General features: G+C 42.7%; 43 protein-coding genes (2 of these 43 cut by a window edge). 16 read left to right on the plus strand and 27 right to left on the minus strand.

Annotated features, from left to right (window positions below):
* The 3 genes from QWZ17_RS28415 to QWZ17_RS28425 all read left to right on the plus strand — a co-directional run.
* A protein-coding gene (locus tag QWZ17_RS28415) for an alpha-2-macroglobulin family protein (RefSeq protein WP_290308742.1) crosses the window boundary here: on the plus strand, positions 1-3,337 show its 3' portion. The gene continues 2,255 nt to the left of window position 1, outside the view; 3,337 of the gene's 5,592 nt are visible here — the last part of the coding sequence; its start codon lies beyond the left edge, outside the window; it ends in the stop codon at positions 3,335-3,337.
* Positions 3,338-3,423: 86 nt separating this feature from the next.
* Positions 3,424-4,035, plus strand: coding sequence for a Crp/Fnr family transcriptional regulator (locus tag QWZ17_RS28420; RefSeq protein WP_290308743.1), 612 nt, complete (start codon positions 3,424-3,426; stop codon positions 4,033-4,035).
* Positions 4,036-4,038: 3 nt separating this feature from the next.
* On the plus strand, positions 4,039-5,079 hold the full coding sequence (locus QWZ17_RS28425) for a quinone oxidoreductase family protein (protein ID WP_290308744.1): 1,041 nt from the start codon (positions 4,039-4,041) through the stop codon (positions 5,077-5,079).
* Between the two features lie 110 nt (positions 5,080-5,189).
* Here QWZ17_RS28425 and QWZ17_RS28430 read toward each other — a convergent pair whose 3' ends face one another.
* The 6 genes from QWZ17_RS28430 to QWZ17_RS28455 form a co-directional block, all read right to left on the minus strand.
* Positions 5,190-6,080: a glycoside hydrolase family 16 protein gene (locus QWZ17_RS28430; RefSeq protein ID WP_290308745.1), complete on the minus strand. Its 891-nt coding sequence runs from the start codon at positions 6,078-6,080 to the stop codon at positions 5,190-5,192.
* Positions 6,081-6,170: 90 nt separating this feature from the next.
* A complete protein-coding gene (locus tag QWZ17_RS28435; protein WP_290308746.1) occupies positions 6,171-7,226 on the minus strand; it encodes a family 16 glycosylhydrolase in 1,056 nt (351 codons plus the stop codon).
* Positions 7,227-7,234: 8 nt separating this feature from the next.
* On the minus strand, positions 7,235-8,131 hold the full coding sequence (locus QWZ17_RS28440; RefSeq protein ID WP_290308748.1) for a PKD domain-containing protein: 897 nt from the start codon (positions 8,129-8,131) through the stop codon (positions 7,235-7,237).
* 11 nt (positions 8,132-8,142) lie between these two features.
* The gene (locus QWZ17_RS28445; protein ID WP_290308749.1) at positions 8,143-10,239 is read right to left on the minus strand and encodes a phage tail protein; all 2,097 of its coding nucleotides are present in this window, start codon (positions 10,237-10,239) and stop codon (positions 8,143-8,145) included.
* A 25-nt stretch (positions 10,240-10,264) separates the two neighbouring features.
* Positions 10,265-11,770 carry a RagB/SusD family nutrient uptake outer membrane protein gene (locus QWZ17_RS28450; protein ID WP_290308750.1) on the minus strand — a complete coding sequence of 502 codons (1,506 nt, stop codon included), beginning with the start codon at positions 11,768-11,770 and terminating at the stop codon, positions 10,265-10,267.
* Positions 11,771-11,788: 18 nt separating this feature from the next.
* Complete coding sequence (locus tag QWZ17_RS28455; protein ID WP_290308751.1) at positions 11,789-14,911, minus strand: SusC/RagA family TonB-linked outer membrane protein; 3,123 nt, start codon at positions 14,909-14,911, stop codon at positions 11,789-11,791.
* Positions 14,912-15,321: 410 nt separating this feature from the next.
* Between QWZ17_RS28455 and QWZ17_RS28460 the strand changes: the two genes are divergently transcribed.
* Positions 15,322-18,243 (plus strand): ligand-binding sensor domain-containing protein, encoded by a 2,922-nt coding sequence (locus QWZ17_RS28460; protein WP_290308752.1) that lies wholly within the window; start codon positions 15,322-15,324, stop codon positions 18,241-18,243.
* Here the strand turns inward: QWZ17_RS28460 and QWZ17_RS28465 are convergent.
* Entirely contained in the window at positions 18,233-19,105 is an 873-nt protein-coding gene (locus QWZ17_RS28465; protein ID WP_290308753.1) for a LysR family transcriptional regulator, read from the minus strand. The two genes, QWZ17_RS28460 and QWZ17_RS28465, sit on opposite strands and share 11 nt — an antisense overlap.
* 87 nt (positions 19,106-19,192) lie before the next feature.
* Between QWZ17_RS28465 and QWZ17_RS28470 the strand changes: the two genes are divergently transcribed.
* Entirely contained in the window at positions 19,193-20,164 is a 972-nt protein-coding gene (locus QWZ17_RS28470; RefSeq protein ID WP_290308754.1) for an alpha/beta fold hydrolase, read from the plus strand.
* A gap of 233 nt (positions 20,165-20,397) precedes the next feature.
* On the opposite strand, the gene QWZ17_RS28475 is transcribed toward QWZ17_RS28470, so the two are convergent.
* The 7 genes from QWZ17_RS28475 to QWZ17_RS28505 all read right to left on the minus strand — a co-directional run bounded on the left by QWZ17_RS28475 (position 20,398) and on the right by QWZ17_RS28505 (position 30,941).
* Positions 20,398-21,729, minus strand: a complete 1,332-nt coding sequence (locus QWZ17_RS28475) for a TldD/PmbA family protein (protein ID WP_290308755.1) — start codon at positions 21,727-21,729, stop codon at positions 20,398-20,400.
* Between the two features lie 7 nt (positions 21,730-21,736).
* Entirely contained in the window at positions 21,737-23,374 is a 1,638-nt protein-coding gene (locus QWZ17_RS28480) for a TldD/PmbA family protein (protein WP_290308756.1), read from the minus strand.
* 33 nt (positions 23,375-23,407) lie between these two features.
* Positions 23,408-25,192, minus strand: coding sequence for a hypothetical protein (locus QWZ17_RS28485; RefSeq protein ID WP_290308757.1), 1,785 nt, complete (start codon positions 25,190-25,192; stop codon positions 23,408-23,410).
* 6 nt (positions 25,193-25,198) lie between these two features.
* Complete coding sequence (locus QWZ17_RS28490; RefSeq protein WP_290308758.1) at positions 25,199-27,319, minus strand: DUF4175 family protein; 2,121 nt, start codon at positions 27,317-27,319, stop codon at positions 25,199-25,201.
* Positions 27,312-28,820, minus strand: coding sequence for a BatA domain-containing protein (locus tag QWZ17_RS28495; RefSeq protein ID WP_290308759.1), 1,509 nt, complete (start codon positions 28,818-28,820; stop codon positions 27,312-27,314). Before QWZ17_RS28495 ends, QWZ17_RS28490 begins: the two co-directional genes overlap by 8 nt.
* Before the next feature lie 97 nt (positions 28,821-28,917).
* A complete protein-coding gene (locus QWZ17_RS28500; RefSeq protein ID WP_290308760.1) occupies positions 28,918-29,793 on the minus strand; it encodes a DUF58 domain-containing protein in 876 nt (291 codons plus the stop codon).
* Between the two features lie 152 nt (positions 29,794-29,945).
* Entirely contained in the window at positions 29,946-30,941 is a 996-nt protein-coding gene (locus QWZ17_RS28505) for an AAA family ATPase (RefSeq protein ID WP_290308761.1), read from the minus strand.
* Between the two features lie 191 nt (positions 30,942-31,132).
* Between QWZ17_RS28505 and QWZ17_RS28510 the strand changes: the two genes are divergently transcribed.
* From QWZ17_RS28510 to QWZ17_RS28525, 4 genes are all read left to right on the plus strand, one after another.
* Positions 31,133-31,732: a DUF4159 domain-containing protein gene (locus QWZ17_RS28510; protein WP_290308762.1), complete on the plus strand. Its 600-nt coding sequence runs from the start codon at positions 31,133-31,135 to the stop codon at positions 31,730-31,732.
* A gap of 64 nt (positions 31,733-31,796) precedes the next feature.
* Complete coding sequence (locus QWZ17_RS28515; protein ID WP_290308763.1) at positions 31,797-32,420, plus strand: RDD family protein; 624 nt, start codon at positions 31,797-31,799, stop codon at positions 32,418-32,420.
* Between the two features lie 106 nt (positions 32,421-32,526).
* Positions 32,527-34,161 (plus strand): TldD/PmbA family protein, encoded by a 1,635-nt coding sequence (locus QWZ17_RS28520; RefSeq protein ID WP_290308764.1) that lies wholly within the window; start codon positions 32,527-32,529, stop codon positions 34,159-34,161.
* Positions 34,162-34,167: 6 nt separating this feature from the next.
* Positions 34,168-35,505 (plus strand): TldD/PmbA family protein, encoded by a 1,338-nt coding sequence (locus QWZ17_RS28525; RefSeq protein ID WP_290308765.1) that lies wholly within the window; start codon positions 34,168-34,170, stop codon positions 35,503-35,505.
* A 121-nt stretch (positions 35,506-35,626) separates the two neighbouring features.
* Here the strand turns inward: QWZ17_RS28525 and QWZ17_RS28530 are convergent, their stop codons facing one another.
* Positions 35,627-37,318 (minus strand): sodium:solute symporter family transporter, encoded by a 1,692-nt coding sequence (locus QWZ17_RS28530; RefSeq protein ID WP_290308766.1) that lies wholly within the window; start codon positions 37,316-37,318, stop codon positions 35,627-35,629.
* Positions 37,319-37,564: 246 nt separating this feature from the next.
* A complete protein-coding gene (locus tag QWZ17_RS28535) occupies positions 37,565-38,446 on the minus strand; it encodes an inositol oxygenase family protein (protein ID WP_290308767.1) in 882 nt (293 codons plus the stop codon).
* A gap of 168 nt (positions 38,447-38,614) precedes the next feature.
* Here QWZ17_RS28535 and QWZ17_RS28540 point away from each other — a divergent pair, with 168 nt between their 5' ends.
* Positions 38,615-39,643 carry a LacI family DNA-binding transcriptional regulator gene (locus QWZ17_RS28540; protein ID WP_290308768.1) on the plus strand — a complete coding sequence of 343 codons (1,029 nt, stop codon included), beginning with the start codon at positions 38,615-38,617 and terminating at the stop codon, positions 39,641-39,643.
* A 6-nt stretch (positions 39,644-39,649) separates the two neighbouring features.
* Here the strand turns inward: QWZ17_RS28540 and QWZ17_RS28545 are convergent, their stop codons facing one another.
* A complete protein-coding gene (locus QWZ17_RS28545) occupies positions 39,650-40,225 on the minus strand; it encodes a GNAT family N-acetyltransferase (RefSeq protein WP_290308769.1) in 576 nt (191 codons plus the stop codon).
* A gap of 89 nt (positions 40,226-40,314) precedes the next feature.
* Here QWZ17_RS28545 and QWZ17_RS28550 point away from each other — a divergent pair, with 89 nt between their 5' ends.
* Complete coding sequence (locus tag QWZ17_RS28550; protein WP_290308771.1) at positions 40,315-40,611, plus strand: YciI family protein; 297 nt, start codon at positions 40,315-40,317, stop codon at positions 40,609-40,611.
* 5 nt (positions 40,612-40,616) lie between these two features.
* On the opposite strand, the gene QWZ17_RS28555 is transcribed toward QWZ17_RS28550, so the two are convergent.
* Both QWZ17_RS28555 and QWZ17_RS28560 read right to left on the minus strand, forming a co-directional pair.
* On the minus strand, positions 40,617-41,189 hold the full coding sequence (locus tag QWZ17_RS28555; RefSeq protein WP_290308772.1) for a Crp/Fnr family transcriptional regulator: 573 nt from the start codon (positions 41,187-41,189) through the stop codon (positions 40,617-40,619).
* A gap of 42 nt (positions 41,190-41,231) precedes the next feature.
* The gene (locus QWZ17_RS28560) at positions 41,232-41,414 is read right to left on the minus strand and encodes a hypothetical protein (RefSeq protein ID WP_290308773.1); all 183 of its coding nucleotides are present in this window, start codon (positions 41,412-41,414) and stop codon (positions 41,232-41,234) included.
* Positions 41,415-41,604: 190 nt separating this feature from the next.
* On the opposite strand from QWZ17_RS28560, the gene QWZ17_RS28565 reads away from it, so the two are divergent.
* From QWZ17_RS28565 to QWZ17_RS28580, 4 genes are all read left to right on the plus strand, one after another.
* Complete coding sequence (locus QWZ17_RS28565) at positions 41,605-42,195, plus strand: TetR/AcrR family transcriptional regulator (protein WP_290308774.1); 591 nt, start codon at positions 41,605-41,607, stop codon at positions 42,193-42,195.
* Positions 42,196-42,260: 65 nt separating this feature from the next.
* A complete protein-coding gene (locus tag QWZ17_RS28570; protein WP_290308775.1) occupies positions 42,261-42,719 on the plus strand; it encodes a hypothetical protein in 459 nt (152 codons plus the stop codon).
* A gap of 11 nt (positions 42,720-42,730) precedes the next feature.
* A complete protein-coding gene (locus QWZ17_RS28575) occupies positions 42,731-43,042 on the plus strand; it encodes a DUF3817 domain-containing protein (RefSeq protein ID WP_290308776.1) in 312 nt (103 codons plus the stop codon).
* Complete coding sequence (locus QWZ17_RS28580; RefSeq protein ID WP_290308777.1) at positions 43,039-43,401, plus strand: rhodanese-like domain-containing protein; 363 nt, start codon at positions 43,039-43,041, stop codon at positions 43,399-43,401. The genes QWZ17_RS28575 and QWZ17_RS28580 overlap by 4 nt, the downstream gene beginning before the upstream one ends.
* A gap of 5 nt (positions 43,402-43,406) precedes the next feature.
* On the opposite strand, the gene QWZ17_RS28585 is transcribed toward QWZ17_RS28580, so the two are convergent.
* Positions 43,407-45,188, minus strand: coding sequence for a glycoside hydrolase family 9 protein (locus QWZ17_RS28585; protein WP_290308778.1), 1,782 nt, complete (start codon positions 45,186-45,188; stop codon positions 43,407-43,409).
* A gap of 396 nt (positions 45,189-45,584) precedes the next feature.
* Between QWZ17_RS28585 and QWZ17_RS28590 the strand changes: the two genes are divergently transcribed.
* Positions 45,585-45,926, plus strand: coding sequence for a hypothetical protein (locus tag QWZ17_RS28590; protein ID WP_290308779.1), 342 nt, complete (start codon positions 45,585-45,587; stop codon positions 45,924-45,926).
* Between the two features lie 38 nt (positions 45,927-45,964).
* Here the strand turns inward: QWZ17_RS28590 and QWZ17_RS28595 are convergent, their stop codons facing one another.
* The 7 genes from QWZ17_RS28595 to QWZ17_RS28625 all read right to left on the minus strand — a co-directional run.
* A complete protein-coding gene (locus tag QWZ17_RS28595; RefSeq protein WP_290308780.1) occupies positions 45,965-47,731 on the minus strand; it encodes a beta-N-acetylhexosaminidase in 1,767 nt (588 codons plus the stop codon).
* A 195-nt stretch (positions 47,732-47,926) separates the two neighbouring features.
* Positions 47,927-48,796: a cupin-like domain-containing protein gene (locus tag QWZ17_RS28600; protein WP_290308781.1), complete on the minus strand. Its 870-nt coding sequence runs from the start codon at positions 48,794-48,796 to the stop codon at positions 47,927-47,929.
* 254 nt (positions 48,797-49,050) lie between these two features.
* The gene (locus QWZ17_RS28605; protein ID WP_290308782.1) at positions 49,051-50,475 is read right to left on the minus strand and encodes a TolC family protein; all 1,425 of its coding nucleotides are present in this window, start codon (positions 50,473-50,475) and stop codon (positions 49,051-49,053) included.
* A gap of 122 nt (positions 50,476-50,597) precedes the next feature.
* A complete protein-coding gene (locus QWZ17_RS28610; protein ID WP_290308783.1) occupies positions 50,598-53,816 on the minus strand; it encodes an efflux RND transporter permease subunit in 3,219 nt (1,072 codons plus the stop codon).
* A gap of 119 nt (positions 53,817-53,935) precedes the next feature.
* Positions 53,936-55,066 (minus strand): efflux RND transporter periplasmic adaptor subunit, encoded by a 1,131-nt coding sequence (locus QWZ17_RS28615; RefSeq protein WP_290308784.1) that lies wholly within the window; start codon positions 55,064-55,066, stop codon positions 53,936-53,938.
* A 378-nt stretch (positions 55,067-55,444) separates the two neighbouring features.
* On the minus strand, positions 55,445-56,050 hold the full coding sequence (locus QWZ17_RS28620) for a TetR/AcrR family transcriptional regulator (RefSeq protein WP_290308785.1): 606 nt from the start codon (positions 56,048-56,050) through the stop codon (positions 55,445-55,447).
* Positions 56,051-56,280: 230 nt separating this feature from the next.
* Positions 56,281-57,671 carry the 3' portion of a glutaminase family protein gene (locus QWZ17_RS28625; protein ID WP_290308786.1) on the minus strand. 1,078 nt of this gene lie beyond the right edge of the window, so only the last 1,391 of its 2,469 coding nucleotides appear in the window; its start codon lies beyond the right edge, outside the window; the stop codon is at positions 56,281-56,283.

Here is a 57,671-nt window from a genome sequence, read left to right on the forward strand (position 1 = left end):
ACTTAGCGCGCAATGGTTATTTGGCGGGGCAGCTCAAAATTTAAAGGCTAAGGTGGATGCTTTCCTGTCGCCACAGGCAACCAGCTTTAAAAACTATAAAGATTATGTTTTTGACGATCCTACCCTGGCTTTCAATACCCAAACACAAACTGTATTTGACGGTAAGCTAAGCGCCGAGGGCAATGCCGACGTGGATGCCAATATAAATGTAGAAAAACAGGCTCCCGGCCAGTTACGCGCCAATTTCCTGGTAAAGGTGTTTGAACCGGGCGGCAATTTCAGCATTCAACAGGTTAGCATGCCTTACAATGTTTACCCGGGTTATGTGGGCATTAAAACACCAACCGGCAGCGAACTATCGGGTATGTTGGTTACCGATAAGGATCACCAGATTGATATTGCCGATGTAGATGTAAACGGTAACGCACTTGCCGGTACCCGCAATGTTGAACTGGAACTTTACAAAGTACAATGGCGCTGGTGGTGGGATCAAACCGGCGATGAAACCAGCAATTTTACACAGGATAAATATAACAAGCTCATTAAAACGGCGAGTGTACAATTGGTAAACGGTCGTGGTAAATGGAACCTGCGTATCCCTAAAGCCGATTGGGGCCGCTACCTCATCAAGGTTAAAGACGAACAAACCGGCCACTCAACCGGTAAAATCATTTATGTTGATTGGCCAAACTGGTCGGAAAGGTTACAGCAAAGCAACCCAACCGAGGCAGCCATGCTTTCTTTTACAGCTGATAAACAAAGCTACAAAGTTGGCGAACAGGCTACGTTAACTATCCCTACCCCAGGTGATGGCCGGGCTTTAATCAGCTTTGAAAATGGCAGCAAAGTTTTAAAAACCACCTGGATTGATACTAAAAAGGGACAAACCCAATACAGCTTTACAGTTGAGCCGGAAATGGCACCAAACATTTTTGTAAACGTTACCCTGCTGCAAAGGCATTCGCAAACGGTGAACGATTTGCCTATCCGTATGTATGGCGCAATACCTTTAACTGTAAACAATCCCGAAACTATTTTGAAACCGGTGATCAATATGCCGGATAAAATCAGACCTGAAACAGAATCGGCCATTACGGTATCGGAGGCATCGGGTAAGGAAATGACTTACACCATAGCCATCGTTGATGAAGGCCTGCTGGATATCACCAATTACAAACTGCCCGATCCGCACGAAACTTTTTACGCCCGTGAAGCTTTGGGTGTTAAAACCTGGGATTTGTTTGATTACGTGATTGGCGCTTATGGCGGCGGCCTGGAACGCATTTTAAGCATTGGCGGCGACGGTAACCTGGGCACAAACAAAAACGTGTCTGTAAATCGCTTTAAGCCCGTTGTTAGATTTATGGGGCCGTTCCACCTTGCTGCAGGTGAAAAGCAAACCACGGCCTTTAAACTGCCACAATACGTAGGCTCTGTAAAAGCTATGGTTGTTGCCGGGCATGATGGCAGCTATGGTATTGCCGAAAAGGCGGTTGCGGTTAAAAAACCTTTGATGATACTGGCTACTTTACCACGCGTGCTTGGCCCGTCAGAAAAAGTGCAGTTGCCTGTTACTGTTTTTGCAATGGAACCTAATATAAAAACGGTAACCGTTTCTGTACAAAGCAATGCCTTCAGTAACCTAACCGGTAACAACACCCAAACCCTCACTTTCGCCAAAACCGGCGACCAACTGGCAACGTTTGATTTGAATGTAAAGGATTTTGTTGGCGTAGGCAAGGTAAAGATCATAGCCAAAAGCGGCAGTGAAACAGCTGCTTATGACGTTGAATTGAATATACGTAACCCCAACCCACCGGTTACACGCATCACCGAAAAAGAGTTAAAGCCAGGCGAAGCATGGAGTATGGCTTTCCAGGCAATCGGTATTGCAGGCACCAATAAAAACACCATCGCGGTTGCTTCTATCCCACCGTTAAATCTCGATAAACGTTTAGATTACCTGATAGATTATCCGCACGGTTGTGTGGAACAAACCACTTCGGCAGCATTCCCGCAATTGTATCTTGATCAATTGCTTGACCTATCGGCAAGACAAAAGGCCGAATCTGAAAGGAATATCAAAGCAACCATCGCCCGTCTTAACGGTTTCCAGGTGCCGGGTGGAGGTTTAAGCTACTGGCCATACGGTGGCGCGGCCGACGAATGGGGAACCAACTACGCTGGTCATTTTATGCTTGCAGCGCAGGCCCAAGGCTACAGTATGCCGTTAGGTTTTATAGAACAATGGAAAAAATTCCAAAAACAAAAAGCCTTAACCTGGGCGCCTGATAGCCGCAGTTTTTATGGCGACGACCTGAACCAGGCCTATCGTCTGTACTTGTTAGCCCTCGCACGCTCTCCGGAGTTAGGGGCCATGAACCGCTTGCGCGAATTTAAATACCTGAGTGTTGAAGCCAAGTGGCGATTGGCTGCAGCTTATAAACTTGCCGGCCAGCCAGAAATTGGTTTGAGGATGATAGCGGGTTTGCCAACCACAATTAAGCCGTACAACACCATGTTTGGCACCTACGGGTCCGACTTGCGGGATGAGGCTATGATATTGGAAACCCTCACCCTGCTTGGCAAACAAGCGCAAGCTGCAAGCCAGCTCAGAACAGTTGCCGCAAGATTATCGCAGGATGATTGGTATAGTACGCAAACCACCGCTTATTCGCTCATAGCAATAGCGCAATATTGTGGGCAAAATCATTCACCGGGTAAACTTTCGTTCAACTTCCAGTCGGGCGCCGCTAAATCGGATGTAAACTCAGCATCTTATATATGGCAAAATGCGCTGGCTGCCAATGGTGGCAAAGTAACCATTAAAAACCAGGGTACTAACAGGCTTTATTTAAGACTGATACAAAAAGGGCAACCATCATCGGGCTTAGATGTAAAAACATTTATCGACCCTAATGTTTTACAAATGCGGGTTGGTTACTTTAGCTTAACCGGCAAACCTATCGACCCAGCATCCTTAAAACAAGGTACCGATTTTGTAGCCCAGGTGAATATCAAAAATCCAGGCAGGCGTGGCAGGTACGATAACCTGGCGCTAAGTCAAATCTTCCCATCAGGATGGGAGATCCTGAATAGCCGGATGCTGAACAACGATGAAGCGTTTAAGTCATCACCATCAGATTACCGCGACATCAGGGACGACCGGGTTAATACTTATTTTAGTCTGTCGGAAGGACACGAGGTAACCTACTATGTAATGCTCAACGCGGCCTACGCCGGGCACTACTATTTGCCTGCCGTATATTGCGAGGCCATGTACAACAGCTCCATCAACAGCCTGATTAAAGGGCAATGGGTTGATGTGGTTAAATAACACTGCATGAATTAACCAACCGATGAAAAACTTACGAAGTTTCAAAAACTTCGTAAGTTTGGATTTGCAGCATTCAATTATACGCGTTGCTAAAACGGTTTACTAACCAGGATATGTTTTTCCATTTCACAGATAAATTCCCCCAGCTAATCCCCTATCTTGATAAGTACAGGGCGTTTTTAAAGCGGATGGAGATTTCTGCTAAAACGGTTTTGCTGGAGGAAGGCAGCGTGTCTCAAAACTATATATACGTAGAAAAAGGCTGTGTACGCGCTTTTTTCAACAATAACGGCGAAGCTAAAACGGTTCAGTTCTTTTTTGAAAATGAGGGCCTCACCTCTTTTGAAAGTTTCACCAATAATTCCCCAAGCCTTTTAACCATTGAAGCTATCGAACCATCTGTGGTGCACTTACTGCCTAAAAAATATGTGAACCAATTGGTAAAAGATTTAATTAAAGAACCCGAGTTTGCGCAACTGATACTACAAGTGTCTGCGGGCAGGCAAATGCATTACATGAACGAGTTTTTCTCCTTCATCCGCGATACACCGGAGGAACGGTATCAAAATCTTTTGAATAATCGCCCTCATATTATTCAGCGGGTACCGCAGCATTACATTGCATCATACCTGGGCGTTACCACAGTTCATCTTAGCCGCATTAAAAGTAAGATAGCTAAGGGCAAAGCCCATTTCTAAAACTTGATAACATATGTTATCGTGTCGTCGCCATTGGCCGCCGTAGTTTTGTTTTATCAAAAAGCAAACAAAATGAAAGCAGCGGTAATATATCAAAAAGGCGAGCTACCACAGTACGTGGATTTCCCCGAACCTATAGCAAAAAACGATGACGAATTATTAGTAACCGTAAAGGCGGTGGCTATTAAACATCTTGACAAAGGCACAGCATCCGGCAAACACTATTCAAGCGATACACCAAAAGAAGGCGGCCGTGTAATTGGCGGCGACGGAGCTTGTGTTTTAGAGGACGGTACACGAGTATACGGCATAGCAATAAATGGCATGCTTGCCGAAAAAGCGATTATCCATAAAAGCAGGATAGTGAAAATTCCCGATGGATTGGACGATGCTATAGCTTCCGCGCTCCCAAACGCGGTGATTGGCGCGGCGATGGGGCTAAAATTTAAAGCTGATATTAAACAGGGAGATATTGTACTGGTTAATGGTGCTACTGGTTTTACAGGGCGCATAGCCGTACAAATAGCCAGACACTACGGCGCTGCAAAAATAATTATAACGGGTAGAAACGAAGAATCGCTCAATGACCTGTTATCACTCGGTGCCGATGAAAAGATTTCGGTATTACAGGACGATGATAGTTTCAAAGCACAACTTGCCGCAATACATTCAACTACCCCAATTGACATTATCATAGATTATTTGTGGGGACATACCGCCGAAATGATCCTGGCTTGTTTAAAAGGCAATAGCTCCTTTACCAATAAAATAAGATATGTATCTGTTGGTAGTATGATGGGCGATTTGATCCAGTTATCCGCAGCAAACCTAAGAAGTGTTGATCTACAATTAACCGGCTCAGGCCTTGGTGCTTGGTCTAAACAGCAGGTTGCACAACTTTTTAGCGAGATTTTGCCGGAGATGTTTGAATTAGCTGTTGCGGGTAAGCTTAAAGTGGATATTACAGAAGTTAAGCTTGAGGATATAACAGCGCTTTGGGATCTTGATGTGCCGGGTGGGAAGCGGCTGGTAGTGACGATTTAAGGTCTTAAAATCCACGAATGAACAAGGGAAAAACTTACGAAGTCTTTAAGACTTCGTAAGTTTGGCTCTGCGATTAACAAAAATAAGTGTTTTGATAAGTCAATAAAACCCTATTTGTTCTGCGTTACCTTCACCCAATCAACCAGCATTTTGGCCTGGTGATTTTTGATAAGTTTAACGGTCGAGGCGGGTAAGCCATTGTAAGGCTCTTTTACGCCATTAATCTTTTCGGGATAAGCGCCGCCTAAAGCATAGTCAAAAATAAGGTACTTTTTGCTGTCGAATGCCCATTTACCGTAATGCTCGGCCATTTTGCGGCTCACTCTAAACATCAGCTTGCCATCGTACACAAAATCAAGATAATCCGGTGTCCAGTCTACGCCGTAAATATGCCATTTGGTAACATCGTTATTAGCGTCAAAATATTGCCGATTAACAAAGGGGGTTTCACCGCTGTAGCCAGGGCCATGCACCGCGGCGCTTGCCCAATCTTTTTCACCAATGTATTCCATAATATCAACCTCGCCGGTTGCGGGCCATTCGTCGTTACCCAGCATCCACCAGGCAGGCCATAAGCCCGCGCCATCGGTTAATTTTATTTTTGCATAGGCGCTCCCGTAGGCAAAATCAAATTTCCCCTTGGTGTTTATCCTGCCGGATATGAAGTCAAAGTGCTGCCCGTCCTTAGTTACAAAACCCGGCATCGATTGCGGGCGAATCAACAAAGCGCCGTTTTTAGCCCCCTCGGCTGCCGCGCCTTTCACGGTAAAAATAGTAGCGCTGGTATCGGTATATGCCTGCAACTCGTTGTTAACGTGCATACCGGTGATCTCTACATTCCATTTGCTCCTATCCAGTTTGCTACCGTTAAAATCGTCGAAGAAAACAACTTTGGCAGATTTAGTCGCCGCTTTCTTTTGTTGCGCAAACGCGGTCGTCGATAATGCGAAGATGCCGCAAAACGAGCATATAAAAGTGAACCCAAACTTTCGGTATATCATATAGTATTAATTAAGATAGTTTGACTTAAATAATTTGTTTAAACCGGTGCTGTTCGCCTTTAAAGCAAACGGCACCGGTATTTATAAAGCTTATTGGTACAGGCGGATGTAATCAACCTCCATAGTAGCATTGTTGAAAGCCGGATCAACCGCGCCGCCAAAATTACCTCCCATGGCCACATTTAAAATGATGAAAAACTTGTGGTTGAACGGTAGCGTACTGTCGTTAGGAACAGTAAAATATACCACATCGTCAACCATAAATTTAACGGCAGTTGCCGACCAATCAAGCGCGTACCGATGAAAATCGGTAGTGGCACCGGTAATCATCGTATTGCCGCCAACAGCGTTACCACCAGAGTGACCTGGGTAATGAACCGTGCCATAAATTTTATTAAGACTGTTACCTACGTGCTCCATAATGTCAATCTCACCACAGCCCGGCCATGGGTTAGTAGCAATATCATCGCCCATTGCCCATATGGCAGGCCATGTGCCGGCACCGGCGGGTAGTTTAGCCCTGATCTCCAGTTTACCGTATTTAAAGGAAAACTTATTGAGCGTAAGTATCCTTGCCGAGGTATATGCGCTGCCCATATAAGCCTCTTTTTTGAGGTTTATTTTTAGCGTACCACCCGATACCACCGCATTATCTGTACGGTTGGTATAATATTCCAGCTCGTTATTGCCCCAGCCGTTATTATTACCCAGGTCATATCCCCATAAAGAAGGATCTGGCGCGCCATCGGTATTGAACTCTTCGGCCCAGGTAGCACCCGATCCTGTACCACCGGTTGATGCCGTTAATGACACTGACACCTGAATAGACGTAACCGAAGTTTGGCCAGTACTGCTTTTGGCGGTAACTTTTATAGTATAAGTACCTGCTGCCAGGTACTTATAGGTTACGGTTCCGGTTGTTGAAGTTTGAAACAAACCATTGCCAAAATCAAACTCGTAGCTAACCGCGTTCTGGGCCGTTGCCGTAAGACTTACGTTTCCACTGGCATCGGTACTTACTGTTGAGGTAAGCTTTAGCCCGGTAGGCGGATTATTGGGAGTGCCTGTACCGTCCCCACCCTTTTTGCCGCATGCGGCAAATGCACACACCAGGAGCACTAAAATCGATAATCTTAAATATTTCATATGGTTTGTTATTTAACTTTCAGTTTTTGATACCAGGCCAGCCCATCAATACCAATATTACGTAAAGATATGTTGGTATCACTTATTGATAAAATTTCATAAGTGTTGGCGCCCGTACCAAAATTAATTAAGCCATTGCCCGGTACCATAAACTGCACCATGGTTGAATTGCCCGAGTTTGAACCCGAAGTGGCATCCATAAACACCAGCTTTTTAGAACCACTTTCGTCAATATCATAACAATTATCGCCACCGGCCTTGCCATAATAAGCAGTTGAAGCAGCTATTACAAATGATTGACCTTTGTTGTTAACGCTCATCAGGATATTTCCATTAGCATCTTTGGTAAAGGTGATCTCATCATCGTACAAACAATCAGCACGTTGATTTGGTGTAGCAGCATAATAATCTGGCGTAAAAGTATTGGTTGGCCCTACTCCTACGTGGCCAGGCGCATTTCTGTCGGTAACCCAGGTACGTGAAGTGCCGCCTGTTAAACCTTCTACAATTGCAGGTGGAATAGTGTACGCGACAAACACCGTGATTTTTTTACTGATGGTTGAAGTAGCGCCACCGGTACCTATCGCATTTACCGTAATGGTGTAATTAAATATACCCGGGTTATTATACTTATAGATAATTACGCCCGACGATACAATTTGCTTATTACCATCGCCAAAATCTACGTTGTAGGTAATAGCATTGGTTGCCGATACGTTTATAGCAACTGTACCCACGCCAGAACCGGTTGGGTTTGCCGCGTCGGCACCGGTAATGGTTGCGGTTAATTTTAAATCGGATGGCGTTTTAATTTCACCAAACGAATACTTTGTTTTAGTACAGCTGCTGTAAGTGATAACAGCTGCAATAAAAAACATCGCGATTAATTTTATTTTCAATTTCATGATCAGTTAAATTAATTAAGTGAAATATCATCAAACAACCAGGTGTAATTGGCCGTTCCGTCGCCATTGGTACCATTATCAAATATCAATACCACTTTTTGGTATGATTTTGAGGCATTGATGGCACTGTAATCAAACGTAAGCGTTTCCCAATCGTTGGCTTTGGTAGTTGGCACTTCTACCTGGTAGCTTACGGTGCCATCGGTGAGGTTTTCAACTTTCAGCAATACTTTAGCGCCAACCCTTGGCGAGTACACCTTCATGGTAAAGGTTTTTTTGGTCGAAAAATCAATTGGGGAAGGCAGGGTAAAGAAACTGCCGCCATAGTTTTGATCATTGTATTTAACCATTTTACCTACTTTATTGCTCACATCAATACCTGTTTTATGCGGATTATCAATAACGGTGATTACTCCGCCACCAAAATCGGTTGTAGCATAACTTAACGTGCTTGATTCAAAAGTAAGTGGCAAAGCCAGTACTTCCGGCGCGGCTGCCACAAACTTCACATCATCCCAATAGAATTTTTTACCGCTGCCCGATACATTAAAGTCAAAGAAAATTGAAGCTTTATCGTAAGTGGTTGATAAATCTAAAGCTGGCGTACCTGAAGCGTTTTTGCTGAAATCAAACGTCAAAGTTTCCCAACCGTTGGCTATTGTTGTCAATACATCGGTTTCAACAGATTTTGCACCGTTGGTATGATCTTCCAATTTTAATTTAATATCGATTCCTGCTGCTGGAGAGTATACCCTCACGCTCATTTTACTATTTGTAGCAGTAAGTGGCACTTTAGTGGCAAAACCGGTTGGGGTGCCAATTGTAACCCCTGCCCAGGTTTCCGCGCCTGCTACTTTGGTAGTCAGTTTAACTTTATTAGCGGCATTGGTGGGATCAACGCTATCTACAGTTTGATCGTTACCAAAATCGGTAACCGCGTAGTTGAATGTAGCATCATCAAAAGTAACCGGTAAATCAATTTGTTTTAACGGCGGGGCCGATGGTACAAATTTCAAATCATCGGCATAATAAGCCTTACCGTCGCCAGATACACCAAAGTTGAAGAACAACGATGCCTTATCATAGCTGTAAGCTGCATTCAATGCGGGTGTACCCGCTGCAGGCGAGTTAAAATCAAATGTTAGGGTTTCCCATTTGTTAGCCACGGTAGTTTTAACGTCAGTTTCAACCGCGTGCGTACCATCGTTATGGTCTTCTATTTTTAGTTTGATATCTAAACCGGCAGCCGGTGAGTAAACCCTTACACTCATTTTTGAGGAAAGCGCTGTAACCGGAATTTTTGTAGCAAAGCCCAAAGATGTACCGATGGTTGTACCGGCCCATACTTCAGATCCAGCACCTTTAATGGCCTTTAAAACCTTGTTAGCTGCGTTTGTTGGATCGACAGCTACAGATGATATATTGCCACCAAAATCACTTGTGGTATAATCATAATTAGGATCATCAAACGTAACCGGCAAATCAATTTGTTTACCAACTTTAATGGTATCCAAATAAGTGGTTGTAGCCGCGCCACCGCTTAAGGCCACAATTTTAACAATGTAAACACCCGCGCCCGCATAACTATGCGTTACGGTTTGTCCTTCTAAAAATGATTTAAATGGCACAGGTGATACGTTAGTTGAATCGCCATAATAAACTTTAAATAAAGTTTCATAATCAGCTGAGGCAGAAACGTTAATATTGAGACCACTAATAGCAACCGTGGCTTTCAGATTCTCGGGCGCACGGAACGAAACAGTTAACGGCTGGCTAAACTCGGTAGTTTTGCCATTAAGGCCATGCCCTACCACTTTCACGGTGTAGTTACCTTCGGCATACGTGTGCTGCACGTTTTTACCTGCCGCAACTTTTACGAAGGCCGATCCGGCATCACCGTAATACACATCGTATGATACGGTGCCCTCGCCGTTTGGCGTTATGGTAACCAGGCCGGTATTATCCTGTGTGATATCAAACAGGACCGATAGTTTAGCAGGCGATGTTATACCATTTACAAAAGAAGTATCGGTAAACGACTCCTTTTTACAACCGGCTGTAACTGCGAGTAACAATGCTATACTATAAAAATATTTTCTTGCATTCATGATTGTTAATTTTAATAGTTAATGATTAGTACCCCGGATTTTGTGTTAAGCCCGAAACATCCACTTCTGACTGCGGAACCGGGAATACTTCATTTTTACCCGTTTTAAAACCTGTTATTTTGGTAGCAGCCTGGCCGGTGCGTACCAAATCGAAAAAGCGGTCTCCTTCCATCGCAAGTTCTAACCGGCGTTCATCCCAAATGGCTTGTTTAAGTCCGGCCCCTGTTGCGGTAACATTATGATTGGCATCACCAAAAGCACGCTGACGTACCTGGTTCAAATAGCCCTGCGCCTTAACATCATTTGGTGCTGTTGAACGGTTATTAGCTTCGGCTGCCATCAATAGAACTTCGGCATAACGTATGGTGCGGAAGTTGTTGAGGTAGTTTAATTCAACCTGACCCGATGTTTCACCTTTACGTGGCAAATATTTACCATTGTATAAACCTGTGTTTTTATAAGGTGCAACCTGGTAAGTGATACCTAATGATGGATTGGCATTTTTATAGGCCTCAATATCAAAAGTAGTAACCGCTTTACGCTGATCACCGGCGGCATATGCAGCTGCCAGGTTCTGGCTTGGTAAATTGGTGCTCCAACCGGCAGCGTAAGGGGTGTTGCCATTTAAGCCACGAATGCCGCATTGCTGTACAGAATAATTACCCTGGCCACGTGTTACGCCGCCCCAGTTGTAATATGGCGAGCCATTGGTATACTGAATTTCAAAAACCGACTCCGGACCGTTTTCGCCGGCTGCCAGGAATATCGAATTAAAATCGGGTACCAGGGTGAAAGCGTTTGATGTAATTACACTTTCCAATATGGTTTTGGCATCATCAAATTTGTTTTCATACAAATAAACCTTACCCAATAAAGCCTGGGCAGCATATTTGGTGATCCTGCCCTTTTGGGTTTGTACCGCAGGCAATACCGCGATGGCACTATTCAAATCTGCTTCGATGGCCTTGTAAACATCAGCTTTGGGCGATCTTTTCAATGTACGGGAATCGCTTACACCTAAACGTTTATCGGTAAACAAAGGCACATCGCCAAACATGCGCACTAAAGAAAAGTAATAGTACGACCGTAAAAAGTAAACTTCGCCATACAGGGCATCCTTACCGGCAAAAGTTATATTTTGGCCGGCAAGGTTTTTATCCTTGTACTCAGTTAAATAATTGGCGCGGTTGATGCCTTCATAGGCCACCTGCCAAAGATCAGTCATGGTAGAGTTTATAGGGGTATTAGTATAGTCGTCAATTTGCTGTAGTGATAACACGTCAGACGCGCTTTCGCCACCACTAACGGAATTATCTGAAGCGATATCGCCAACCGGCACCATTTGGTTTAACCATTGTAGTGGCGAATAAGCACTGATTACCAGGCTTCGGTAATCACTTTCTGATTTTAGGTAATCCTGCTCGGTAGTCACAAAATCCTCGTGTGGATTATAATCCACAAACTTTTTGCAGGATGCAAGCGCGGCTACAAAAGCAACCATGCTTAATAATTTTATATATTTCTTCTTCATCGTTTGATCGTTAAATGGTTATAGTTTGATATCAAGGCCGAAAGAATAGATTCTTGGTTGTGGATATTCGCCCCTGTCAACGCCGGTATCTAAAATGCCACCTGATATTTCGGGATCATAACCAGTGTATTTGGTTATCACGAAGGCATTTTTAACCTGTCCGTAAACTCTTACGCTGCTAAATACTTTGCCGGTAATTGATTTAGGGAAGGTGAAGCCCAATTGTAGATTTTTAACCTTCACAAATGAACCATTCTCTACATACCTGTCAGATACACGGATGTTGCTGTTAGGATCTGTAAATGAATATCGTGGGTAACGGGCGTCGTTGGTTGTTCCCGGACCTGTCCACCTGGCTAAAACACTGCGGAATTTGTTGGTGTAGTTACCATTACGCTCATAAGCGCGGTAAATATCGTTACCGATAGAAGCGTAAGTAAACGCGCTGAAATCAAACGATTTGTAGCTGATGCTCAAATTCCAGCCCATGGTGAATTTAGGGAATGGGTCACCAATTTTGGTTTGGTCGTTGGCATCTATTTTACCGTCTTTGTTTACGTCAACATACTTGATGTCGCCGGGTTGCGCGCCGGGTTGTGTTGGCGAGGCCGCAATTTCCTGTGCCGATTGAAACAAACCATCGGTTTTATACCCGTAAAAATATCCAGGTGTAAAACCCTTTTGAAATACAGTAACCGTTTGTGACTGACCGTTGAAATAGCTGCCGCCGTAAATTTTGGCAGAGTTATCGGTATTGGTAGCCGTTACTACGTTTTTAGCCGTGGTAAACGTAACCGTGTTACCTATTTTAAGATCCCTGCTTACGGCGGTGTTATAGCCAACGGTTATATCGATACCATTAGTTTTGGTTGAACCGATGTTAGCTGTAGGAATTGGCACTGTACCTAAATACAAAGAAGCATTTGGTGTAAACAATAAACCGCTTACTTTTTTCTGATAATAATCTGCTGTTAAGCTCAGGTTATTATTCAGGAATTTGATATCAAAACCAACGTTCGACTGGATTTGGCGCTCCCATTTCAGGGCATCATTTGCTGCCGAACCTACGGTTGAACCCGGATAAAATACGTTATCGAAGTTATAACCGTTGCTGTTTGCCGTTGGGCCGTAATCCGGGCCGCCGGTTACTATTTTTACATATTGCGGGTTCACGTTTTCGTTACCGATAACACCGTAGCTGCCACGGATTTTCAGGAAGCTGATGGCCTGCACATTAAAGAAATCTTCTTTGGTAACCACCCAACCCAATGAGCCTGAATAAAAGTTACCAAACTTATTATCAACACCAAAAGCATATGAACCATCACGACGGGCAGTAAAAGAAGCAAGGTATTTTTCCTTGTAATCGTAATTTACCCTGCCGAAGTATGAAATGTTTCTGCGGAAATACTGGTAATAAAAACCACTAAGCGCGTTGGTGTTTGTGGCCGTATTGGTACCTGTAGCAGCTGTGAAATCGGCAAACTCCCAGGAGTTGAAAGGCACATCCTGACGGCTTGCACCATCAGCATTACCCGATGTTCTGTACATTGAAAAGCCCAACGTGGTTTCAAAATGGTGATCTTTGGCTAAATCAAAGTTGTAGTTGCCATAAGTTTCCCATGAGTAGTTGAAGTTACTGTCCTTTTCATGTGATACGCTGTTGTGCATACCGGTAACCGTGCTGCCATCGGCGTTCATGGTGTTATCTACGTTTTGCGGACCGTAAAATATTAGTGGTGTAAATGTTTTTGCATTTGAATCATATTTGGTGTAGCCAAACCTGCTGGTTAAAGTTAAATTGTTGAGCGGGTTGTATTGCAGCTCGAATTTACCGTACAGCTTGTTGCCCACGTTTTTATTGTAAGTATTATCAAGCTTGGTAAGCGGGTTATAAACTTCAGACAGGATGAGGTTACTGAAGCCGTATTTACCAACGGTGTTTGGCACATTATTATAAACTGGTACAGTTGGATCAAAGTTAAGCGCGCTGCCCAGGATACTGTTAAATGAGTTTTCCTGTACGCCTTTTGAGTTTAAGATAACATCTGTAGCATTTACCGTAAACTTCAGTTTTTTAGATAACTGGAAGTTAAGGTTAGCCGTAAAGTTCCCCCTATCAAAACGCGATTTATCAAGTCCGCCTACTATACCACCCTGGCTTTGATAACCTGCAGAAAGGAAATAACTTACTGCATCACTGCCGCCTGTTGCCGATGCGTTATAGGTTTGCATTGGCGCGGTATGGAATATCTGGCGCTGCCAATCGGTGCCTACACCTAAGGTGCTTAAATCCGGGAAGATAACCGCGCCGCCTGATGATACACTACCTTCGTTTACGATAGCGCCATATTCGCTGGCGTTTAAAACACCAATATAGCGTGCTACCTCTTGTACGCCATAATTAGCATTCAAAGATATCTGTGGCTTTTGATTTTTACGACCGGTTTTGGTAGTTACTACAATTACACCGTTACCACCTTTAACACCATAAATGGCTGTAGTTGCCGCATCTTTCAAAACGTTGATAGATTCAATATCGCTTGGATTGATAGAATTAAAATCGGTTAAGGTTTGTTGTACCCCGTCGATAATTACAGTTGGATCGGTACCGGTAAATGAAGGTATACCACGAATGAGCACCGTTGGTTTTGAACCCGGCGAACCGCTTTGGATAACGCTTACGCCCGATACCTGGCCTTGCAAAGCTTCCTCGGCACGGGTTGGAGTTAGTTTCTGGATATCGGCACTTTTTACGGTTGATATTGCACCAGATACTTTGGTGATTTTTTGAGTACCGTAACCCACAACTACAACCTCATTTAAGGCATTGGCCGCGTTATCTTCCAAAACAAAGTCTACCACGCCGGCAGCTGTTACTGTCTTTTCAACAGTTTTCATGCCCAGGAAGCTTACCACAAGGGTACCGCCACCTTGCGGAAGGGATAATGTGTAATTGCCGCTTGCATCTGTAACAGCGCCGGTTGTTGTACCTTTAAGTGTTACTGAAGCGCCCGGTAAAGGCTGCCCATCTGTTTTTTGGGTCACTTTACCGGTTAATCGAATGTTTTGCGCAAAGGCACCGCTTACCAGGCATAAGAGTAAGGCTATGCTTAAGCAAAACTTAAGTTTTAATTGCATACGAGTTTAATTTTAGGTTTTATAATTGATGGTTAGCTGCTGCAAGGCCAGTTTCTAAAACTTTATTGCAGGTATACCTTGTTAGGGTATATTCAAATCGGACCTTGTTTCAAGGTGGAAACTCCGGTGTTATTTTCCGGGTAAGGGCCGCGTAGCATTTGCTGCCGTATAACATCATTATACAGGGCATAAGTAAGCCTGGTGAATTCATGTACAAGTAAAAATTTTAATAATATAATTGGTTACGAAGCTTGGGTTCGCTGCATCAAAAGTATATGCAGATGCTTCAAATAGCGCAAAAACGGACTACATCACTACCACACAGTTTGAAAAATTCATCATATTAGTAGATATTCGTACTTATAGTTGATACTTTTATCAAAATGTCGGCTACCGCATTATAAACCCTTATGTTTCTACGTACCGTTTTTATCCTGTTAATGCTTTGCGGCGCGCAATCGCTGTTTTCACAAACCTATATTGGCCAGCGCGAAACGGTAAACTTTGATAAAAAGCAGTACAACGCGGGTACACAAAACTGGAAAATAAAGCAAGACGCGCAGGGACGTGTGTACTTTGCCAATAACGAAGGTGTGCTGGTTTTTGACGGCGCTTACTGGCAGCTTTACCCCCTACCCAACAAAACCATAGTACGCTCCATTGAATTTGGCAAGGACAAAAAACTGTATGCCGGCGGACAGGATGAAATGGGGTACTTCTCGCCCGGCAAAAACGGACAACTTACGTTTACATCCTTAAAAAATCTTTTACCAAAGGCCGATCAGAATTTTTCTGATATATGGGATATCGTAACCTATGGCGATGATGTATTTTTCAGATCGCATGATAAGATTTTCAGGTATAGTAATGATAAGATCACCATTTATAAATCTACATCGTGGTTATTTATGGGGCTGTACCAGGATCAGCTGATAGCGCATGATGAGCAAAAGGGAATTTTGGCTTTTAAAAACGGAAACTGGCAACCCTTTATCGAAAAAAAGCTATTGCCTAACGGTTTTTATATTACCAATATGTGCCGCTTTGGCGAAAACTCAAGCCTGGTTACTACAGCAAAAAACGGTGTATATATATTAAGCGGTAACCAGTTTAAATATTTTAAATTATCGGGTTTTGATATTGACATCCAGCAGGCTTTTTCGGCAGCTATAGCCATAGGCGATAACAATTACCTCATTAGTACTTACACCAACGGCATTTACCAGGTTGATGGTGATGGCACCGTAATAGAAAAGATCTCCAAAAAAGAAGGTCTGCAAAATACCAACGTACGCTGCATGTTTATGGATGCCAACCATGACATATGGCTGGGGCTTGATAACGGGATTGATTTTATAGCCTTTAACAACGCGGTAAAGCACGTAAATCCTTTAATATTTAAGGATGGCAGCGGTTTTTCAATGGCCAAATATCACAATGACCTGTATTTTTCCATGTCGACAGGTATCTATCAGCTTCCCATACAGGATGGCGGTGATTTGAGCTATACCAAAAACGATTTTAAAACGCTTGCCGATGGTTTATCATGGCATTTATCTGTAGTTAATGATGACCTGTTGGCAGGGCGGGACGATGGCGTGTTCAGAATTTATGAGGGCAAACTGCAACCTATTTATAACGCGACCGGCTTCTGGCTTTTTGAATCGCTATTAAATAAGTCGGGGTCAAATATGATTGCGGCTGGTAATTATTTTGGTGTACGCCTGTTTGAGCGTACCGCCACCGGTTTTATTGATAAAGGTAATATTGGTAAATACTATGAGTCGGCAAGGTTTTTGGCAATAGATGGCGAAAGTAATATCTGGACATCGCACCCAACCCGTGGGGTTTATAAAATCAATACCGATAACGCGCAGGTTAAAATGTACACTGCGGCTCAGGGCCTGCCATCTACACTAAACAATTTTGTTTTTAAGATAAAGAACCGGGTTGTTGTAGCTACCGAAAAGGGTGTATATGAATACAACAACGAAACAGACAGGTTTCAGCCCGATGAAACCTTTAAAAACATATTTGGCACCAGGAGTTTAAGATACTTGAAAGAAGATCCATCGGGAAACATCTGGTTTGTGCAGGAAAAAAGTATTGGCGTGGTTGATTACTCAACCTCCCGGCCCAACATCATTTACATCCCCGAGCTTACCAACAAAATACTCAGTGGTTTTGAAAACGTATACCCTATTAATGATAACAACGTTTTTGTGGGCAGCGAGAATGGATACTACCATATCAACTACGCCAAATACAAACAAAACATTCATCCCTTATCTGTTTTTATCCGCAAGGTTAAAGCCATAGCGGACACCGACAGCTTGCTTTTTGGAGGCTATTTTGGATTGGTTAATGAGGATAATAAGCAAACAGCCACCAGTACGCAATCGCTAAGCTATTTATGGAACTCGCTGCATTTTGAATACTCCTCTCCCATTTTTGAAGGGCAATCAAACGTAACTTACAGCTACTATTTAGAGGGGTTTGACAAAGAATGGTCGACCTGGTCAAAAAAGACTGAAAAAGATTATACCAACCTTTCCGCGGGCACGTACACCTTTAAAGTAAAAGCGCGGAACCATCAAAATAATGAGTCGGCGGTTAGCTATTACACTTTTACTATTAACCCGCCGTGGTATTTAAGCATTTGGGCCTTTATAGTGTATGTGATGGCCTTTGCTTACCTGCTATACTATGTTTACCGCATGCAGGAAAAGCGGCACATCCGTAACCAGGAGAAGGAGTTATTGATACAGCGGCAGAAGAACGAAGAAGAACAGAAGCAAATGGCTTACCTGCACCAGTTAGAATTGGAACGATCTGAAAAAGAACTGGTGAAACTCAAAAATGAAAAGCTGGAAAGCGAGATAGAGTTTAAAAACTCCGAGCTGGCTTCATCGGCCATGAGCCTGGTACAAAAAAAGGAGTTTATTTTAAAGGTGAAGGACGAATTGCAACGCATCAATAAATCGGGCAAAGATGTGGTTGAGGCTGTGGAAATTAAAAAAATCCTGCGCCTGCTCTCTGAAGAAAAAAAGGTAAATGAGGAATGGGAGCAGTTCAGCATCCATTTTAATAAAGTACACGCCGATTTTTTAACAGTAATTAAAGAACGCTACCCAAGCATTAACCAGCAGGAACTAAAATTGAGCGCGTATCTCATCATGAACCTATCGAGCAAGGAAATTGCCCAGTTGATGGCTATATCGGTACGGGGTGTGGAGATTAGCAGGTACAGGCTGAGGAAAAAATTACAGATACCCACAGAAATTAACCTGTTTGAATTTTTATTTGAGATACAGCGGGAGATCATGAAATAAGCTCGGCCCTGTACAGCTCGATGAAGGCCCGCAAAGCCCGTGATTGCGGTACGTTTTTCCGGTACACCAGTAGCGTGCTCATGGTTCCTGTTTCTTTACCGATGGTAAATGTATTTAGCCTGCGGCTTGCATAATGTTCGGTGATCAGTTCGGCAGGTAAAATGCTGATCCCTAAACCAGCTTCTACAAAATTGATAATGCCTTCAAGCGAATTGACGATGATGGCTTTATAATTAATGATACCGTTGGCGCTTAGCCAGGCCTCCAACCGTCCTCTAAAAATGCAACCCTGATCAAATACAATGATCTTCAAAGGCTGGGCAACCAGAACATCCTTAAGGCTTTTATTTTTTAAGGACGACAGGATCACCAGTTGTTCTTCTTTAATATAGATCTGCTCCAGCTCGGGCGAGTTGATTGGCCCCGATACAAATGCCGCATCGAGCTTGTAGTTAATCACATCATTGATAAGTCCTCCCCTCATGGCCGATTTAAATTCCAGTTCAATATCGGGGTAGGCCGTAGTAAACCTGTTTAAGATTTCGGGTACCTTAAGCGCCATAGTTGTTTCAATACAGCCTATTTTAAGTTCGCCGCTTATTTGATTTGCTTTTTTGATCTCCTTTTTAGCTTCATCAACTAAATGGCCAATCTGCTTGCAATAGTGTATCAGGGTTTCGCCGGCCGTTGTGAGTGTTACTTTACGCGATGAGCGCACGAAAAGATCGGCCCCAAACTCTTCCTCCAGGCTTTTGATACGCGCGGTTACGTTTGATTGTACGGTAAACGTAGCTTCTGCCGCTTTAGTGAAGCTGCCGTGATAGGCAACAGCCTCAAATATTTTAAGATCGTTTGTATTCATACATCACAAATAATGATAAATAAAATCACTATTAATCGTTTTTAACAATCAAATATCCGAATTACTTTTGAATAAGCAAACAGCAAAATGAAAATCAAACAATTAATGACAGGTGTAATGATCATTGCCGGAGTAAGTTTACTCTTGGGCAAAACATCGGCACAACCCTTAACTTCAAAAACACAAACCATGGAAACAAATTCAGTTCATTATCAAAACATTAAAGCCAATGGCTTAAACATTTTTTACAGAGAAGCAGGCCCTAAAGACGCCCCAACGGTGCTTTTATTGCATGGATATCCTACGTCATCGCACATGTTCAGGAACCTGATTCCTATTTTAAGTAAGCAATACCATGTGATAGCGCCAGATTTGCCCGGCTTTGGCTATTCAGACGCGCCGGCACATGACCAATTTGCCTACACGTTTGATAATCTTGCCAATACCATGGAGGCATTTATAGATGAGTTAGGTTTAAAACGCTTTGCCATTTACATATTTGACTATGGCGCTCCTACCGGCTTAAGATTGGCGGTTGCCAATCCGGAAAAGATTACCGGTATCATATCGCAAAATGGCAATGCCTATGAAGAAGGCTTAAGCACCGGCTGGAACCCGATACAAAAATACTGGCAAAACCCTACACAAGAAAACAGGGACGCCCTGCGTGGCTTTGTAGAAAATACGGTAACCCGGTTCCAATATTTTGAGGGTGTATCTGATCCGTCGTTAATAGCCCCTGAAACTTATACCTTAGATCAACATTTTTTAGATCGCCCAGGTAACGCGGAAATTCAGTTAGACCTGATGTATGATTATCGCACTAATGTTGCCTTATATCCAAAATTCCAGGCTTACTTCAGGCAATATCAGCCTAAATTATTAGCTGTTTGGGGTAATAAAGATCCATACTTTTTACCTGCAGGCGCCGAAGCTTATAAACGCGATAATAAAAATGCAATTGTTAAGTTTTACAACACCGGCCACTTCGCGCTTGAAACCAATGTAAAGGAAATTGGGCAGGATATCCTTACGTTTTTGGCAGGCCTGCCTAAATAACGTAAACACTGTATAACTATAAATCGGGATTGATTTAATATAAAATACTGATAATGAATTAATTAAAGTTAATTACCGAAGGTTAACATCAATAAGTATCTATATAATTCATTATCAATTACTTAACATGTAAATTCATTAAAATGTGTTAAACTATGTTAACCCAATGCCGTTTACAAAAAAGGGGATATATCTTAAATGACATATCCCCTTTTTTTATGTTTTACCGGCGACTAAACCGCATCTGATAGTGAACTGAACGTAAAGTCCCTGATCTTCATTGGCGGGATCAGGTAGCTGCGGTAGCTCTCCACACTAATGCTCCGCTCCTGTTTGCCTAAAGCCTCAAGGTTGTTGAGCATAATTACCGGGCTCTCATTAAAGCGGAAGTTTTTAACCGGGAACTTGATTTTGCCGTTCTCGATATAGAACGTACCATCACGGGTAAGACCGGTTAACAGTAAGGATTGCGGATCAACCATGCGGATATACCACAACCGTGAAACCAAAATGCCTCGCTCTGTACTTTTAATCAAATCCTCTAAACTGGCGTCGCCACCATCCATAATGATATTGCCGGGGCCGGGTAGCGGTTTAACACCTTTTTTATCGGCCCAATAACGGCTGTAGCTTAAGTTTTTTACCACACCTTTATCAATCCACATGGTTTTCTCACGCGGTAATCCATCACCGCTCCAGGTTGATGAAGGCAAATCGGGATTGAACGGATCTGAGTAAATATTTACCTTGGGGTCCATCAGTTGCTCGCCAAGGCGGGTGCCTCCACCCTTTTTGCTTAAAAAGCTACGGCCTTCTTCGGCACTGCGGGCATCAAAACGGAACATGTTCTCCAACATATAGGTAGCGGCAACCGGCTCTAAAATTACGGTGTACTTACCAGGCTCTATAGCCTTTGCGCCAGATGAACTGATGCATTTACTAGCTGCAACCTTAGTCGCGCTAAGCGTATCCATTTTTTTTACATCTGTAAAACCCCTGGCTGCATATCCGGACGCTGTACCTTCGGGGTTACGTGTAGTTACCGAAAAGGTAAGGTCACTGCTTTTATTATAAGCGAATAATCCCTTTGAATTCATCATGGCATAAAAGCCGGTTGAATTTTCAAGGAAACCGGCCGCGGTTAATTTAGCCTCTTTGGTAACCGATAAACTTTTAGCCACCATATCGGCACGGCTATCGGGCGTCATCGCGGCTGTATCGGCATTGTAGGTAATAGACTCCGCAAAAGTTTGCGGGCCTAACAACGGCATGTACTCAGGATTGGCCGGAGCTAATTGCGCTAACTCTTCAGAACGGCGTACAACACGCTCTAACGCGGCATCATCAAATTCATCAATGGTAGCGGTACCTGCTTTTTTTCCGTAAACCGACATCACAGCTAAGCCCATGGTACTGATATCGCCGGCAGTAGAAACCGCGTTTAACGCGTAACGGATGTTACCGCCCTCGCTGCCGTTTAAACTAACCTCGCATTCCTCGGCTTTTGAAAAGGCTAATACTTTTTTTAGCAGAGCCTGTGCTTCTTCTTTATTTAATATTGGCATAATTCAATTATCCGATCTTTCTTTTAGTGTTGATTACATTAACTCCTTTAAATAACGCGGTTGATGCACCATGCGATACGGCACTTGATTGCGAAGGCTGACCTTTACCATCATTGAATGCCCCGCCTAAACGGTAATCACTCTCGTCGCAAACCTTGGCGCATGAGTTCCAAAACTCCTGGGTATTGGCCTGGTAAGCCACATCATTTAACATCCCGGCTATTTTACCATCTTTAATCTCGTAAAACAACTGACCACCAAACTGGAAGTTGTAACGCTGCTGATCGATAGAGAACGAGCCATCGCCAATAATGTAAACGCCTTTTTCTACATTTTTGATCATGTCATCAACGCTTAACGGAGTTTTGCCTGGCTGTAAAGAAACGTTTGGCATGCGTTGGAATTGAACATCCTGCCAGCTTTGTGAATAGCAGCAGCCTTGTGATTCGTTTAAACCGATAATATGCGCCTGGTCACGAATAGCCTGGTAATTAACCAACACACCATTTTTGATGATATCCCATTTTTTGCATTGTACACCTTCGTCATCATAACCAACAGCGCCCAATGAACCCACCTGGGTTTTATCGCCCACGATATTTACCGCATCGCTGCCGAATTTAAAGTTGCCCGATTTCCATTTATCTAAAGTAAGGAAGCTGGTACCAGCAAAATTAGCCTCGTAGCCTAATACACGGTCTAACTCTGTTGGGTGACCAACGGATTCGTGGATGGTTAACCAAAGGTGACTTGGATCTAAAACCAAATCGTATTTGCCGGGCTCAACAGATTTCGCTTTTAGCTTATCTCCTGCCTGCTGGGTAGCAAATTTAATGTCTTCCAGCATATCATAACGCTTTTTATAGCGTGGCGTTACGCCTAAAACCTTTTCGGTAGCCAATGGATCAAGGTATTCATACCCCATACCCACCGGCGAACTTAATGATCTGCGGGTTTCAAACGAACCTGCCGTTGGGTCAATTTTAGTTACCGTAAAGCTGGGGTACAAGCGGTGTACATCCTGATCAATGTATGAACCATCTGTTGAGGCAAAGTATTTTTGCTCATTAACGGCAAACATAATAGAGTTAACAAAGTTGGCACCACCAGCCATGGCAATACCATTGGCGTTCAGCAAAAGATCAACCTTCTCTTTGATGGGTACTTCAAAAGCGTTTTTAGTAAGCGGTGTTTTCCAGCTTACTTCGCCATAACCTTTTTGTGGGGCAAGTTGCACCGGCGCGCCGCCAATTTTAGCATTGGCTTTAGCTACGGCTACCGCTTTAAGCGCGGTTTTAGCCATGCCCTCTTTGGTTACATCGTTGGTGGCGGCAAATCCCCAGCAACCATTGGCAATAACGCGGATACCGATCCCGTACGATTCGGTATTGGCTACGTTAAGTACCTTATTTTCGCGGGTAACCACAAACTGGTTAAGGTAACGGCCTATACGCACATCGGCATAAGTGGCTCCATTTGATTTGGCCGTGTTTAAGGCAACATCGGCCAGTTCCTTTTTAATCTTTGCGTCTACGCCTTCCAGCGCCTGCAAAGGATCGATCGTTTTACCAAATACGTTCATACCGGGCAGCATCATAGCGCCGGCACCCATACCTGTTAAATAAATAAAGTCGCGTCTTCTCAAAGTATATTTCCTCCTTTTAGTACTTATTTGTGCCTACAGAAATTTAGCCTCCACCCACAGAAACACACAGGCTATTAAGAGTAAAACATAAAAATATATTTTACTTACAGCAATTGTGCTTTTTTCATGTATCTGTTTTGTTACACGGCTATCTATATGATTTTGGTCGACATAGTTTTTAGTCGCCATTTGTTTGCTTAAAGCCCGTATCACCGGCCAGTCTTGCTCCCCATAAACGTAAAACCAGTTTAAAGCACCACCAGCTTGCTGTGCCGATTGCCAGCCTGAAATCTGAGGCCAATAGTTGGTTTGCCATTCAAAAGGCAATAAATTATGTTGTGTTGGAGATACCAAAGCATCTCCAATTTTTATACCTGACGGCGTAGCTGCACTTTGCAGCTGTAATTGAACAGGTTTTGATATGGTTGGAATTGACGACAACATATCCCAGTTTTCCATTACCGGTGCTCTGCGGGCCGCTTTCCCAATCAATAGCGACCATAAATTGGTATAATCGCTTTTATAGCCATTTAGCATCCAGCTAAAAGTGTTGTTTAAAGGTGTAAAAATTAGTTTACCACTCCCTGCCAGGGTAATATTGGCAAGAGCATGGCCATGTTCATCACTTACCAGGTTTTGGGTATTGCTTTGGCTTTTGATGTAAACCGGGCCGACGTTGAGTTTGTTGCTCTTGTTTAATTGCCCTTGCAGCACGAGTGAAACAGGCGCTGGATCTTTTATAGCCAGCCTATCTGTAGGGAAATCGCGTTGCAACCATGAGGTTGAATGGTTTGTACTATCACCTTTAACAATAACACCCAGCCCCTTTTGCGTAACCTCCTGTTGCAGGGCGGATGCCTCGCTACTATTCAGGGTTTTTAATACCGTGAGATCGCCAATTAATACATCAAACTTTGATAATGTAGCCTGCGAAAGGTGATCTATAGAAAACTGATCTATATTAATAAACTCCTTATTGAATTTATCCTTGCTGATGGCCGAGCGCACAACCACCCCATATCCATTTTGCGATAACCAGTTTTTCAAAAAGCGACTTTCAAAATCGGGCGATGCGGTAAGCATCAACACTTTCAAGGGTTTTACCGGTTCAATTTGTATGGGCAGTTGTTCGTTTTCGATAGTATCCTTACCTGTTATAGCCAACAGGTAAAAAATATTTTTACCGGTGCTTTTGGGGATGGTACTTAATTGGAAAGGATTATTGCCAGTATTGTTGACCTCCATAGAATCCAGCCCGGTACTTAAACCTTTTAATATCAGTTTTACTTTTTTTGCCGATGTGTTTTTAAAGTTACCCTGCACAATTAAGGCATCGCCTGCTTTAAGATTTTGATTCCAATTGATAGCCGAGATACCTTGCTTTGACGGGGTTGGATAAAAAACTACAGGTAAGCCATTTAGCTTCGCTAATTCATCCTTATCTAAACCATCACCTAAAACACATACCTGGGTAATCGTTGAATCGGCGGCAAGTTCATCGGCATTATTTAGCAGAATGGCTTTCGCGTTTTCCTTTTTTATGGCTTCTTGTAAAGTGAACGTTTTATCTGTAGGGTATTTTGACAGACTGTCTACGCTATAGCCCGGCGTAAGTAATATAACCTCATTTTTATCTTGTTTGATAATATCCTTTTGATAGGTTAACGGTAAAGCGATACAGCTTAATGCGACTACAGCGAGCAAAACGGCAACGACCCGCCATGCCAAACGCGTTTTGTTAACACGAGCGTACTCCTTCCAAACCGCGAATGCCGCCAGTAAAATGCAAACTATAATAACAATGCTATTCCAGTTCATTTGCGGTTAGTTGGCGGTTTTAAGGTTTTTATAATAATCACGTGATAGGCCCAGGTCAATTGGCCCGGTGCCTGCTGCCGGTATTTTAGCAGCGTTAGTCAATGTTTTTTGAATGGCCTTCTCAACTAAAGCGATATCTATTGTATTAATATGTCCATCACCCGATAATATCCGGCGCATGGCACTCAAGGCCGTTAAATAGACGCCGGGCTGGGCAGAGGCTTTTAAGCTAAGTTGCTGATTAGCTAATGCTAATACGTGTTTATCTGCATCGTTTGTATGTGCATTAATCTTCAACTGTTCCAATACGTTCACCGCTTTCTTCAGATTTTCAAACTGATCTGTACCCGGTTTGATATCTTGCTTACTCAAAGGCTGATCTATTTTTGACAGATCGCCGCTCAGTCGTTTTTCCATTTTCAACGCGGGTGGATTATAGGCTGTTTTAGCCACATAAACCCTTGATTTTTGTTGCAGGTCCTTCAACAAACGCAGGGCTTTGTATTCAAATGGCAAAGCATCCTGGGGCTTGTACAAGCGTAATTGCAACTCGGCCTTCCACATTTCGGTAAGGGTGGCTTTGAGTTGTTTTTTTAGCTCTGGATCAAAAAACTGGGCATCTTCGGCATTATCGTGCTTGTCGGTGTATTTATCCAACACCACGGCGGCGTTGCCGTAATTTTTGATATCTCCTACCGGATCATCCTTATCATCAGCCGGATTAATGTCCGACTCAGACTCTTCGCCCAAAAACTTGCCGTAACGCAGGCGAAGCAGCTTCTGATCTACACCGAGGTCATTACTTCGGTTATTGAATTTTTCTACGCTGATGCTGTCTTTATCTTTCAGCAGATGCTCGGTATCAACTATAATCTGCCGCTCACTTCTGAAAAATTCCGGCTTTTGATTTACGCCGCTGAGCATGCCATCCATGCTCAACAATTGCGCGGTATCCTGTATAGTAACTGTATATACATCCGTACGACTTTGCTGCTGATGGGTATCTGTAGCCTGCACATAAAAGTACAACTCATCCCCCGGTTCCATCTTTAAATCGGGCAGGTTTATCAGTTTCTGTAAGTCGTATTGCTGTTGATGAGCAGCGAATGAAGCCGAAAAATCAAGCTTATATTCTTTAAACTTTACAGCCTCGCCGCTTCCTTTGGCAACTGTGGCAAAAATCATGGCGTTGCTTATGCCATAATCATCGTTGACAGCGGTATTGATATTTACTTTTTGCGCCTCGCCGGCATCTATGTAGGTATATTGCCTGGGCGTTTTTATACGGATAACCGGCGGCAGGTCTGTAATTACCTGCACCTGGTATAAATCGGATAATTTACCATCTACATTTACCTGGTAAAAGCCGGGTTTGGTGATCAGCTTTGCAACCTGCCATTGTGTAGCATTATCATCGCTTTTTAGTTTGATGATCTCCTGATCATTAAATAATAAGGCGACCTGCTTCACAGCAATATTGGTCGAAATTTTCCAATGTACCGTAGCGCCATCTTCTACATTTAAAGTAAATTTATCCTGTTGCCGATCGGATTTCCGGGTATATGACGGCGGGGTTACACGCACCTCAACCGCTGAAATTTGAGGTAAGATTTTTTCCGGTGCAACTGTTTTCCCTGAAGGAAAGGTTTTACTATCTGTTAGATTGGTTTGCCTTACGGATTTACCTACAAGCCAACTTAGCCCTAAAGCAAGGATGAGTAATAAAAGGGCCAGTTTTAATCGCTTAAAAAATGATTGATGCGATATCGGGATCGTTTGCAATTGTTCCTCAACTTTTTGTAATTGCAAGGTTTGGAGCAGGTTTAAATCTGTTATCGGCTTTAAAGTTAGTTCGCTGCTTTCTTCCAGTTGAGGATATTGTGCATTGAGGAAGCTGGCGATGGATGTATTGCTGATAGCCCAGGTTTTATGAATGAATAACAAAACCAACAGACTTACTACAAATAAAGGCAGCGACCAAAGCACGCTAATATATAACACATACCTCAACAACGCAGTAGTAGTAAAGGCTATTGCAGCCGCAAAAAGCACATCGGCAATTAACTGCCAGGCGATGTACGTTTTGCGTATCGAACTTATTTTATTTGCTCCTGCTTGCTCAGTCATGTTTCAATACAGGTTTGTTTTTATGGGCCAGCCATCGTTCAACAAAAAATATAATTGCCGATAATAACCAGCAATAGCGCGATAAATCCGTCTCTTCAACCAGCTTATAATCAGCGCGATGTGATGACGAAATTATATTTGGCATCAATTGTTGGTGATCAATAACCGTTCGATTTTTTAATATATCTTCTTTACTATCAGTACTATATAAAATTAAATTCAATAATAACTTAGGGAAATTATCGCTCCAAACCAGGTCGTTCCACGTTGGGTTAAAATGAGAATAGAAGTGATATGAATGCGCTTCCTGAATTAAAACAGGATTACCAAAGCCATCAACCCAAATTGGATTCGGGACCTTATTTAAATCTGTGCTTATTAATTTATATAAGGCCGCTGGTTGTTCCTGTCGGGATATAGTGTAGGCGCCTCCGGTTTTGATCCATGATGACTTATTAGCAATCTTCCCTGGCTCATAGCTAAAAATCTGGCCCGTTTTTTTTACTGTTGCGGCATCAATCGGCTTATCTGACAACCAAAAGATCCAGCTATTTCCTGCTTTAATCTGGCTTGGATCAGCATATTGTTGGATTGATATTTTACGCAGGGCAAAATTACCAACCGCTAATAAAGCCGCTTTTAAATATCCGGCATCGGCTTTATAAACATCGGTATAAATGGCTATTTTTAAAGCAGTTGTATCAATCAGCGTCGACTTTTGTTTAGTATTCTTGAGGTTGATAGCCAGTTTACCCTGGTTGACATCCACGGTAAAAGGGGATTTAGGGTCGCCCTCCGATTTGATAATATAATTTGTAAAATAAGTACCAGATGGCTTGCTGTTGCCTTCAACAACTTTAATAGCGTTGCTGTTGGTAAACCAGGCGCTTTTAATCCATTGAGTCACCGAATCGGCAGGTGTGTAGGTTTGCCAATGCAGATTGAGCGATACCGATGGCTTACTCCCGCTAAAATACCTCGATTGATTCGGAGTGAACAGGTATACCGGCATGGTTTCCGGCAGCTGTTTATTCAGTATCGATAATAAGTTCCAATAATTTTTCACTTCGGCCCGGCGGTCTTTTGCGGTATCGTTCAACGCTTTATTTAAATCGAATTTGGAGAATTTCCCTTCAAAAAAATGGAACTCATAGCCGCTTTTCGATAATGAATCTATAACGGGTTTGAATTTATTATAGGTTTCTTTAAGGCTTTCCTTTGGAATAATCACCCATCCTTTTACCGTCGATAGCGATTGATACTTACGATAAATTGGAACGGCCAATAAAAGGGCCACTACAATTAGTAAAATACATCTAACCAAAAACAACAAAACATCATTCAGCTTGAAACTCCGGCTGCTTTTTTGGGCCGCCTCGGTGATCAATGCAATGCTGCCCACCTTTAAGGTTTTGCCCGGTTTTATATTCCACAGGTGTATGATTACCGGAATACTTATCGCGGTAATAGCAAACAACCATATGGAATTTAAAAACTGCATGAAGCCCCTCCTAAATCCTCCCCTAAAAGGGAGGACTTTTTATTTTATTATTTATTTAAATGTCCGTAGCGATGGGTTTTAAACCCATCGCTACTTATTAAAATTTACTTTTATTGCGCTGTACCAAAAAGCTGCGCAGGGCTTCGTCTAATGGTTGGGATGTGCTCAGCATGCGGTAATAAATATGTTTACCTAATAACTGCATCCTGATATCTTCTAAATGCGTTTTAAGTTTTGTTTGATATTCCGTGGCTTGTTGGGCGTTCACATCCACAGTTTCCCCTGTTTCTAGGTCCTCTAAGGTGGAGTAGCCGCTAAAATCAAACTCCAGTTCGTTTTTGCCCATCAGGTGAAATACCACAACCTCGTGTTTCAAAGCTGATAAGGAATCCAGTAGCCTGCTGATCTCCCCTGCAGACTGGTACATATCTGTAATAAACACCAATAACTCTTTACGCCCCCCCCCGGCAAATAACTCTTTATAGTGGATTGGCTGGGTGAACGCGCCTGATGGCTTTACTTGCTGTAAATGATACAGCAATCGTTGTAAATGTTGCGGATCGGGCTTGGAAGCCAGTGAAAACAATCCGCCATCCTCAAAAACATATAACCCTACCGAATCGCCCTGCAAATTTGACAACCAGGCCAATGACGCGGCCAGGAACCGGGCATAATCTATCTTTTTAACGCCGCTATCATCATGATTCATTGATGCGCTGGCATCTACCAAAAACCTCACTGAAATACTGGTTTCCACCTCCGATTCGCGAATGTAATACCGGTCACTGCGCGCAAACATACGCCAGTCCAGCCAACGCAGGTCATCGCCGGGTTGGTAGCTACGGTATTGGCTAAACTCCAGGCCTGGGCCTTTAACTTTGCTTTTGTTAAACCCGTTCATAAAACCATCAATAACCGTTTTCGCCAATAACGGCAAATCTTTAATGGTCATTAATACTTTAGGATCAAGCATTTTATATTTCGGAATTGGGATGTTCGATTTCGGATTTATTTTCTCAATCGGAATTTTCTTGTTACCGTCATTGCGAGGAACGAAGCAATCTCCGATTTGCACCTTTGCTCTGTATAGTTAGGGATTGCTTCGTTCCTCGCAATGATGGCGTATTATATTGTTTTCGCTCTTGGCACCACCTTTATCAACTCCTCCGTCACCCTATCAGAGTTTATTCCCTCTGCTTCTGCCTTAAAGTTGGTTAGTATCCGGTGACGTAGTACCGCAGGTGCCATGGCGTGAATATCCTCCATCAAAACGGAGTAACGCCCTTTTAGTAATGCCCGTGCTTTTGCCGTAAGGATAAGCGCCTGACCGGCTCTTGGGCCTGCTCCCCAGCGTACCCATTCTTTTACATAATTAATGGTAGTGGTATCAGGGCGGGTGGCGCGGATTATTTGACTTACATATTTAACCAGGTCCTCACTTATAGTCACCTGCCTTACCAGGGCTTGTGCTTGTATGATCTCTTCTGCGGTAATTACCGCTTTAATGTCAGCCTTTTTGGTACCGGTGGTACGGTTTAATACTTCAAACTCCTCTTGCTCGGTTGGGTAGCCAATTTTTATCAATAATAAAAAACGGTCCAATTGTGCTTCGGGTAATGGATAGGTACCAGCCTGTTCAATGGGGTTTTGTGTGGCGAGGATAAAAAACGGCTTATCTAAGGGATACGTTTGGCCGCCGTAAGTTACCTCAAACTCCTGCATAGCCTCTAACAGGGCCGATTGTGTTTTGGGCGGTGTACGGTTAATCTCATCGGCCAGTATAATATTAGCAAACAGCGGGCCTTTATTAAATTTAAAGAAACGTTTGCCGGTGGCGTGGTCTTCCTCTAATATCTCGGTACCTATAATATCCGTCGGCATCAAATCTGGGGTAAACTGGATGCGTCTGAAACTTAGATGCAAGGCCTGCGACATGGTTTTTACGATGAGTGTTTTAGCCAAACCCGGCACACCCTCTAAAAGGCAATGCCCGCCGGCCAAAAACGCTACCAATAATTCGTCGAGTATGGCATCCTGCCCTACAATTACTTTTTGAATTTCGGTTTTTAGCTGCGGCAATTTACCAAGCAGCGCTTTTATATTATTTTCGGTCAGTTCCAACTTAAAATACGTTTTTAATGTACTCCCCCAATATATCACCCTTTTAAGTAAAAACCACTATTTATTATCAAAAATTAAATAAAGTATCCAAAACTTTACAAGCAATGCAAACAAAAGTAACCCAGACATAAAATATTGTACTACTTTTAAGTTTTATAATACAGATGGCATTCAGCGGGAAATTTACGTTCATGAGGTTAAGTTACCACTCCGGCGATTGGGATACAGATCAGCGGATGCCATCCAACATCCTCAATTCCTTGTTGGAGTATACCACCATCCCTATCGATCAGCAGGAAAAAGTGATTCCGCTAAGCAGTGATGAGATCTTTTCATACCCGTTTTGTTACATGAGTGGCCATAAGTTGGTACAGTTTGATACTAAAGAGCGCGCCAACTTCAAGAAATATGTTGATAATGGCGGCTTTGTTTTTGTCGACGACTGTAACCATGATATCGACGGCCTGTTTGCCAAATCGTTCGAGGCACAAATGGCTGCTTTATTTGGGCCAACCGCTTTGAAAAAAATCCCGAATAACCATAAGATATATCATTCCTTCTTTTCGTTTGATAAAGGCCCTCCTACCACCAGCTTTGAATTGAATGGCTGGGGCGATGATTTGGTGCATGATTACTTGAAGGCCATCGAAATTAACGGCCGCATAGCTGTGTTATACAGCAGTAAGGATTATGGCTGCGAATGGGATTATGATTACCGCAACAAACGCTTCCTGGCCGAAGATAACACCAAATTTGGGGTAAATATTATTATGTACGCGCTGAGTTATTGATTACTCTTTATTTTGCTTTTATTCCATTTTTCGTTAATTTCCCAAAACCTAAACGGGCTTATTAATGATTAACGAATACTACATTTTAAAACAAGGTAACCAGGAAGGCCCATACACCCATACACAGTTAATGGACATGGGCATAAACGCCACTGATTTTTTGATTTCGCCTTTGGCGGATGGTATGCAACAAGCCGCCGATCTGCCCGAATTTCAGGAATATTTTATATCAATGGGCATATACATGCCTACGCCGCAAAACGTAGCCACTTTTTGGTGGCGATTGTTGGCTTTTGTTATCGACTATATTATTGTGATTGTTGGCTTAGTAGTTGTTATGGCTATTTTCGGCGTTTTTGTTGGTATAACGCATAGTCATTTCGATTTTGAATCCGCAGATATGGAATTGTTGTACCGGCTGATATTCTTTTTAGCACTGGTGGCATACCATTCTGTTTTTGAGGCTACAACCATGCAGGGCAGTATTGGTAAATTAATTTGTAAACTTATTGTTGTTGATCCCGAAGGATGTCGGTTAACCTTTGGAAAAGCGTTGGCACGCAACTTTAGTAAGCTGCTATCCAGTTTACTTTGCGGCCTGGGCTTTTTAACCATCTTGTGGAACCCAATGAAGCAAGGCTGGCATGATCAGGTTGCGAAAACTTATGTTATCAGAAAAGGGCAATAAATCACACCATTTTTCAATTAGTTGCCTGTAACAACTAACAATATTTATCATCCTACAGAAAATCCAAACTCCGTTCATTATATTTAAGAACTAAAACTGACTGACCTTGAAAAGAAAAGATTTCCTTTACCTAACCGGAATGGGCATAAGTGCATCCATGCTTAGCAGGATACCCGTTTTTGGTTCGCCCGTTTTGCCCGGCCATGATATGAGCCCGGTGGATGTGGCCCTTAAAAAACGAATGGCCGATGTGGTTTTAAACGCCGCCCGTGCCAAAGGCGCAACCTATACCGATGTGCGGATAGGCCGCTATTTGAACCAGTTTGTGGTAACCCGCGAAAACAAGGTTGAAAACATTGTTGATACCCAATCATATGGTATGGGCATCCGTGTTATTGCCAATGGTTGCTGGGGTTTTGCCGCCACAGATAAACTCGATACTGATAGTATTGCCAAAGCTGCCGAACTTGCTGTAGCCATTGCCAAGGAAAACGCCCGCATCCAAACCGATCCGGTTCAGTTGGTGGCGCAAAAAGGCCATGGAGAAGTAAGCTGGAAAACACCTATTGAAAGGAATGCCTTTGAGGTACCCATCAAAGAAAAAACCGACTTGCTGCTTTCTGTAAACGATGCGGCTATGAAAGGTGGTGCCAATTATGTAAACTCCATCCTGTTTTTAGTTAATGAGCAAAAATACTTTGCCTCAACAGATGGTTCGTACATTGATCAGGACATACATCGCATATGGCCACTGTTCGCGGTAACCAAGATAGATTCCAAAACAGGTAAGTTTGAAACCCGCCAGTCACTAAGCGCGCCACGTGGTATGGGCTATGAATACATGACCCCACGTGAAAGCGACAAGATCAAAAGTGTAACCACACTTTACAAAGATCGTTATGATATGGTGGAAGATGCCCGCGCGGCAGCCACCCAGGCCGATCAAAAATTGAAGGCGAAATCTGTTGAGCCCGGCAAATACGATTTGGTTTTAGATCCAAGTCACCTTTGGTTAACCATCCACGAATCTGTTGGTCACCCTACCGAGCTTGACCGCGTGTTAGGTTACGAAGCCAATTTTGCAGGTACCAGCTTCTTGACGTTGGATAAATGGGAATCGAAAAAATTCAACTTCGGCAGCAAAAATGTAAACATCGTAGCCGATAAAACCCAGCCTGGATCATTGGGCGCAGTAGGTTATGATGACGAAGGTGTTGAAGCCAAAAAATGGGATATCATTAAAGATGGCATCCTGGTTAATTACCAGGCCATTCGTGATCAGGCCCATATCATCGGTTTAACCGAATCGCAAGGTTGCTGTTATTCTCAAAGCTGGCAGGACGTACAGTTTCAGCGTATGGCCAATATCTCCCTGCAACCGGGCAAAATACCTATGGGTGTAAATGATATGATCAAAAACATTGAAAAGGGCATCTATATCATTGGTGATAGTTCATTCTCTATCGATCAGCAGCGTTACAACTTTCAGTTTAGCGGGCAGCTGTATTATGAGATCAAGAACGGCAAAATTGTTGGTATGCTCAACGATGTAGCTTACCAATCAAACACGCAGGAGTTCTGGAACTCATGCGCGGCAGTTTGCGATGCCAATGATTACCGTTTAGGCGGCTCATTCTTTGATGGCAAAGGCCAGCCTATGCAGGCCAGCGCGGTATCGCACGGCTCATCAACAGCTTTGTTTAAGGGAGTTAACGTAATTAATACAGCAAGAAAAATCTAAAGATATATGGCTATTTTAACTGAAGATGAATGCCGCGCGATCCTGAAAAAGGCGCTTGGCTATTCAAAGGCCGATGAATGCGAGATCAATTTTGGCGGATCAGACTCGGGCAATATCCGTTATGCCCGTAATACCGTATCAACCAGTGGTGCAGTAAGTTCAACCAGTATGGTTATATCTTCTGCATTTGGTAAAAAACTTGGCGTGGTTACCACCAATGAGTACGATGACGCGTCGGTTGAAAAAGCCGTTCGCTTGTCTGAAGAATTGGCAAACCTGGCACCGGAGAACCCGGAATTTGTATCCTTTTTAGGTCCGCAAACATATGCGCCACGATCAAAAACATTTGTGCCCGAAACCGCGGCGATTACCCCGGCTATCCGTACAGATATGGTGGGTCAGAGTTTAAAAATCGCGAAAGACAATAAACTGATAGCCGCCGGTTATTTAGATAACAGTGCCGGTTTCAGCTCCATGATGAACTCGCACGGGTTATTTGCTTACAACACCTCTACCAATGTTAATTTCTCGGTAACCTTGCGTTCTGAGGATGGTACAGGCTCGGGCTATTCAACCAAAGGCTTTACAGATGTAAGCAAAATGGATACGCTGGCATTTACCAAAATAGCCGCCCAAAAGGCTGGTGGATCAAAAGGCGCTAAAGCCATTGAACCGGGTAAATACACCGTAATATTGGAACCTGCGGCAGGAATTGTATTGCTTGAACAACTATATGGAGGCTTAGACGCGCGTAGTGCAGATGAAGGCCGCAGTTTTTTAAGCAAAGCCGGTGGTAAAACCAGGCTTGGCGAAAAAATGGTGGATGAAAGAATAAACATTTACTCCGATCCATCAAACCCCGACCTGCCAACCAGCAGCTGGGCCGGCGACGGGCAGCCACAAATTAGGCGAAGCTGGATTGAGAAAGGTGTGGTTAAAAACTTCACGTACTCCCGATATTGGGCACAAAAACAGGGTGTTAAACCAATACCTAACCCTGATAGCATTATTATGGAAGGCGGTAACGCTACTTTAGGGGAACTGATTAAAGGGACAGAAAAAGGCATCCTGGTAACCAGGTTGTGGTACATCAGGCCGGTTGATCCGCAAACGTTGCTGTTTACCGGGCTTACCAGGGATGGTACTTTTTACATAGAGAACGGGCAAATCAAATTCCCGATCAAAAATTTAAGGTTTAATGAAAGCCCGGTTATTATGCTGAATAACCTCGACGCTTTAGGTATATCAGAACGCACAGTAAGCGGTGAGTCTGGCCAAAACGCTTTAATCCCACCGATGAGGATTCGTGACTTTACGTTTACATCGCTTTCTGACGCGGTTTAAACAGGCCCTTTTTATAAAAACAAAGCCCGGTTTAATTTATAGACCGGGCTTTGTTTTTTAATATAATCAGCATCTGCTTTAAACTGCTTACGGGAGACGGATCTAATGTGTCTTCGTCCCCCTACCAAAACCTGATATAAATAGCCGATAAAAACAACAGGATCACCCCTATCAATACCACTGATGATGTTTTTAATTTAAACATCCCTTTATCAACGTCAATGGCTTTTGCGCTAACTAACGGGCCCGCAAGGCTTACACCAATCATCACTAAAAATGTGATCAGGAATGACCAGCTCAGGGAGATAAAAAACGGAATTTCCATTTGTCCTTGTGCATTAGTGAAAGCACTGTACAAAATAGTTTCCGGACCGAAGACTTTAACAGCAAACTGGTTGAAAAATACCGAAGCCGCAAATCCGGTAAGGATACCAATAATAGCAGCTTCGCCGGTGGTGCGTTTCCAAAACATACCTAACAGGAAAGTAGCCAACACCCCGGGGCTAACAAAAGCCGAATATTTTTGAACGAAGGTATAGCCTCCTTCGCCGCTAATACCCAGCATATCATTCCAGGTAAAAGCCACTGCTATAAATAAACTTACGGCAATCGCGATACGACCAGTCCAAACCATATTACGTTCCGTGGCTTGTTTGTTCAGGTAGTTTTTATAAACATCAAGCGTAAAAATAGTAGAAATACTGTTTACTTTACCGGCTATTGAAGCTACAATGGCCGCGGTCAATACCGCCAATGACAAACCTTTTAATCCTGAGGGTAAAAATGAAAGAATGGCTGAGTAAGCGCCATCTTTTTTACCATCCACAAGCATAGGCAAATCACCATGTTTATACAACACAAAAGCTACGATGCCCGGTAGCATTACAATTACCGGCATTAATATTTTCAACAAACTGGCAAACAGGATGCCAGTGCGCGCAGTGTGTAAATTAGCGCCTAAGGCCCGTTGGGTAATATATTGATTACAGCCCCAGTAGTTGAGGTTACTGATCCATTGCCCGCCCGCATACATGGCAAAGCCAGGTAAAATGAGGTATTTGCTAATGGTTGCTATCGGGGCGTTATGTGACGGCTTTTTAAAGATCATGTGAAAGTGATCCGGAGAATCTTTCAGCAGTAATTTAAAACCAGCTATGGCGTTTTGCCCGAATCCAAACTTATCGCTTACGATAGTTAACGATAGGTAGGTAATGGCAAGGCCGCCGATTATTAAAACTGCAACCTGCACCACATCAGTATAGCCAACCACCTGCATGCCTCCCAAAGCGATGATGACGCCAAATATGGCCAGGCCGATCATTACCTCGTGAAAATATCCACCCCCAAGCAAGCCATTGATAGCCAGCGCACCTAAATACAGGATAGCGGTAAGATTGATGAACACGTATAAAAACAACCAAAAAATAGACATCGTTAGCGCCACACCATTATTATACCTGTTTTTGAGGAACTGCGGCATGGTATAAATCTTGTTTTTGATGTACACCGGCATAAAAAATACGGCTACGATGATCAACGCCGCTGCCCCTACCCATTCGTAAATGGCTACGGCAATACCGGCAAAAAAACCATCGCCGCTCATGCCAATAAACTGCTCGGCAGATATGTTTGACGCGATGATTGACGCGCCTATCGCCCACCAGGTTAACGATCCTTCGGCCAGGAAAAAACTGTGCGAACTGGAGTTGGTTTCACTTCTTTTACGGCGATAAACCATGTAACCATAAATGGCTACCAATAAAAAATAGACAAAAAATACGATTATATCGCCTACAGAAATGTGATTCAGCATGATTGTTTTTTGTAGCGGGAATAGGTTATACCCGGTTCAGGTTTCAAATCTATAAAATAAATTGAATTGGCAGCTGCAAAAAGCATTGCCTTAAATGTCAATATAACATTACAGTTGCGGGAATGGATTGGATTTTTAGGTGTTTAGAAGCGGAAGCACATAGCGTAATACCCAGACTTACGAAGTTTTAAAAACTTCGTAAGTCTTTCGCCGCCTGGTTATGCGTAGATTACTTGTACCCAATTACTAAAACTTCAATGTTGATGGCAAATATTTCGCTACCAAATCTTCATAATAAGGCCGTAGCTCTGTCCAGTTTGGCGGCACAGGGCTTTTGCTATATAAATCGTAGGGGTTAAACTGGTTAACGGCCTTAAACAACTGATGATCATGTGGGGTCATTAAGTGGCTATAGGCGTTTTCGCGGTGCTGCGGGTAAAATGAGTGGTAGCGCAACATGTATAAAGCCGGCTCGGGTAGATAGGGCTTCATCATGTGGTAAATATACTCATCGTGGCCCCAGGTCATGTGTACGTTATCTAAACCGCAATTGGGTTCATAAATACCATACTTGGTGTTATATCGCGGATCGTAATAATCCTTATTGTCTTTAAAGTACTGCGAGAAAATGATCTTATCAGAAAAAGCGCAGCCTACCGGATAACTATCGCCTACTACGGCCCATTGCGGTTCGCCAAACAGGCAAAGCACTTTACCCAAATCATGAAATAAACCGGTAAGTACCATCCAATCGGGCCTGCCGTCGCCACGTATCGCTTCTGATGTTTGCAAAAGGTGTTGCAATTGGTCAAGATCGGTATCAGGGTCGGAGTCGTCTACCAGCTGATTTAAAAAATCAAAAGCATCCCAAACCGACATTTCTTTTTTATCAAAAGTCAAATACTGCGCCTTTTTCCCGATTACAAAATCATATGTTTGGTTAATGTGCTGCAGGCGATAAAACTCGCGCACACTATCTTTAAGATTGTTTTCGTAATCGCGGTAAGCCTCGGTATCGCGACCTGCGGCTATAGAATCTGCATCGGGATACCGATCTAACAGATCATCTTCCCATTCGTCAATTGAATTTAAAGGGCCCTGGTTGCTTGTGTTGCTCAGCTCGCTCATAACATGAAATTTTAGGCGGATATGTAATTGGTAAACAATCCTTTGTTAATGTGTTATCCAAATTTCTTTATTAAAAACATCATATTTATTAAAACGGAACTATTTATTTGCTTAAACGTTTAACTAAATTGGCATCTTTTTATAAGTCAAATACTATAATTTAGCAACATGGCAGACCAACCTAAAAGCGATAAAATAAACATGAAAGCCCTTGCAAAAGCGCTTGATGTATCTATCGCCACGGTATCAAAGGCGCTAAGGGATAGTCATGATATTGGGCCCGAAACTAAATTGAAAGTTATTGAGGCCGCCAAAAAGTTGAACTATGTACCTAACGCCTACGCCAGTAGTTTACGTAAAAAGGCCAGTAACACCATTGCCATTATTATCCCCGAGATTGCAGATAGCTTTTTTAGCCAGGCCATAAACGGTATAGAAAGCGTGGTGGCTGTTAAAAAATATCATACCCTTATCTATCTAACGCATGATAGCTACGAGCGGGAAGCCTACATGTTTGGCGAACTGGCCAGCGGCCGGGTTGACGGCGTAATTATGTCTGTAGCCAGTAATACCGAAGATACCAGCCATATTAAGGCTTTACAGCAAACAGGTATCCCTATTGTATTTTTCGACAGGGTGTTTGACGATTTAAAATCGGTAAAAATAACTACAGACGATTTTAACAGCGCGTACATAGCTACCAATCATTTATTGGAAGCTGGTTGTAAAAACATATCACTTATCACCATTAAGGGTTATCCATCCATATTGTCGGCGCGCGAGCAAGGCTATCGCGAGGCTTTGACAGAAAAAGGAATCGATGTGCACGAAGGCAACGTTGTTACCTGTTCAAATAAATACAACAACGAGAATGTTGATGTAATTGCAGCGCATTTAACGGCACAAAAGCCCGATGGCATTATTGCTACGGTTGAGCATTTGGCAACATCAACTTACCTGGCTTGTAATGAATTAAAGCTTAATATCCCAAGGGATATTAAAGTGGTTTGCTTTACCAATCAAATTACCGCCCCTATTCTTAACCCTCCGCTTACTACCATTTTGCAACCGGCTTTTGACATGGGTAAGCAAGCCGCTCAACTGCTGTTTGATCATTTAGCCGGGAGAACAGAAGATACGAAAAAAGAAATTGTGTTACCGTCAAAACTGGTTGCCCGTGAATCAACGGCATTTTAGCAGCCCTTATTTGCGTATATCCCAAAGCACTACATTCCAATCTTCCAGGCCGTCATTGTGTGTACTCACTATTTCAAAACCCATTTTTTGATGGATGGATAGCGATTTTGTATTTCTGACGGCTATTTCGGTGATACATAATTCATAATCGAGGCCAACCAGGCTGGCACTCGCGTTGTATAGCTTGCTCAATAAGCCCAAACCACGAAAATCTTTATCCACGCAAACTTGTCCGCCTACAAAAAAATGATAGTCGGTTAAAACCTTGCCCTTATATTGTACTTTGTGAAACTCCCTGAACATGGGCTCCAGGCTTGGTAATTCCTTTTCCATAGAAGCGGTCATGGCCAGGTTATAAGCAATCACCTTACCCTGGTGCAGCGCAATCACCTGCGGAATTTGGGCGGACATCACCTTTAGCAACTCAACAGTATGTTCTGCAAATACAAAACCTTGCTGGCCTTGCTCCTCGGCTGTTAATGATTTATATAGATTTTGTTTTTGCAGCGTTATGATCTGCTCAAAATGTTCAGCAGTAGTGGCGGCCTCAAAAGTTATTGCCGATAGGATCTCTGTATTCATAGTGCAGCAAATGTCTTTATTTCGAGCCGGTTTTTTAAAACCAATTTGTTATTAGAATATCATTATCTTGTATCTACCAAAAACAGAGTATGAAAAAATTACACTTCGCGGTAAAGCTATTATCGCCGCGCACCACCTTTCCCGGCGATATGACGACCGAAGAGCACGCCATTATGCAGCAACATGTTGCATACAATAAAAGTTTTTTGGATGAGGGCATTATACTGGTGTATGGCCCTGTCATGGACCCGGCCGGCGTGTACGGATTGGGCATATTTGAGGTAGACGACGAGGAACAGGTAAAAACCATATTAAATGGCGATCCGGCCTCGACCATAGCCCGATATGAATATTACCCCATGATGGCCGTAACGCCAGAAAAATAACGCAATCAGCGGATATTTTTACGAATGCGACTAAGCGATTGCGGTGTAATGCCCAGATATGATGCGATATCATTTAACGGCACACGTAACGCTACATCCGCCTGTTTTTCCATAAATAATTTATAGCGTGATGTTGAATTCTGCCCAAGATAATTATTTCTGATCTGGATTTTTTCAAGCAAAGCTTTGTGTGTGATATCGTCTATCAACTCTTTTAAATAAGGGAGTTGCTCGTAAAGGGTAAATAGCTTTGCATGGCTTGTAACCAGCACGGTAGTATCACACGCTGCCTGGATACTTTCATGGGCCGGCACCTGGTTAATAAAACTGTTTAAAATGGTACAAAAGTAATTTTCCTTTAAAAAGTAATGCGTAACCTCGTTGCCCTTTTCGTTGCGCACCATAATGCGTAATACGCCGTCCGTTATGAAAAACATTTGCCGGCAAACCTGGTCTCCCTTAAACAGGTAATCGCCTTCGTTAAACGTTTTTTGCTCAAAAGCCGCGATTATCAGGTCGTGATCATCTGAGGGGATATATTTAAACGATTGCAAAAATGAGATTAGCTGATGGGGCATATGCAAATTTGCATCATTTACAGTAATTGACAAATACCGATATCAATGCTTCTGATCGCTTTCGGTGCCTATTTCTTCCAGCCAGCCATCTTTATTCACGGCATACTTTGAAAAATCTTTTGGGGTTTTAGCGGCACTTAAGCTGTCATTTTTTTTAGTTGATGGGCCGCGTAAAGGGATTATCAATACGCACAGGAATATACAGATCATCAATACAATCATCATAAAATTGCTTTTTGCAAACAGCCCAGTGGACTGTAATTAATTGACTATTAAACATAATGATTGGTGGACACTTTTACTGCCAGCTATCGGGGCGATTAATTCCGATGCTACTGACTATCTCCTGCCACAAAATAGTAATAATGCTGCAAAAATTCTATTCCTTTGCAAATAATACTAATCAGTATCTTTTATGGGCAAAGCAGCAAATACCCGGTTAACCATATTACAGAAGTCTTTTGATCTTATTTATGTAAATGGCTACCAGGCAACCAGTATTGACGTGATCATAGCAACTACGCAGGTTACCAAGGGCGCATTTTATTATCATTTTAAAAATAAAGACGATATGGGTATGGCCGTAGTTAATGAAGTGATGTACCCGGCCATGACAGAAGTTTTGATAAAGCCACTGATTAATTCGGCCGATCCCGTTAATGACATTTACAAAATGGTGCATGGATTGTTGTTGGATAACCCACATATGCAGGTAAAATACGGCTGCCCGGTTAATAACCTTACCCAGGAAATGTCGCCCATAAATGAAGCCTTTAGTCAGGTGCTTACCAGGTTGGTGAACGAATGTAATGAAGCCATTATGCAAAGTGTCGAAAACGGAAAAAAAGCGGGTAGTATTCGCGCCAACGTTGACGCCTGGCAAGTCGCATACTTCGTAATGTCGGGCTATTGGGGTATCCGCAATTTTGGGAAATTGTTCAATAGTGCCGATTGTTATCATACTTTTTTAAAGGAGCTTCACTCCTATTTGCAAGGCCTAAAATAAAATCAAAAACAAAACATACCACTTAGTATGTTTTTATATATTTGCATCGTTCAATATTAAAAACGATGTACCAGGCACTCCTTTTTCTTCATTCCATTACCCGCTGGTTGGTTTTGCTCAGCCTGGTATATGCCATCTACAAGGCTGCAAAAGGCCTTATCCAACAAACGGCTTTTACCAAAAGTGACAACGCTACAAGGCATATTACAGCTACCATAGCGCACGTTCAGCTCGTTATTGGTATAACACTTTACTTTAAAAGCCCGTTGATACAATATTTTTGGCGCCATACCAGGATGGCGGTCCGCGAAATGGATTTACTGTTTTTTAGTTTGATTCATATGTTGATGATGATTACAGCCATAACAGTAATCACCATTGGTTCGGCACTTGCCAAACGAAAACCTACTGATAGGGCAAAATATCAAACCATGTTAGTTTGGTTTGGCATTGCCATGCTCATTATTTTTTTAGCTATTCCGTGGCCTTTTTCGCCATTAGCTCATCGTCCATATCTCAGATAATTTAAATTACTATGATACAATTACTTAAAACAAACATTGGCCGCCTTCGCATTATTGCCATTTTAGAAGGTATCTCTTTATTGATACTCATATTTATAGCGGTACCCATGAAACATTTTTTAAACAACCCCGTCGGTACCCGGATCATGGGACCTATTCATGGCGCGCTTTTCCTGTTGTTCCTGTTCAATACCATCAGCGTTGGTATAGATCAAAACTGGAAATTTAAAACAACCACCTGGAAAGTACTGATAGCATGCATAATACCCTTTGGGACATTTTATATTGACAGGAAAATATTAAGGAAGGCGCAACAGGCATGAAACCGATAATAATAACAGCGTCTATCCTATTGCTCATTTACATTGGCTATCGTACCTATCGCATAGTCAATCTTGCTGCCGGCCTCGATCAAAAGATAGCCAAAGGTGCTATCATATTAGATGTGCGTACTCAATGGGAATTTGAAACAGGCCATATAAATGGCGCAATCAATATCTCCTTAAGCCAGTTACGTACCCATGTTATCCCTTTTGATACGGGAAAAACGATTATAACCTGTTGTTCGCACGGTTTACGCAGCGTAAAAGCCGTGAGTATACTACACGCGCGAGGCTTTACCCGGGTTTACAACGGCGGCGCCTGGAGCGATTTAAACGAGATTGTTCAAAAGGCCAGGTAATCCCCTTATTGCTCCTGCTCACTCATAGCCGTTATAGCCTGCAAAAACCAGGCTGCATGAGGCAGCCACTGTTCTGTCCAGCGCCATTCGTTACCATTGTCTTCGGTACGGTAGTCTATACCACTGCCATCAGCATGGTCTTTAGCGCCGGTGATGCCGTTAGAGATGCCGCCTTTACCAGATCCATGGCCAAAGTTTGAACTCATGTATGGTACGTTGTTTTTACCAAACTGGTACATAAAACATACGGAGTAAGGATTGCAGCCCAATATCCAGGAGAGCTGATTTGAGGCGTAAACCGATAGTGCTTTATTTACGCCCCACCCACTCTTTGCCGGGTAAACTAACCTGCCGCCTACAATGACGGCCGTAGCCAACGAGCCTAAACGCGCGTTTTCACCTTGCCACCACCAACCGGTTTCATTTTCATGAGGGATAAAAAAGCCATCCTGTACCTTATCACCTAATCTGAAAGTTTGCCGGGCATAACCAAAAGGGTTGCTTACTTCGGCAGTTACCCGCAAATTATAATCCAATGCTTTTTTAATGGTGCTTAATCCAGCTGCCCTGTCAGCTTCGTTTTTCTCCTTACTTAAATACCTGCTCAAAGCCACAACCGGCATCCCGGCATCAGAAGCGTGCCAGTAAGGCCTCCCGCTATCATTGGCATAAAAATATCCTTCGGGACTAATTCGTTTCTCAATATTTTGGGCACGGGCGCGGGCCTGCTGCTGGTAGTAAACACTATCAGTAGCTATCCAAAGCTCGGTTGCGGCCATCAGGGCACAGTAATCATCAATAATGTTTTCCTTGCCGTCGTCGTCGTATTCGGTATTGTGAACCGCCAGGTGCGCATACGCCCGTTTTGCCGCCGCAAGGTACTCGGTCGATTTAAAATCGCCATCTTTTTTTAATTGTGAAATACGTGCAAGAGCGGCAATTGCCATACCTCCGCCTTCCCGAAACGCGCATTGATATTCGTTGGTAGTGACACTATTGGCCTTTAAACCAACTACCCGGCGAGCTTTAGGATCTTTATTGAAATAGCTAAACACAATCATATAAAAATAGCCCTCTTTTGATAAGGCCCGCATCATGTAATCGGCGCCGTACAAAGCTTCATCAACCGTTTTATCATACATACCCAGATTATTTAAAGTTGCCGGGATGTTTTGTACAGCGTTAACCATTGACCAGGTAACCAACGGAATTTGCTGCGGCGACATGTAATTGGCATAGGCCAGGTGCGAAAAATATTTACTTACATCACCCGAAGCATCGCACCAGCCGCCGTGCAGATCAACAGTTTTATCGCTGCCGAATAATTGCATTTGTTTATCGGCTGCAAGTTCGGCTGGCGTATTTGCACGCTGATGGTTGTAATAACCAATGATGGATGGTAACGTAGTTATCGCTAAAGCATTCCCACTAACATTAAACGCATCTGAAAGATATTGTTTTCCCTTTATATTGATGCTAATCTTATAGATCCCGGGCTTTACCAATGCCGAAAAATCTGCCTGGTAAAAAAACGCTCCTTTAACCCATTGTTCAATTTGTTGCGGCCCCTTGAGCATTCCGGTAAAGCTTACTTTTCCGGCAACGTCCAAGAGCGTAAACTTTGTTCCAAGGCTAAGTCTTTCATCATTACGGATCACCGCCATCTTTGCGCCCCGGCTATCAAAAGCTACCTGATTAACGTAAATAACCGGCGTTGCAATGCAAACCCGGGCCAATAGAACAAGCAGGCAAACGGAAGCTATTTTCAATTGAATGGTAATACGCATAATAAATTTTATGGGATGGATAACAAATGCAAATTACTGTTATTAAACAGAAGCTTTTGCAGCACAGGGCATAAATATCAATCTCAATAAACCCTATATTAACACTACAGTATTGGGGCGATAATTCCTTAATGATTGAATAACAATAAATTACGCCCCTGATATTTATAAAAATTTAAATTGCCCCGGTACACTTTTATTTAGGTAGCTTTGAATTATCATGTGGTAATATTATTCCGGGGAGTTTTACCCCATTCGGCCACAATGATAAAACAGCAAATCGCAATTTATTAATAGTAAGGCCAGGTAAATAAAACCTGTTCTTGAAGATAGTTTGAAGCCCCTGTAAATGAATACCTACAGGGGCTTTATTTTTTTATACAGATCAAATATATCATGGAAGAAAGAAAGTATTTAACTACCTGGAAAAGGTATATGCCCGTTATCCGTTTGCATTTAAAGAAAAGTTTAAATGAAGATCAACAATTTAAACTCAATATTACGGATTTTGAGTCGGCCGGCGACCGTGGTAAATCTGGTTATACCTTCAATATCAACATTGAAAACGGCAAGGTAACCAACAATATAAGCAGTTCGGCAGTAGCACGTGATCTATTTGAAGCTATTAAAGAAGATGAAGCCGTGAAAGCGATGTTATTGGATAAAAACGTTAAAATAAGCGTGGGTAAGTCTTTTATGCTTAGCATAAAAACCACACATCTTTCTACCTATAGATAGTATCGTGCCAAAGCGCATAAAAAGGAAGCAGTTTAAAACTACTTCCTTTTTTTATGCGCTTTACTTTTTGACGATTTTGAGGAACTTTTATGGCTGCTGCCGGATGATTTTGATTTTTTTGACGATTTATGCCCCTTCTTCTCCTTTTTTGAATGCGAATGTTTCTCGCTGTGGTGACGACGGCGCCCTTCGCTCCGCTCTGATTTTTCAACTACTCGTGGAGCAAAATCAATTGCTTCGGGATGGGCATTAATGTCAAACGGATTAAAGTAATAGATTCCCGCCGCGTCCCAGTTTTTAAAACCGGCTTGCAGGCGTTGGTTAAAATCAGTTTCGTTTTTTACCTCGGGGGCTGTCCAGCCCGCTTCTGCCAAACCGGCTATACGTGGGAAAAGCACAAAATCAAGTCGTTTTTCTGAAGCTATTTTCTCTGTCCAGATATTGGCCTGCACGCCAAGGATATTACCCGAGCTGATAGTTTGCGGCGATAGCTGTTTTTCGGGGAAGTTATAAAGATCGGATACCCGGTTAAACTGTCCGTTCCATTTGCGACCGGCTACCTGGCTTGCATCCTGCACAAAATCAAGATAAAATGGTAAACGCGGGCAAAGTACCACCTGGTAGTTTTTTTGCAAAGCCATACTTAGCTGGCCCGGCAGGTTTTGCCGCCACCAAAATATAATGGTTTTGTCGGTTGGCATATCAGTCGGCACCGCTTCGTCCCACGCCAAAATCTTACTACCCAAACTTGTAACCGTATCCGTCATTCGTTTAAAAAAATAACGCTCCAATACGCCCACATCCGCAAAACCTTTGTTTTGCATCATCCGGGCAATGGTAGTATCTAACGACCATGCTTTAACACCTAAAACCACTTCATCGCCACCCAGGTGCATCATTTTTGACGGGAATATAGCACTGGTTTCCCTGATGATATCGCCTAAATACTGGTATGTTTTTTCATTAGCCGGGTTAAATGTAAAATTGGGGAACCCGGCGACACTCCCACCTGAATACTCGGGATAGGCCCTGTTAGCTGCAGTGGCATGGCCTGGCATATCAATCTCGGGAATAACGATGATGAAACGCTGCGCGGCATAGGCTACAATCTCGCGTAAATCATTTTGGGTGTAGTACTTGGGTTGCGCATCCCTGGTGGTGTCGCTGTAATCGCCCATACCACCTTCTAAAGCCAGTTTAGGATATTTTTTTATTTCAATACGCCAGCCTTGTACATCGGTAAGGTGCCAGTGAAATTTGTTTAGCTTATAGTACGCCATCTGATCCAGAATCTGCTTAACTTTTTGCTTGCCGAAGAAATGCCTGGCCTCGTCAAGCATTAAACCGCGCCATTGGTAACGCGGTTCGTCGGTAATTTCTGCCGATGGCAGGGTAATGCTGGTGCCATCGCCCTGCGGCTGTCCTTTAACGATCTGCAATAAAGAAATCAGGCCATAAAAAATGCCTTCTTTGTTAGATGAAGATACGATAATACGATCCGGTGCTATTTTGAGCGAATAAGCGCCATTGATCTGTTGTGCTTTAACCAATTGAAGTTTGATAACACTAACCGAATCACTGTTAACAACGGCAACTGACAAGCCTTTGGCTTTAAGTATTTCCTTTTGAAAATAAACGGCTAAAGATGAGAGCGAAGTATCACTTACACCAACGGTAGCGTGATTATTAAAATTAAACTGCCCGGTACCATTTACTACCGACCGCGGCTGAGGGATTATATTTAAGTTTTGCGCTTTTAAGTATCCTGAAAATAAAAGAAGTACTGCTAAAAATCTAAATTTCATTCAAAAACAAGTTCTAATTATTGGGGGTGCGCTATGATAGGGATTTTTCTGCTAAATCGATGCAATTAATTTGCAATATGTGCATAACGGTTTAGTTACAGTAGCTAAACCGTTTTAACAGCATAACGTGTCTTGAATGAAAAAACAAGCGTAGTTCCCTCACCAGGAGTTAAAACGGAACTATATGTTTTGCTCCTATCCCTCCATTAAATTCATAATTGCCCCTACTATGGCACCGTAAGCCAGCACGGGGGCGGCAGCATACGATATTTTCTTTTTCCAGTTTACATATCTATCATTAATAAAATTGTTCCAGTTGTAGGCATTAAGCTGGGCACGGCCGTAGGTAATGCTTGGTTCTGTAATTTTGGTAGTATGCCACCATCCCGAAGGGAAAAACAGGGTTTCGCCTTCCAACAAGTGAAGTACTATCGGCTCAACATCTTTATATAAAGGGAATTTTTCGTAATCAGGATTAAGGAAGTTAATTTGAGAAAACTTAGGATTATCAGGGTATGGGTACATGTTTTGCGTTTGGCTCGGCGGGTACATGTAAAACACCTTTGAACCGTATACCTGGGTTATTTGTGTATGCATAAATAACGCATCATAATGCAAATAAGGAAAGCTTGAACCATTACCGCCTAAAAACAACTCGTGCACGGTAGTACCTTGCAATAATTGCTTTGGCATCAGCTTGCTGTGTACCCTGTCGCTTTTGCCATATACCAATTGAGGCGAGAAATCGGCCATCAATTCGGGAAACACTTTTTTGATATCGAAGTTGAAAGGATACGGCGCGCGGTTTTCAGCGGTTGATATCATGATCCTGTCAATAGCCTCGGCCATGGTATAAGTTACACCATCAATGGTTTTCTTTATGTGACCGTAATTTTTTTTATAAAACTCCGGCGTATGCTTGCCCAGGGCAGGCCAGTTTTTGGCCGCGTCGGTAATAATTACCGGGCGCGATTTATTTACATATTCTTTAATAAACTCCTCACCAGATAAGTTGGTTCTTTTATCAACGGTGATAATGGATTTGCCCGAAACTTGTTCAAGCATAGTACTCTGTTCCATGTAATTGCGACAATCAAAAGGTAATTAATTAAAGGTGCAACAAACGTACACAATTTATTAACCCTCAGTATATTGCCAATTTTTTATTCATGAAATATTCATTTTGGGAATAAAATTCTGTTGGACAAAAGATTTATGGATTAAAGACAAAGGACAGAAGCTTGGAAAATCGACGTAAACAAAAAGGGAAGCTACTTTTGTAACTTCCCTTTTGTTTATTGTATCAATTAATTAAAAAATTATTTCCAGCCGCCACCTAATGATCTGTAAAGATCGGCCGTTGCGCTTAGTTCATCTCTTTTGATAGACGCTAATTCAAGCTCGCCTTGCAACACGTTGCCCTGGGCGGTAATCACTTCAAGATAGTTAGCTAAACCGTTTTTAAACAACATGCTGGCATTGGTAGTAGCTTGCTGTAATGTTTTAACACGGTTGGCTGCAATAGCCTGTTCCTGTTTTAGCTTTTCTATTTTAACCATAGCATCAGATACCTCGCCAACGGCATTTAATACCGATTGCCTGAATTGTAATACCGTTTTTTCGCGGTTAACTTTGGCAACCTCGTATTGTGTACTCAATTCTTTATGTTGTAACAGGGGCTGAACCACACTACCGGCTACGATGCCGAATAGCGAAGCTGGAATATTGAACCAGTTGCTGGCTTTAAAAGAGTTTACACCACCACTTGCAGTGATCCTTAAAGCCGGGTACATTTCGGCTTTGGTGATACCTACGTTAGCATTGGCAATGGTTAAATCCAATTCGTGGCTGCGCACGTCCGGCCTGCGGCTTACAATAGCCGATGGCACACCTGCAGATAATGCTTCAGGGAATTTTACTTCGCTTAGTGTTCCGCTGCGTTCTACGCTGTTTGGTAAAGTACCTGCCAATATACTTAAGGCATTTTCCTGTACGGCAACGTTACGTTCAAACTGTGGCACTAACTGAGCCGCGGCTTGTTGCTGTGCTTCAGCCTGTTGTACGGCTAATAAAGTAACCTGGCCTGCATCGTATTGTAAACGAATAATGCGTAAGGTACTATCATTTAATTTAACGTTCTTTTTGGCTATCTCCAATTGCTCATCAAGCATCAACAGGTTGTAATAACCTTGCGATACACTGGATACAATATTAGTTTGGATAGCCTTCTTTGCCTCGGTAGTTTGAAGATATTGCGCCAATGCAGTGCGGCTTTGATTACGGATTTTACCCCAGATATCAGCCTCCCATGAAAGGGCAAGGTTTGCCGAATAATCTTCAACGTGCTTTGTGCCAATATTATACTGGGCAATACTTAAACCATTTAAGCTGTTATCAGATGGCCTGCTGCTGCTGCCGGTTACATTTAAAGCAACCGTTGGCACATAGTTCCATTTTACCTGTTTAAATAGCAGTTGTGCAGCGTCTATATTTTTAACGGCTATCTGCATGTCATAATTTTTAGCTATGGCGCTATCAATTAGTTTTTGCAGCGGGGCATCGGTAAAAAAGTTTTTCCATTGCAAGTCGGCAATGCTGCTGGTATCAGCCGTAGTAACTACCGCTGTGCTCCTGAAACTTGCAGGAAGCTCTGGTTTGGGCGTGGCTACATCTTTTGATACTTTACAGGCGCTTAAAAAGGCTGTAAGCAATACAAAAGCAGTAGCGTTTATATATGATTTCATTGTTTTTATTTTTAGTATTCAGTAGTTAGTATCAGGTATCAAGACAGGATTTGCTTTTGCACTTACCCTTTCCGTCATATCCCTGTCTTGATTCCTGATTCTTAACTCTCGACTCTGATTCCTTAATTTCCTTGCAGTTCTAATTCTTCTGCTTCAACGTTATGACCATTGATAGATTTACCAGCTCCATTACCGTTTAGCACAGCTACCGGAACGCCGGTAATTTTTTCCTGTAATGCCTGGAATATTACATACAACACCGGTATGATAAATAAACCTAATATTACCCCGGATACCATCCCGCCTGCGGCGCCTATACTGATAGAGTGATTACCTTGTGCAGATGGACCTGTTGCTATACTCATCGGGAATAAACCAAATACGAAGGCAAGCGAGGTCATGATGATTGGGCGAATCCTGAGTTGCGCCGCTTCAATTGCCGACTGTACCAGTCCGTGCCCTGCTTTGCGCCTTTGCACCGCGAACTCCACAATCAAGATGGCATTTTTGGCTAACAAACCGATGAGCATGATGAGTGCTACCTGTACATAAATGTTGTTTTCGATGCCGGTTAAACCCAATACGATGAACACACCAAATAAACCGGTAGGTATTGAAAGTATTACCGCCAACGGTAAAATATAGCTTTCATACTGTGCTGATAATAAGAAATATACAAACACCAAACAAAGTATAAATATCACTGCCGATTGACCGCCGGAGGCTATCTCCTCACGGGTTTGGCCAGAGAACTCATAAGAGAAACCAGATGGTAACTGCTCCTGGGCTGTTTCCTGGATAGCTTTGATCGCATCACCTGAGCTGTAACCCGGTTTAGGAATGGCATTAACCTCGATAGAGTTAAACAGGTTATAACGCGAGGCGGTTTCTGAACCATACACACGGGTTAATTTAACCAACGTATTAATAGGTACGTTTTCGCCAGCCTTGTTTTTAACAAATACACGGTCAATTGCAGATGCGTCTGTCCTATCGGAAATATCAGCCTGAACAATTACACGGTAATATTTACCGAAGCGGTTAAAGTCTGATGCCTGGGCGGTACCGAAGTAAGCCTGCATGGTTGATAAAATGTCTTTAACACTTACACCCAGCTGGTTGGCCTTTTCATCATCAACTTCTAATTGTAATTGAGGATAATCTGCCTTGTAAGATGTAAAGGCGAAAGCAACCGCTGGTTTCTGCATTAGCTTCCCGATAAAGTTATTGGCTACGCCACTGAATTTATCTAACCTGCCATTGGTTTTATCCTGTAGCACCACATCAAGTGCTTCTACGTTACTAAAACCGGGAACAGTTGGGAAACTGAACACGAAGAAGGTACCGCCGGGTATAGCACCCAATTTCCCCCTTACTATGTTTTGGATATCGTCGATATTCTTAACCGCGCCCCTTTCTTCGTTAGGTTTTAATAAAAGGAAGATAACACCCGCTGATGGGCTGCTGGATTGTGTTAAAAAGTTAAAACCCGATAACGCCGTAACAAATCGTGCTGATGGCAGCGTTTTCAGCGCGTCTTCGGCCAGTTTAAAGGTTTTATTAGTACCACTTAGCGACGTACCGGATGGCGTGTTAACAGCTATAGCCACAAAGCCCTGATCCTCTGTAGGAATAAAGCCCGTTTTGGTTTTATTCATCATAAAAACGGTTGCCGCAACTATAAGCGCAAGGCCGGCCATACTAATCCATTTATTGCGGATCAGAATTTTCAGACCACCAATATACCTGTTTGTCATGTAGTTAAAACTACCATTAAAGCCAGCGTAAAATTTATCTACAAAGCCTTTTTTTGGTGCACCATGGCCGCCCTCGGCATGTTTGTTCTTTAAGAACAAAGCAGCTAAAGCAGGACTTAAAGTTAAAGCGTTAACAGCCGATATAATAATGGCTATAGCCATAGTTAAGGCAAACTGACGGTAAAATATACCTGTTGAACCAGTCATGAAACTCACCGGTAAAAACACGGCCGCCATAACCAGCGTAATAGATATAATAGCACCGGTAATTTCGTGCATGGCTTCGGTTGTGGCCGCTTTCGGAGTAAGACTTGGATCGTGCTCCATTTTGGCGTGTACAGCCTCTACCACCACAATGGCGTCATCCACCACAATACCTATGGCCAGTACCAATGCAAACAACGTTAAAAGGTTTACCGAGAAGCCAAACAGGTTCATGAAGAAGAACGTACCGATAATAGCAACCGGAACGGCGATAGCCGGGATCAAGGTAGATCTGAAATCCTGCAGGAACAGGAACACCACGATAAACACCAATATGAAGGCTTCTACCAAGGTATGTTCAACCTGGTTGATAGATTCATCCAAATCCGTTTTGGTACGGTAGAACTGGTTGTATTTAATACCTGCCGGGAAATCTTTCGACAGTTTTACCATGAGCTTATCAATGTTGATCTGAATTTCGTTGGCATTTGAGCCCGATAGCTGTATAATACCGATAATGATACCATCGTGCCCATTCAGGTTACTTACACTGTTATAAGAGTAAGCACCCAATTCAACACGGGCTACATCTTTCAGATGTAATACAGAACCATCTGCATTTGCGCGGATAGCTATATTCTGATATTCTTCGGGTTTGGTAAGTTTACCTTTATATTTAATTACATACTCAAAAGCCTCGTTGCTGCGCTCGCCAAACTTACCAGGCGCGGCTTCCAGGTTTTTATCCTGAATAGCTGCCATTACCTCGGCCGGGGTGATTTTGTAAGCGGCCATTTGGGTTGGATTAAGCCAAACACGCATAGAGTAATCTTTAACACCACCAAAAATACTGGCCGATCCTACACCCTGGATACGTTTCATCTCGGGTACAATGTTGATCTGCGCGTAGTTGGCTACAAAGGTTTGATCGTATTTTTTAGGATCTTCTGAGTAGATAGCCATTGCGCCGATGAAGCTGTTTTGTTGTTTGGTAGTAGTTATACCATACTGAACAACCTCGGCAGGTAACTGACTGGTAGCCTGCGATACACGGTTTTGAACGTTTACCGCGGCCTGATCCGGATCGGTACCTTGCTTAAAGTAAACGGTGATACCCAATGTACCGTCGTTACTGGCGGTAGATGTCATATAGGTCATATTTTCCACACCGTTAATCGCTTCTTCTAACGAAGGCGTAACAGAGCGCAAAATGGTCTCGGCATTAGCGCCGGGATAAACGGCTGATACCAATACCGCCGGAGGGGCGATATTAGGAAACCGCTCTAAAGGCAGTTTGGTTAAACCAAGTACCCCCACAATCACCAATAATATGGAGATCACTGTTGATAGTACCGGTCTTTCTATAAATTTCTGAAACATGGTTTTATGTTTTGGAGAGCCAAGAACCAAGAGTCAAGAATCAAGACAGAAAAACTTTTCTGACGTTAATACTCAACCTTACTTTCTTGTCTTGACTCTTGATTCTTAACTCTTGATTCTTATTTTAATGCGGCTACTTTATCGGCAGCTTTTTGAGGTGCAATAACTTCACCTTCCTGCAAGTGGTCAAGGCCGCTTAGTACAATCTGGTCGCCGGCTTTAACACCATCTTTTACCAGGTAGTTTTCGCCGCTTTTGCCTAAGATGTCGATAGCCACTTTTTTCACTTTATTGCTATCAGCAAGCGCGAAAACAAATACTTTGTCCTGCATTTCCACAGTTGCCGATTCCGGTACGATCAATGCATCAGTATGCTGTAAGCTCAGGCGGATTTTACCGGTATTACCAGCGCGTAACAAACCCTGCGGATTGGCAAAATTTGCCCTTATAGTGATTGCTCCGGTTGTTTTATCAAATTGGCCGTCAATTACATCAATTTTACCTTGTTTGGCATATTCGCTTCCATCGGCAAGTACCAGTGATACCAAAGGCAATCTTTTAAGTTTGTCTTTCAAGGTTTCGCCCGGGTATTGTTCTTTAAAGCTGATAAAGTCTTTTTCGCCTAAAGAGAAATAAACGTGTACATCGTGCACATCAGATAATTGAGTTAAGGCCTCAACATCCTGCGGAGTAACCAAACTACCTTGTTTTTTTAACAAACGACCAATGTAACCGCTAACCGGTGCTTTGATCAAAGTATAACCAACATTGATTTCCGCTGTAGCCACATTTGCCTTAGCCGATTCGATATTGGCTTTGGCTACCTGATAGGCTGCTTTGGCGGTTTTTAACTGGTAGTCTGATACTACTTTATTTTCAACCAGCGGCGTAAGTTTATCAACTTCCAGTTGCGCGTTACCCGCGGCAGCTTCGGCAGCATGTAAGCTTGCAAGAGCGTTGTTTAAAGCTGCGCGGTAAGGTTGCTCATTAATTTTAAATATTGGCTCGCCGGCGCTTACAAAGGCACCTTCGTCAACAAATACTTTATCTAATGTGCCGCTTACCTGTGGTCTTACTTCAACGTTAACTGTTCCTTCAATTGATGCAGGGTATTCCTGGTAAGTAGTTTGTGTGCCAGATGCAATTGCTGCAACCGGCAGTGCTGGTGGAGGTGGCGCCTGCTGCGTTTGCGGCTTGGGCGAACATCCATATAGTGTGAGTGCTAATAGCGCTAATGGGATAATTTTCATGATGCTTAATTTTAAAAGGTGATGGGTAGAGTTTTTGATTTGTGTGCCTTGCGGCTGATTATATATAGAGTTGATGGTTTTCATTTTCAATACAAGTAAACAAGAGACATACCACGACGACAATCAACTGATTATCAAATCGATGATATTGAATAATTAATTAACTCCAGACTATATATCGTTGTATCACGATATACCGGGTATTAGCGTAGCTAACGGCAATTACTTATTGCTAACAGTTTGGTGTTGTTAGATACCTTAACACTTTTAATTAGGGCTAGTAGAATTCTAAATCCATGTTGATGTTAATTTTAATTGTAGTTTACGTTTATTTAACAGTGTTAAATAATTTAACGCTGTTATCAATTATCGAAAAAATTAATCCGGCTTAATGGATCTGATGATGCCTACAATAGCATCAGTTAAAACCTGGCGATTAATTTCGTCTGATGAGCCCCTGCTTAATAGGTTGATAGATACCAACCCGTGTACTACCGACCAGAAAGTGTAATATTTAGTGCAAATCAAATCTGAACTTGGGTCTTCAATATGCATTACCTTACCAATTACATCGGTAAATAAATCCCAGGGCATTACAGCTTCTTCAAGCTTATTGATTTCCTCGCAACAACAATTGGTTGTTACACCAAACATAATCTGGTAAAGCTCTTTGTTAGCGAAGGCAAAGTTCCAGTAAGCCAGCCACATTGCTTCCAGTTGTTTGTCTGGCAAGGCATGTTGTTCATGTGCTGCCCTTAAGTCTTTAGCTAACAAAAGGTAACCTTTGCGGGCAAGCTCTAATAAAATAGCTTCCTTATTAGCGTAGTACTCATATATGATTGGAGCAGTGTATTCAATTACATCGGCAATTTTACGCATACTTAAAGCCTGCCATCCCTCCTCTTTAACAATTTGAAGCGCGGCGTCCAGGATGTTGATCCTGGTTTCGTCTTTTAAGCGTTGAATACGTTCTTTACTTGCCATTTTATTTACACCGTAAATCATTTAACAGTGTTAAGCAAATATATAACTGTTTAATTACCCATAGTACCATCCATTTGTAAAATTGAGATCATTTAATTGTCATGAGCAGCCAAGAATTCAAACAAATGGCATATTCTGTATCAAATTATCAATATATAACGCAAAACACCGCAGCGGAGAACCGTCGCGGTGTTAAAAAAATCTTAATTCTTGGCTCTAATCTCTTGCCTCTATTTTACAGATGGCTTCCATTTTTCCTGGAGCTCTTTGATAAAGTATCCACCTACCACGCTGCGGGCCTGGAAACCTACTTGTTTACCATTGGTAGTTTCGTGCCAATCGCTCAGCGGTACGCGGGTTGGCGTTTCCATAGCATATTTGTAAACCGGCGCGGCAAGTGCCTCAAAATCCGCTTTATCTTTTGCTAAAGTAGCGGTCCACATAATCCAGTCGCTTTTGGTGTATGTTTTACGGCTATCCAATGGTATGCCGTATTCATTTTGTTTAGTTAAATAAAATTTCACCTCGCGATCATAAACAGATTGTGGGAACAGGTTTAAGCCCAGTATTTTATCCCAAACAATGTTATATTTCTGGCTCCAGGTTTCTGGCTTTTCAAATACCAGCGAGTAGTGATCGCCCGCATCAGCCAGTTTCATCCATTTAGCAACCATTTCCTGTGCAATAGCTCTGTATTTTGTCGCGGTGGCTTTATCGCCCAATAAATCGGCAAGATGAGCGTAGCAACCTACACCTACAATGGCTTTTGCAGATAAGTTGGAGTTACGCGCCAGGTGACCGGCAAAATCATCTGTACATAACTGATTGGCCGGGTCGCCGCCTTCACGGGCCAGGTAATTAGTCCAGGCGGTTAAAGTTTTCCAGTGTTTTTTGGCGTAAGCCGGGTTGTTACCATTTGCCCTAACAATAGCCGCGGTAAGTGCCAGCATATTACCCGATTCTTCAACCGGCATTCCTTCACCATAGGTTTGTCCGTTGGCTAAAGGATAGGTACCCAAATCATGCGCTGCAAAATCATGCGCAAATTTGCCTGTTTCGCTAAAGTAAAAAATACCATTTAACATACCTTCCATCAGTTTTGGATTGTAGATCAGGAATAATGGTGCCGATGGGTAAGTAACATCCACGGTATTGATAGACCCGTTACTAAAGTTTTCTTTAGATAAGAAAAGGACTTCGCCTTGCGGGCTTTTTACCAAAATATGTGCAGCTATAGCCTGGCGATAAGCCAGCACACATAATTTAGCATATTTTTCGCCACCTGCTTTTAGCGCGTCCTGGTACATCTGCGCGTTAAACGTAGTGCAGCTTTTCATTATCACCGGGTAATCAGCAGCAGCCTTGGCTAACAATTGATCAAAAGTTTTTAATTGCGCGTTTTGCCACCATGGTTTAAGATTGGTATGGAAATATTGTACCGGGGTAATATCATCATAACCTAATTCAACAAAATGCTCAACGGCTATTTTACCAACTTTCCCAAAAGGTATTACGGTGTTTAACACAACATCGGTACCTTCTTTAACTGTTGATTTGCTTTCGTTTTTAAAGAATGAAGTAACCGCATCATCACTGTTGCTCACGTATTGCGTAGCTGTAG

This window comes from Mucilaginibacter flavus, from assembly GCF_030409315.1.
Taxonomy (GTDB): Bacteria; Bacteroidota; Bacteroidia; order Sphingobacteriales; family Sphingobacteriaceae; genus Mucilaginibacter; species Mucilaginibacter flavus.

Bases quoted from the DNA above. Each gene is read 5' to 3' on its own strand.
- QWZ17_RS28430 (WP_290308745.1), bottom strand. From the start codon at position 6,080: ATGATATACCGAAAGTTTGGGTTCACTTTTATATGCTCGTTTTGCGGC.
- QWZ17_RS28435 (WP_290308746.1), bottom strand. From the start codon at position 7,226: ATGAAATATTTAAGATTATCGATTTTAGTGCTCCTGGTGTGTGCATTT.
- QWZ17_RS28440 (WP_290308748.1), bottom strand. From the start codon at position 8,131: ATGAAATTGAAAATAAAATTAATCGCGATGTTTTTTATTGCAGCTGTT.
- QWZ17_RS28445 (WP_290308749.1), bottom strand. From the start codon at position 10,239: ATGAATGCAAGAAAATATTTTTATAGTATAGCATTGTTACTCGCAGTT.
- QWZ17_RS28450 (WP_290308750.1), bottom strand. From the start codon at position 11,770: ATGAAGAAGAAATATATAAAATTATTAAGCATGGTTGCTTTTGTAGCC.
- QWZ17_RS28455 (WP_290308751.1), bottom strand. From the start codon at position 14,911: ATGCAATTAAAACTTAAGTTTTGCTTAAGCATAGCCTTACTCTTATGC.
- QWZ17_RS28460 (WP_290308752.1), top strand. From the start codon at position 15,322: ATGTTTCTACGTACCGTTTTTATCCTGTTAATGCTTTGCGGCGCGCAA.
- QWZ17_RS28465 (WP_290308753.1), bottom strand. From the start codon at position 19,105: ATGAATACAAACGATCTTAAAATATTTGAGGCTGTTGCCTATCACGGC.
- QWZ17_RS28470 (WP_290308754.1), top strand. From the start codon at position 19,193: ATGAAAATCAAACAATTAATGACAGGTGTAATGATCATTGCCGGAGTA.
- QWZ17_RS28475 (WP_290308755.1), bottom strand. From the start codon at position 21,729: ATGCCAATATTAAATAAAGAAGAAGCACAGGCTCTGCTAAAAAAAGTA.
- QWZ17_RS28485 (WP_290308757.1), bottom strand. From the start codon at position 25,192: ATGAACTGGAATAGCATTGTTATTATAGTTTGCATTTTACTGGCGGCA.
- QWZ17_RS28490 (WP_290308758.1), bottom strand. From the start codon at position 27,319: ATGACTGAGCAAGCAGGAGCAAATAAAATAAGTTCGATACGCAAAACG.
- QWZ17_RS28495 (WP_290308759.1), bottom strand. From the start codon at position 28,820: ATGCAGTTTTTAAATTCCATATGGTTGTTTGCTATTACCGCGATAAGT.
- QWZ17_RS28500 (WP_290308760.1), bottom strand. From the start codon at position 29,793: ATGCTTGATCCTAAAGTATTAATGACCATTAAAGATTTGCCGTTATTG.
- QWZ17_RS28510 (WP_290308762.1), top strand. From the start codon at position 31,133: ATGAGGTTAAGTTACCACTCCGGCGATTGGGATACAGATCAGCGGATG.
- QWZ17_RS28515 (WP_290308763.1), top strand. From the start codon at position 31,797: ATGATTAACGAATACTACATTTTAAAACAAGGTAACCAGGAAGGCCCA.
- QWZ17_RS28525 (WP_290308765.1), top strand. From the start codon at position 34,168: ATGGCTATTTTAACTGAAGATGAATGCCGCGCGATCCTGAAAAAGGCG.
- QWZ17_RS28530 (WP_290308766.1), bottom strand. From the start codon at position 37,318: ATGCTGAATCACATTTCTGTAGGCGATATAATCGTATTTTTTGTCTAT.
- QWZ17_RS28535 (WP_290308767.1), bottom strand. From the start codon at position 38,446: ATGAGCGAGCTGAGCAACACAAGCAACCAGGGCCCTTTAAATTCAATT.
- QWZ17_RS28540 (WP_290308768.1), top strand. From the start codon at position 38,615: ATGGCAGACCAACCTAAAAGCGATAAAATAAACATGAAAGCCCTTGCA.
- QWZ17_RS28545 (WP_290308769.1), bottom strand. From the start codon at position 40,225: ATGAATACAGAGATCCTATCGGCAATAACTTTTGAGGCCGCCACTACT.
- QWZ17_RS28550 (WP_290308771.1), top strand. From the start codon at position 40,315: ATGAAAAAATTACACTTCGCGGTAAAGCTATTATCGCCGCGCACCACC.
- QWZ17_RS28555 (WP_290308772.1), bottom strand. From the start codon at position 41,189: ATGCCCCATCAGCTAATCTCATTTTTGCAATCGTTTAAATATATCCCC.
- QWZ17_RS28560 (WP_290308773.1), bottom strand. From the start codon at position 41,414: ATGATGATTGTATTGATGATCTGTATATTCCTGTGCGTATTGATAATC.
- QWZ17_RS28565 (WP_290308774.1), top strand. From the start codon at position 41,605: ATGGGCAAAGCAGCAAATACCCGGTTAACCATATTACAGAAGTCTTTT.
- QWZ17_RS28570 (WP_290308775.1), top strand. From the start codon at position 42,261: ATGTACCAGGCACTCCTTTTTCTTCATTCCATTACCCGCTGGTTGGTT.
- QWZ17_RS28575 (WP_290308776.1), top strand. From the start codon at position 42,731: ATGATACAATTACTTAAAACAAACATTGGCCGCCTTCGCATTATTGCC.
- QWZ17_RS28580 (WP_290308777.1), top strand. From the start codon at position 43,039: ATGAAACCGATAATAATAACAGCGTCTATCCTATTGCTCATTTACATT.
- QWZ17_RS28585 (WP_290308778.1), bottom strand. From the start codon at position 45,188: ATGCGTATTACCATTCAATTGAAAATAGCTTCCGTTTGCCTGCTTGTT.
- QWZ17_RS28590 (WP_290308779.1), top strand. From the start codon at position 45,585: ATGGAAGAAAGAAAGTATTTAACTACCTGGAAAAGGTATATGCCCGTT.
- QWZ17_RS28595 (WP_290308780.1), bottom strand. From the start codon at position 47,731: ATGAAATTTAGATTTTTAGCAGTACTTCTTTTATTTTCAGGATACTTA.
- QWZ17_RS28600 (WP_290308781.1), bottom strand. From the start codon at position 48,796: ATGCTTGAACAAGTTTCGGGCAAATCCATTATCACCGTTGATAAAAGA.
- QWZ17_RS28605 (WP_290308782.1), bottom strand. From the start codon at position 50,475: ATGAAATCATATATAAACGCTACTGCTTTTGTATTGCTTACAGCCTTT.
- QWZ17_RS28610 (WP_290308783.1), bottom strand. From the start codon at position 53,816: ATGTTTCAGAAATTTATAGAAAGACCGGTACTATCAACAGTGATCTCC.
- QWZ17_RS28615 (WP_290308784.1), bottom strand. From the start codon at position 55,066: ATGAAAATTATCCCATTAGCGCTATTAGCACTCACACTATATGGATGT.
- QWZ17_RS28620 (WP_290308785.1), bottom strand. From the start codon at position 56,050: ATGGCAAGTAAAGAACGTATTCAACGCTTAAAAGACGAAACCAGGATC.